Below are 57,671 nucleotides of genomic sequence, written 5' to 3' on the forward strand. Positions count from 1 at the left end.
TTCCGCATCCCACGGAAATAACCTGCTCGTAGTCAATTGCTTTCATCCCAATAAGTTTTTACATCACTTAAATTTAAGCAAAAAACTCATCGGTGTTTGCGTGGGCTAAATCATGGGTATTTCATAAGAATAAATTTTTGACTTTTTTACAAAAAAATGCAGCGTAGAAATGAATCCACGCTGCTTAAATTTAATCAAAAACCTTTCAGAAATTCTAAAGATTAACAGGATTTAAGAAGGCTCTTTATTCAGCATTTCCCATAATCTGTCTTTAAGTTCCGTTAAACCTTGTTGCGCTACCGAAGAAATAAACAGGTATGGCGCACCTAAATTTTTATCCAATTCTTGTTTCATTTCCAGTTTTAATTCGGCATCCAGCATATCGCTTTTTGAAATTGCGATAAGCCTATCCTTGTCAAGCATTTCAGGGTTGTACCTTCGTAATTCGTCCAATAGAATTTCGTATTGTTCAGAAATATTAGGAGCATCAGCAGGAACTAAAAACAATAAGGTTGAGTTTCGTTCTATATGTCTTAAAAAACGATGTCCGATTCCCCTACCTTCCGCAGCACCTTCAATTATACCCGGAATATCGGCAACCACAAAAGTTTTAAAGTCGCGATACTCGACTATTCCCAAATTGGGTTTTAAAGTCGTAAACTCATAATCGGCTATCTTAGGTTTCGCGGCAGTAATTACCGAAAGTAAGGTAGATTTCCCCGCATTAGGGAAGCCAACCAGGCCAACATCGGCTAGAATTTTTAACTCCAGAGTGATGTCCACCTCTGTACCGTCTATTCCCGGTTGGGAATATCTTGGGGTTTGATTGGTAGAACTTTTAAAATGCCAGTTTCCACGACCACCCATTCCACCTTCTGCAACGAGATATTCCTTGCCGTCTTCGGTAATTTCGTGGATAATTTCCTGGGTTTCGGTATCCCTGATTACCGTTCCTAAAGGCACTTCAATATATTCATCAGCACCTTCGGAACCTGTACTACGTTGCTTACTACCGTTACTACCGTGTTCAGCGCGAATATGCCTTTTAAATTTTAAGTGATATAATGTCCAAAGGTTTTTGTTCCCTTTTACAATTACATGACCACCACGACCACCATCACCACCATCGGGCCCGCCTTTTGCCACGTATTTTTCGCGGTGCAGGTGCGAAGATCCACTTCCTCCTTTTCCGGAAGCCACATGAATCTTTACATAATCAACAAAATTCCCTTCAGTCATATTTTAAAAATTTAATCAAAAACCTCTGGACAGGCCAGGAGGTATGAATCGCAAACTATTTTATAATTTTGAGCCAGGCCCCGGGATAATCAAACGCTCAATGAGGGATTAAGCCTGTAGCTTATCAATTACGGCACTAAGGCGCTGGGTAATTTCATCTATAGAACCAACCCCGTCTACACCGTAATATTTGTCTTGTTTTTTATAATACTCTTTCAGGATCGCGGTTTCATCATAATAAACCTTAATCCTGTTTCTAATCACCGATTCATCGGCATCATCTTTTCTTCCTGAAGTTTTTCCTCGCTCCAAAAGACGCTCTACTAAAACCTCATCATCAACTTCTAAAGCGATCATTGCCGTTACTTCAGTATTTTTTTCTTTTAACAATTCAGCTAAAGCATCTGCCTGGGCTTCGGTTCTTGGAAATCCATCAAAGATAAACCCATTAGCGCCTTCATTTTTCTCAACTTCAGCCTTCAGCATTTTAATCGTTATCTCATCGGGAACCAAATGCCCTTTATCTATAAATGACTTGGCGTTTAATCCCAATTCGGTTTCGTTCTTAATATTATACCTAAAAACATCTCCGGTAGAGATATGAATAAGCTTATACTTTTCCTTTAGAATGTCTGCCTGAGTTCCTTTGCCGGCGCCGGGAGGGCCAAACAAAACTAAATTTGTCATGTTGTTTTCTTTACGTTTATAGATTTGTGTAAGATTTCTGCCTAAACCATCATAATCCAGGCCATAACCTACAATAAATTTATTAGGGATCTCTAAGCCCCTATATTTAATATTAAAGTCTTTTTTGTAAGCTTCAGGTTTATAAAATAAAGTCACTACTTCGTAATTATCTACATCTTCCGTCTTCAAAATTTTATTAATTTCCTCTAAAGTATTACCGGTATCTACAATATCTTCCAGTAAAATTACTTTTCTACCCTTAAGCGACTGATTTAACCCTAAAAGTGTCTTTACATCTCCGGTAGTTGCGGTGCCCTGGTAAGAACCAAGTTTAACAAAACTCACCTCGCAATCTCCTTTAAACCTTTTAATCACCTCGCTGGCAAACATGAAAGAACCATTAAGCACTCCTAAAAACACCGGGTTTGAATCCCGGTAATCTTCATTAAGCCTATCGGCCACTTTATCGATGGCTAAGTGGATTTCTTCTTCTGAAATATAAGGCTCAAATTCTAAATCGTGTAGTTTTATCAAGTCTGAAAAATTTTAAAGGGCAAAGATAAGGATTCTTAACAACCCAAACTGCCAGATTTCCATAAGAATAATAGCACAGCTTGACCTAAAAAATTATTTTTGCTGAAACTTTAAGGTATGATCAATTATTTTTCTTCAGATTTTAAATTGGGAATTCTTGGCGGGGGCCAGTTGGGCAAAATGATACTTTACGAAACCCGCAAATACGATATTCAAACCAACGTCATAGATCCGAATCCTGAAGCTCCCTGCAAAATAGCTTGCGATTATTTTGAAACCGGCGACCTTATGGATTTTGATACCGTGATTAACTTCGGAAGAAAAGTGGACGTACTCACATTTGAAATTGAAGGCGTTAACGTTAAAGCTTTAAAGCAATTGCAAAAGGAAGGTGTAAAAACCTACCCTTCAGCTGAAACCTTAGAGAAAATTCAGAACAAAGGAGTTCAAAAAAAATTTTATAAAAAACATCAAATCCCTACCGCTGAATTTGAGATTTTTTCCACCAAAAAAGAATTGATTTCTGCTCTTAAAAATGACGAAATCAATCTACCTTTTGTTTGGAAAAGTACCACCGGTGGTTACGATGGCAAGGGAGTTTCGGTTATTAAAAGCAAAGAAACCCTAAACGATCTTCCCAATGTTGAATGCATTGCCGAAACGCTTGTTCCTTTTAAAAATGAATTAGCTGTGATCGTGGCAAGATCGGCTTCAGGTGAAGTAAAAACCTATCCTGTTGTAGAGATGGAATTTCATCCTACCGCAAACCAGGTGGAATATGTGATTTGCCCGGCCAGAATCGAAGATTCTGTAGCGCAAACCGCCAGGGAACTTGCGGTTAAGGTTTCCGAAGCATTTGAACATGTTGGATTACTAGCGGTAGAAATGTTTCAGACAGAAAACGACGAAATTTTGGTCAACGAAGTTGCGCCAAGACCACACAATAGCGGGCATTACAGTATTGAAGCAAGTTACACCAATCAGTTTGAACAACATATTCGCGCTATTTTAGATCTACCATTAGGAAACACCGATAGTAAAGTCGGCGGAATTATGGTAAATTTAGTGGGCGATGCAGATCACGAAGGAGAAGTGGTTTACGAGAATATTGAAAAGATTATGAAAATGCCAGGGGTAACGCCGCATATTTACGGTAAAAAAATTACCCGCCCATTTAGAAAAATGGGTCACGTAACCATTGCGAACAAAGATCTGGCTGAAGCAAGAAAAATTGCTGAAGAGGTTAAGAATTCAATTAAAGTTATTTCTAAATAATAAAACTTCAAGAAGTTTTTGAACATAAAATTATGAGCAAAGTAGCAGTAATAATGGGAAGTACTAGTGACTTACCGGTAATGCAGGATGCCATAGACATTCTGGAAGGTTTTGACCTGGAGGTAGAAGTAGATATCGTTTCTGCCCACCGCACGCCCGAAAAGTTATTTGAATACGGTAAAACCGCACATGAACGGGGAATAAAAGTGATTATCGCCGGTGCAGGTGGCGCCGCCCACTTACCCGGAATGATCGCCTCCCTCTCCCCGCTTCCGGTAATTGGCGTTCCGGTAAAATCCAGCAATTCTATAGACGGCTGGGATTCGGTACTGTCTATTTTACAAATGCCCGGTGGCGTTCCCGTAGCTACAGTAGCCCTTAACGGTGCTAAAAACGCAGGAATTCTTGCAGCTCAAATTATCGGTGCTTCCGATAAATGTACTTTAGATAAAATTTTGGTTTATAAAGAAGGACTAAAACAAAAAGTGATGGAAGGCGCTAAGAAAGTAAAGCGATAAAAAGCAAAAGCCACGTCTTGCGACGTGGCTTTCTATGTAGTAAACTTACCTAAATCTGTACAAATTATTTATTAACCATTCTAAATATTTAAACCAGAAAAACTTTACAAGCTACTACATTTTTTAAAACGTTCAATATTTCAAAGTTGAAATATACAGTTTTTTACAGAAAAGATAACATTTTGTGTTAAAAAATGTTATTAAAAACGTCAAATTCAGGTTAATTAGGCTATTGGCATGGCTAAAACAATGATTAATAGATAAATTAGATGTTAAAATTAAAAATGAAATAGAGATAATGACCACTCAAAATAATCCGCTTTTACAGGAATTTAATCACGCACCGTTTTCTAAAATTAAAAACGAGCATTTTAAACCCGCAATAATTAAAGCCATTGAAATGGCCCGCGAAGAAATCAACGCGATTTCAACAAATACCGAAGAACCCAGCTTCTATAATACCATTGAAACTTTAGAATTTTCAGGAGAAAAATTAGATAGAGTAACCAGTATTTTTTTTAACCTAAATTCAGCTGAAACCAATGAGGAAATTCAGCAAATCGCCCAGGAAGTTTCCCCACTTTTATCGGAATTCAGAAACGATATTATTCTTAACAAAGCACTTTTTGAAAGAGTTAAGTCGGTTTTCGATAAAAAAGAAGAACTTGACCTAAACACTGAGCAAAAGACACTTTTGGACCGAAAATACAAAGCCTTTTCTCGAAATGGTGCCAACCTGCCTATTGAAAAGCAGAACGAACTTAGAGATATTGACAAAAAACTCTCAAAACTGAGTCTGGATTTTGGTCAGAATGTACTTGCCGAAACCAATAAATTTGAGTTACATCTTACCGATGAAAACGATTTAAAAGGCCTCCCGGAGAGCTTTAAAGAAGGAGCCGCGCAGGTAGCAGCTTCAAAACAAAAAGAGGGGTGGATTTTCACGCTGGAATATCCCAGCTACCTTCCTTTTATGAAATATGCCGAAAACAGGGAGCTACGTAAAAAAATGGCACTTGCTTTTGGTTCTAAAGCATTCCATGGCGACGAGTTAGACAACCGGGAAAATGTATTGCAGATAGCTAAATTAAGGTATAAACGTGCACAATTATTGGGTTATAAAACCCACGCCCATTTTGTTTTGGAAGAACGTATGGCCGAAACTCCCGAAAAAGTAAACAGCTTTTTAGAGGAAATCCTCGAAAAAGCAAAGCCGGCTGCAGGAAAGGAATTTGCCGAGTTGGAAAACTTCGCCAAAGAGCTGGACGGGATAGACCAGCTTCAAAAATGGGATGCAGCTTTTTACAGCGAGAAACTGAAGCAAAAATTATTCAATCTCGATGATGAAAAACTGAAACCTTATTTTAAGCTAGAAAATGTAATAGATGGCGTTTTCACGGTAGCCAATAAACTTTACGATTTAAACTTTAAAGAAGTTTTTGACGTTGATAAATATCATGAAGACGTAAAAACCTACCAGGTTATTGATGAAAATAAAAAGAAAATCGCACTCTTTTATGCCGATTTTCATCCAAGACCGGGAAAACGTGATGGTGCCTGGATGACAGGGTATAAATCGCAATACAAAAAAGACGGACAGGAAGAACGCCCGCACATTTCTATTGTGTGTAATTTCACCAAGCCTTCTAAAAAACAACCTTCACTACTCACTTTTAACGAAGTTACCACCCTTTTCCACGAATTTGGTCACGCCTTGCATGGGATGTTAGGAGATACGCATTATCCAAGCCTTTCTGGTGCAAACGTGTATTGGGATTTTGTAGAACTTCCAAGTCAGTTGTTAGAAAATTGGTGTTATGAAAAAGAAGCGCTTCAGTTGTTCGCCAAGCACTATGAAACCGGCGAAGTTATTCCTATGGAATTGGTTCAGAAAATAAAAGAATCGGCCAATTTCCAGGAAGGAATGGCCACGGTAAGGCAGTTGAGTTTCGGAATGTTGGACCTTAGCTGGCACGGGGTAAATCCTTCAGCAATTACAGATGTTAAGGCAAACGAAGATAAAGCTTTTGAACGCACAAAATTATTCCCGAATGTTGCGGAAAACTGTATGAGTACAGCATTCTCTCATATTTTTCAGGGCGGATATTCTGCCGGGTACTATTCCTATAAATGGGCAGAAGTTTTAGATGCCGATACCTTTGAATATTTTCAGCAAAATGGAATCTTTAGCAGGGAAGTCGCAAATAAGTTTAAAACAAATATACTTTCACAAGGAGGCACCGATCACCCAATGACGCTTTATAAGAAATTCCGCGGAAAGGAACCAAAACCCGATGCTCTACTAAAACGAGCCGGATTGATTGAAAAGTGAGATTAGTAAGAAGGTTGTCTGACAGACCTTGGTGTTATCAAGCTGAACTTGTTTCAGCTTCTAACATGTTTTAATTAATAATATCTTAGATCCTGAAATAGATTCAGGATGACGATTATTTCAGACAACCTTTTCTTTTTAATCAATTTTCAGCCTTTAAAACCTTATAAGATCTATAACTTATATATTCAAATAGTTTCATTAATTTTGAGATGACCTTGACGCTAGCCTATGCCAATTCATAAACTCGATCCTACAAAATGGGTGGATAAATATTCAGATTATCTGTTTAACTACGCGATTGTTAGAGTAAACGATCGCGAGGTGGCTAACGATTTAATTTCTGAAACCTTTCTTGCTGGCCTCAATTCTAAAGATAATTTTGAAGGAAGGGCTACAGAGCGCACCTGGCTTATTTCTATTTTAAAGCGAAAAATTATAGATCATTACCGAAAGACCAATTCGCAAAAAGGCCAGGCAGAAGTTCGTATAAATTATTCAGATTCTGAAAATAATGGGGATTGGCTGGAAGAACAGGTCGCCGATACTTTTGATCGTACTGCCGAAGATGAGATGGAAAACACCGAGTTAGGGCTGGCGATTTTAGAATGCCTTGAGCAAATAAACGAAAAACACGCCGCGATATTTAAAATGAAAACCATTGATGGGGCTGATACTGAAGCGGTTTGTAAAGAATTTAATATTAGCCCGTCTAACCTTTGGGTAATCATTCACAGGGCACGCACCGCATTGGCAGAGTGTCTTGAAAAAAACTGGTTCTAAGTTATGCCGAAACGAAAATTTTTCATTTTTGACTGTTCAAAAGCTGAAAACTGCTGCGACAAAAGTCAGTATAATGAAGCGGGAACACGTGAAAAGATCTCCATGCTAATGCATTTGATCTTATGCAGACCCTGCCGTAAGTACACTTCAAAAAACACAAAGCTTACCAGCTTAATTAAAAAATCCAAACTTAAAACCTGCTCTGAAGAAGAGAAAAAGGCCTGGAAAAACCGCATTGAAAAAGAAATGACTAAGAAAAAGCATTAGCTACTACCAGGCACAACAACCAAAATACAGGAATTCCCTCTACCCAAAAAGCCGAATAATAGTCCCCCTGATCTACTTCGGCCGCTTTAATAAAATAGGCCGAAATCAATAAAGCAAAACCTAAAGCAATAAAGTTTGTTTCTGATGTAAAAGGTTTTAAAAATTCCAGCAAAAGCATAATTCCCAATAAAATATAACCGATTTTCTTAGTATTTGCTATTCCAATTTGCTGCGGAATGGTATTTAAATTTCCGGAATCATATTTAAGGTCCCTTATCTCAAAGGGAAGCGTTATGGCGATCACAAAGAAAAAACGCTGAAGGAAACTAAAGCTGATCTCTTTTAAAGAAATCTGATCTATCAACGGTAAAATCACCACTACTCCCGCCCAAACAACTGCGATAATAAAGATCTTTATGCCACCTATATTTCGCAGATTTTGCCTGTTTCTCCCTAATGGAATGGCATAAAGCAAAGTAAAAACACCTAAAATAGCGGAAACTAAAAGTATTTTAAATTCCTGCTTAAAGGCAAAATATAGTAAAGCCAGAAAGCACAAAAGTGAAAAAATTTGTATCAATTTTAGGTTTCGGGCAAGGCTGGCATGATGCAGTTTGGCAATGCCGGCGTACTTTACAAAATTATAGCCGCTAATACTTCCGAAGAAAATAAAGAAAAGCAGATTGTAATCAATTTCAATATTGAATTCCAGGAAACTTAATACGCCTAGCGAAACCACGGACAAAGCCACGTGCAGACTGCTATTTATATAAAAGTCCAGAATGTTTTTTAAACCCTGCATCCTGCTAAAATAATCATTCTTTCCGGGACCAAAATTAGCGCGTTAAATCTTAACAAGTGTATACACCTAAACACTAAAAATTTACGTTAAAAATATGTACTTTCGCAGCACAAAACCACAACTTTATTTTAATGAGAACAGATTCTTTTGCCCTACGCCATATTGGCCCGAGAGAAAGCAATCTACAGGCTATGTTGGACACCATTGGTGTAGATTCGTTAGAACAGTTAATATACGAAACCATCCCGGACGATATTCGTTTAAAATCGCCTTTAAATTTACCTTCTGCACTTAGCGAAAATCAATATGCCGAGCATATTGGCAAACTGGCTGCTAAAAACAAGGTTTTCAAGAGCTATATAGGCCTTGGTTACCACCAGGGAATTCTACCGGCGGTTATCCAAAGAAATATTTTGGAAAACCCGGGTTGGTATACGGCTTATACTCCGTACCAGGCAGAAATTGCACAGGGAAGACTGGAGGCTCTATTGAATTTCCAAACCATGGTAAGTGACCTTACCGGAATGGAGATAGCCAATGCTTCACTTTTAGATGAGTCTACCGCGGCGGCTGAAGCCATGGGACTTTTATTCGCGGTTCGCGATCGTAAGCAAAAGAAAAATGAAGTAAATAAATTCTTTGTTTCTGAACAGGCTTTACCTCAAACTATAGATCTTATTAAAACCCGTGCCGATTTTATGGGCATTGAGTTAGTGGTTGGAAATCACGAAGAATTCGATTTTAGCGATAAATTCTTTGGCGCTTTAGTGCAATATCCAGGGAAATTCGGCCAGGTTTTTAACTATGCCGATTTTGTTTCAAAATGTAAAGATGCTGAAATAAAAGTAGCTGTTGCTGCCGACATTTTAAGTTTAGTAAAATTACAGGCACCCGGAGAACTTGGTGTAGATGTGGTTGTTGGAACTACGCAACGTTTTGGAATCCCCTTAGGTTATGGCGGGCCTCACGCGGCATATTTTGCAACCAAAGAAGAATACAAAAGAAACCTTCCCGGAAGGATTATTGGCGTAACTAAAGATATTGATGGCAATCACGCTTTGAGAATGGCGCTTCAAACCAGGGAACAACATATTAAACGCGATAAAGCGACTTCAAATATTTGTACCGCACAGGTTTTACTTGCCGTAATGGCAGGAATGTATGCGGTTTACCACGGACCTGATGGTTTAAAATATATTGCTGACACCGTTCATTTTTCTACAGTGACTTTAGCTGAAGAACTTGAGAAGATGGGTTTTAAGCAGCTGAATTCCGCTTATTTCGATACGCTTCAGGTAAAAGCTAATGCGCAAAAAATTAAAGCCGAAGCTGAAAAGAACGAAATCAATTTCTATTATCCTGATGCCGAAACGGTTTGTATTTCTTTAAATGAAACCACAACCCAGGACGACATCAATAATATTCTAAAGGTTTTTGCCAGTGTTTCAGGCAAGAATGCAACTGAAATTGAAAGTCTAAAAGAGGAAGAAACAATTCCTTCAGCATTACAAAGAAAAACCGATTTCCTAACGCATAAAGTTTTCAACCTTTATCATTCGGAAACTGAATTGATGCGTTATATCAAAAAACTGGAACGAAAAGACCTTTCGCTTAACCAGTCTATGATCTCGCTTGGAAGTTGTACCATGAAGTTAAATGCAGCTTCAGAAATGCTTCCGCTTAGCAATCCGCAATGGGGAAATATTCACCCATTTGTGCCTGTTGAGCAAGCTGAAGGTTACCAGATCGTTTTAAAAAGACTGGAAGACCAATTAACTGAAATCACCGGATTTTCAGCAACCTCGCTTCAGCCAAATTCTGGTGCGCAGGGAGAATATGCCGGCTTGATGACGATAAGGGCTTTCCACGAATCTAAAGGCGAAGACCATAGAAATATATGTTTAATTCCGTCTTCAGCTCACGGTACCAATCCTGCTTCTGCAGTAATGGCCGGAATGAAAGTGGTAGTGACCAAAGCTTCAGAAAATGGAAATATAGATGTTGATGATCTTCGCGAAAAAGCGATAAAACATAAAGACAATCTCGCCGCTTTAATGGTTACCTACCCATCTACCCACGGGGTTTTTGAATCGGCTATTAAAGAAATTACGCAAATTATTCACGATAATGGCGGACAGGTATATATGGATGGCGCAAATATGAACGCCCAGGTTGGATTAACAAACCCTGGAGTTATTGGCGCCGATGTTTGTCACTTAAACCTGCATAAAACATTTGCAATTCCTCACGGTGGTGGTGGCCCCGGGGTAGGACCTATTTGTGTAGCAGAACAATTAAAGCCGTTTTTACCCGGAAACCCGGTGATTAAAACCGGTGGTGAAAAAGCTATTGGAGCAATTTCTTCAGCACCCTGGGGTTCTTCTTTAGTTTGCCTGATTTCTTATGGTTATATTACCATGTTAGGCAGTAAAGGGCTTCAGAAAGCTACTGAATATGCTATTCTAAACGCTAATTATGTAAAAGAGCGCTTAAACGAGCATTATAAAACATTATACTCGGGAGAACGCGGTCGTGCTGCTCACGAGATGATTTTGGATTGCCGTCCATTTAAAGAAAAAGGTATTGAAGTAGTGGATATCGCTAAACGATTGATAGATTACGGTTTCCACGCGCCAACTGTTTCCTTCCCTGTGGCAGGAACAATGATGATAGAACCTACCGAAAGTGAGAGCAAGGCTGAACTGGACAGATTCTGTGATGCGCTTATTTCTATTAGACAGGAAATTGAAGAACTGGATAGCGAAGAAGATAACGTACTTAAAAATGCGCCACATACTATTACGATGTTGACATCAGATGAGTGGAAATTTTCTTATACCAGGGAAAAAGCAGCTTACCCGTTAAACTATGTATCAGAAAATAAATTCTGGCCAAGTGTAAGACGTGTAGACGAAGCATTTGGAGACAGAAACCTAATGTGTACCTGCCCTCCTATAGAGGAATATATGGACGCTTAAGTTTAAAAAAATGCCTGAAAATTTTCTACAGAAGTCATTCTCGAAAATTATTTTCAGGCATTTTTTATAATGTGATTTTAATCACATTTCAGTTTATTTTTCAGTTTCGTTTAAAGCTCACTATATTTGTAATTAATACATTAGAGTTTAATCTTAATTAAAAGTCAGATGAATATTAAAATTACCGGCACAGGTAGTTATATCCCCAAAGTTATAACCGCAAATGCTGACTTTGACAATCATGAATTTTTCAATCTTGACGGAACAGGATTTCCGCAGGACAATAAAACAACCATTGCCAAATTTAAGGCCATAACGGGAATTGAAGAACGGCGTTACCTGGAGGAGAATTTAAATACTTCAGATATGGCAGTCATTGCCGCCCAGCAAGCTTTGGAAACTTCAGGAACAGATCCCGAAACTTTAGATTATATAATTGTAGCCCACAATTATGGCGATGTAAAGCATGAAAGCATACAGAGTGATACGGTGCCGAGTATGGCCACACGGGTGAAATACCATTTGCGTATTAAAAACCCAAAATGCGTTGGATATGACGTACTTTTCGGTTGCCCGGGCTGGATTGAAGGGATGATACAGGCACAGGCCTTTATAAAAGCCGGTATGGCAAAAAAATGCCTTGTAATTGGTGCAGAAGCTTTATCTCGAGTAGTAGATAAACATGACCGTGATTCTATGATTTTTTCTGATGGTGCCGGTGCAGTTGTAGTGGAAGAAACCGAAGAAGAAGGCGGTATTCTTGCCCACGAATCGGGAACTTATGCTTTTAACGAAGCTAATTATATTTACTTCGGAAAATCTAACCGAACTGAATCGCCAGAGGATTTGCGCTATATAAAAATGAACGGTCGTAAAATCTACGAATTTGCATTAATGCATGTTCCTGCGGCTATGAAAACCTGTTTGGAAAATAGTGGCAAAACTATAAAAGACCTTAAAAAAATCTTTATCCACCAGGCAAACGAGAAGATGGATGAAGCTATTATTAAGCGATTCTACAAACTTCATAACCAGGAAGTGCCAGACAAAGTTATGCCAATGACTATTCAGGAATTGGGTAATAGCAGTGTGGCTACGGTTCCTACGCTTTACGATCTTGTCGTGAAAAACAAAATAGCCGAGCAACATCTGGAAAAAGGAGATGTGGTGATGTTTGCCAGTGTTGGTGCGGGAATGAACGTAAACGCGATTGTTTATCAATATTAGATGTACGAAAATACTTTTCCAAACAAACGTTATAAAGAAACTTTAGATTTTTTAGAATCCAATGTACCGGCTCCTGCTAAAATTCTTGATTTAGGAGTAAAAAATCCTTTTTCAGAAATTATGGAGGAGCATAATTATGAGGTACAAAACACCAAAGGGGAAGACTTAGACCTGAATACCGAAGCTGTGGAAACTTCCGTCTATAATGTAGTTACAGCTTTCGAAATTTTTGAACATTTGGTCGCCCCCTACAATGTTTTAGCAAATATTAAGGCTAAAAAATTAGTGGCTACAGTTCCGCTTAAATTATGGTTTTCCAGCGCCTACCGTAGTAAAACCGATATGCGCGACCGGCATTACCACGAATTTGAAGACTGGCAATTCGACTGGCTTTTGGAGAAAGCTGGCTGGAAAATTATTAGCAGAAAAAAATGGACCAACCCGGTAAAGAAACTGGGAATCAGGCCTGTTTTAAGATATTTCACTCCAAGATATTATGCGGTTTATGCGGAAAGGATCTAAGCGGAATTACTTTTTTCTTAAATCATAGTAACTTCTAAATTTCGCCATTTGAAGATTTGCATCATCATTCCCGCCTATAACGAAGCTGAATTTATTGGCGAAACACTTCAATCTTTAATAAATCAAAGTTTTCCGGCTAATAAAATTGTGGTGGTAGATGATGGCTCTACCGATACCACTCCAGATATTGTATCTAATTTTTCTACAAAATATCCTGAAATTTCGCTGGTCAAAAATACTTCAGAAGGTGTTCATTTGCCCGGTAGTAAAGTGATCAATGCTTTTAATTCGGGTTTAGAAAACCTGGATAAGTCTTTCGATATCATTTGTAAATTTGATGCCGATTTAATTTTTCCGAAAGAATATTTAGAGAAAATCAAGCTTCATTTTGAGCAAAACCCAAAAGCAGGAATGGTTGGCGGATTTTGTGAAATTCAAAAGAATGAAGAATGGGTACTGGAAAACCTCACCGGGAAAGATCATATTCGCGGAGCTTTAAAAGCTTACCGAAAAGCCTGTTTTAAGGATATTGGAGGGCTTAAACTGGCAATGGGCTGGGATACGGTAGATGAGTTGCTTGCACAATACCACGGCTGGGAAATAAAAACCGATGAAAGCCTAAGGGTAAAGCATCTTAAACCCACCGGAAAGAATTACAGCAATACATCAAAATATAAGCAGGGCGCAGCTTTTTACAGATTAAGATACGGTTTTGTTATTTCTGTAATCGCTTCAGCTAAACTTGCCTTTAAAAAGAAAGATTTAGGCTTTTTCCGCGATTGCATAGTTGGCTTTCTGCAAGCTAAAAATGAAAAACGACCTTTTTTTGTAAATCAAGATGAAGGCCGTTTTATTAGAAATTTACGCTGGAAAAAAATGCAGAAAAAATTATTCTGAACTTTCACTTTCTCCTGTATCCAACATCATAAATAATGGTTTTCCTGTGGTTGCATTTGGAAAAGATATTCCCAAAATAGTTGAAACCGTTGGAGCTATATCTACTATCTCTGTTCTTTGTGTTGTGCTGCCTTTTTTCACTCCATTTCCGTAGAAAATTAATGGGGCGTGAGTATCATACATCAATCCGCTGCCGTGGGTTGAACCCGTTCTGGAATAAACAATGGTTGCGGGATCTAAAACATACACTATATCTCCACTCCTTTTTTGATTAAATCCATTTTGGATAGCAGCTCCCGCTCCTGTAACAAAACTTCCGCTGCTAAGCTGATCCCTGGTAAAAACTTTATCTATTTGATCCAGCTGAAGAATGTAATGCGCCAATTTAGATTGTAATTCTGAAAAACTGATTTCGGCTTCTTGCATTACTTCATAATTAAAAAATATCTGACTATTGTATACACTTTCTATAAGGTCCTCTTCATCAAATTCTTCTGCTGTAAATTCTTTAAGCTCTTCAGTAAATTCATCAGATTCAAAATACCCGGCTGGTATATTTACAGATTCCAGATAAGCCGGCACATCTACTCCACCGTGATCTGCAGTTAAGAAAATTGTATAATTACCTTCCCCTACCTTTTCATCTAGATGAGTTAATAAATCGGCAATATTTTGGTCTAATCTTAAATAAGTATCCTGAATTTCCTTAGAATTCACTCCGAAATTATGCCCAATATAATCTGTGCTGGAATAGCTTAAAGTAAGTACATCGGTATCGTCATCCATCCCTAATTCTTCTGCATCTATGGCCGCCAAAGCAAAATCTGTAGTTATATCGTTCCCGTAAGCAGTAGCTTTAAGAATTTCAAATTTACGATCGGTATCTCCCAGTTTGGTTAGATCATATGGGAAAGAAGCTGTTTCCTTTCCTTTAAATCCTCCTTCAAATTCATTTATATCACTTCCACTCTCTTTATAAGTTTCAATATCATATAAAGTGTTCCAGCTTTTCAAATAAGATTCTACGTTACCTGAAGCGTTAAAATCTTCAACCCACTGCGGTAATTCATTCATATAAAATGAACTGGTTATCCATTTTCCTTCATCGGCTCCGTGAAACCAGTAAGCTGCATTTGCGGTATGCCCGGCTGGAAGTATAGACCCACGGTCTTTTAAACCTACGCCAATAGTTTTTCCACGCATTTGCGTATGCAAGCGATTTTCATCAGCAAAACTTGTGGTTTTCATTCGGTGGGGAGACATTTTTCCCGCATCATCCTGAGTTCCCACTGGCGTTACAGAATTGTCTCCCGCACAGTAAACCGACTCGTGTGTAAATTTATCGTACCAGCCATTACCTATAATCCCGTGGTTCATTGGGCTGGTGCCGGTGAAAACCGAAGCATGCCCCGGCCCGGTATAGGTAGGCACATAATTAAAATGATTGTTCTTGAAATTGTAACCTTCATTTATCATCTTTTTAAATCCGTTTTCTCCAAACTTATCCCAGAACCGGGTAAGATAGTCGTAGCGCATCTGGTCTACAACAATCCCCACCACAAGTTTGGGTTTTTCCTGCATTTTCTCCTGAGAAAAAGTCTGAAAAGTCAATAAACCGGCCAATAGTAAAAATGTAAATCGCCTCATTATATTTGTTTTATAGAAGTAGCTCAAAAATACTAAACTTATAAGGCTAAAGATTAATTCTACGTTAAATACTTTGGAGTAATTTTTTAGTATTTTAGCTTTACAAAAATTGCTTAATGAACTATTTACACTCCATTGGGGAATATTTTTTAATGCTAAAGGGTACTTTTCACCGAATGACAAAAGCATCGGTTTTGAAAGGTTTAATCATTAAAGAACTAGATGACCTGATAATTGGCTCCATGGGAATTGTAGCTTTTCTGTCATTTTTTATTGGAGCTGTGGTAGCTCTGCAAACAGCCCTAAATTTAAATAACCCGTTAATTCCCAAAACACTTATCGCCTACGCTGCCAGGCAATCTATAATCCTGGAATTCGCACCTACATTTATCTCGGTTATTATGGCGGGTAAGGTGGGTTCCTATATAACCTCCAGTATAGGTTCTATGAACGTAACCGAACAAATTGATGCCTTGGAAGTAATGGGTATAAACTCTTTGAACTACCTTATTTTCCCGAAGATTGTGGCAATGTTATTTTATCCTTTCGTAATTGCCATCTCTATGTTCCTTGGTGTTTTTGGAGCTTATGTTGCTGCAGTTCTGGGAGGTTTCGTACCCCCAGATCTTTTTATTCAGGGTCTTCAGGAAGATTTTATTCCTTTCCACCTTGTTTACGCTTTTATCAAAACATTTTTATTTGCATTCATATTGGCAACCGTTCCCGCTTATCACGGATATTATATGAAAGGCGGCGCTTTGGAAGTTGGCCAGGCCAGTACCACATCTTTTGTATGGACAAGTGTGGTTATTATTATCACAAATTACGCAGTAACCCAATTATTACTAAGTTAATGATAGAGATAGAGAATTTACATAAAGCATTTGATGGAGAGGAGATCTTAAAAGGTATTAATTATACGTTTGAAAAAAGTAAAACGAACCTTATTATTGGGGGGTCTGGTTCCGGTAAAAGTGTACTTCTAAAATGCATGCTTGGATTATTAACTCCGGAAAAAGGTACTATAAAATATGACGGCAAACCTTATTCTGAATTTACTGAAGATGAAAAAAAAGACCTAAGTAAGCAGATAGGAATGATTTTTCAAGGTGGCGCCCTTTTTGATTCTATGACTGTGGAAGAGAACGTTATGTTCCCTTTAAGAATGTTTACTCACAGAAAAAAGAAAAAGGAAAACCTGGAACGAGTAAAAGAAGTTTTAAAACGAGTAAACCTGGAAGGCTCTGAGAAAAAATTACCTTCAGAAATTAGTGGAGGGATGCAAAAAAGGGTTTCTATTGCCCGCGCTATTGTGAACCGACCTAAATATCTATTTTGTGATGAACCGAACTCTGGTCTGGATCCTAAAACTGCAACGGTAATAGATAAACTTATCCAGGAGATCACCCACGAGTACGATATTACTACGATAATTATTACCCATGACATGAACTCGGTTTTGGAAATTGGTGAAAAAATCGCTTTTTTAAAAGATGGGGTTTTAGCCTGGAAAGGCGATAAATCGCAGATCTTTCAAACCGATGACGAAACCGTAACCGACTTTGTTTATTCCTCCAACCTTTTCCAAAAGGTAAGGGAAGCACAACAAAAAGGGCTTTAATTAACCGATCTTACCTGCAGCGTATCCAATTTTAAACGAACCTTCAACCATTTTTCAAAACGCTGTTTTTGTTCAGCAATTTGACCTGCATTTAATTCTTTCTTCCAGCCAACTGTAAAGGTGGGAATCGTGTCGGTTTTTGTAAAATTGGTTTTGATTAGGTTAGAATAGCCTAATTCGCCAATACCTTCATAATTTATTTTCGCTTCCTGACTTAAATCGCTAAATGAAAAACCGTCACCCCGATATTTAGATATTTCATTTTCCAGAATCGCAATTTTTTCATCTTTATTCTCGATAAGCTCCTGATTCTTCATATAGAGATCTTCAAGAATACCACTTCTAACCTGAGTGGATAGCTGATCAAGGTCTCCAGTGGGATTTGCTCCCTGGTGAATTATCAACTCAGATTCCTTTAAAGCTTCAATATCTTCCAATTGCTTTTTCCAGGTAGAAATTGTTGCCTGGGGTACCCGATTCCCAATTAGATATACTTCAATACTTCTTTCATTATAATCGTAAGACGATTTTATAGCCTCAGTGCCTTCATATCGCATCACATTCGATACAAATTCTTTGGCCTTAGATTCAAATAATTGTTCCTGAAGTAAGAAAACAAACAAAATAACACTTGGAATCATCACAATTACAGCTATAGTCGAAGCTATTTGTGCGGTTCTTCTACGTTTTTTGCTATTTACATATTTCACCAATGGGAATCCAAGCACTTTGGTTACTACAAAAGTAGAAAGCGCAATAAATACCGCATTAATTGAAAAAAGATATAATGCACCACCTGCATAAGACCAGTTACCAATGGCCAGACCATAACCTACGGTACATAAAGGCGGCATAAGTGCTGTAGCAATCGCAACCCCAAGAATTACACTGGCAATGGTCCCCTTTTTGGTTTTGGCTACGATAAGCGCCAAACCACCAAAAATAGCCACTAATACATCTAAAATAGTAGGATAGGTTCTTGCAATAAGTTCCGGAGTTTCTTCTTTTACAGGAGAAATAAGAAAATAAATATAAGCGGTAAGTACACTTAAGCCTACCATTAAACCAAGATTGATAAAGGATTTTCTAAGGGTCAGCACATCGTTTATAGCTACCGACATTCCTACACCTACAATCGGACCCATTAAAGGAGAAATAAGCATCGCTCCAATAACAACCGCAGTACTACTTACATTAAGTCCTACAGAAGCCACAAATATGGAAAAAATAAGAATCCAGGCATTGTGTCCTTTAAAAGAAATATCTTTCTTTACCGCCTCTACTGTGGATTCCCTATCGGTATCATGCCGAATCTCTAAAAGCTCTTTTATAAGCGATTTTATATTTTTCCAAATCCCTTTTGCGTTTGCACCTAGATCTTCCGATTTCTTCTGCGAATCGAGGGATTGATTATTTTCAGGTTTCTGATTATTATCCATAAAATTTTAACCTAGTTCTTCACCAAAATTCTCAATTGCCTTTTCCCTAAGCGCCTTGATTTCCTGTATTTTTTCCTTCGGAGAAATTAACAACACATTATCATTTTCTACCACGATAAAATCCTTTAAGCCTTCTAAGACCACAACCTTGCTATTTTGAGTTTTAATAATATTTCCGGTAGAATTAATAGGCAGTAAACGCCCGTTTACCATTGTATTACCTCGATCGTCCTGCGGCAGTTCATCTTCCAGGGATTTCCAGGTTCCCAGATCGTTCCATTTAAATTTTGCTGGAATAACATATACCTTATCAGACTTTTCTATAATTGCGTAATCTATAGAAACATTCTGTGTTTTATGATAGTTTTCATTTAAAAATTCCTGCTCCCGATCAGTATTGTAATAATCATTTCCCGCTTCAAAAAGTCTGAAAGTTTCCGGTTGGTACTTTTTAAAACTTTCCAGAATAAAAGCGGCACTCCAGATAAAAATACCCGCATTCCAAAGATAATTCCCTTCCTCTAAAAAGGTTTCAGCCTTTTTAAATGAAGGTTTCTCAGTAAACTTTAAAACCCTTTTAGAACCTTCGGTTTCATCTTTTTTGTATTTAATATATCCATACCCGGTATTGGGAAAAGTAGGTTCAATACCCAGAGTAACGAGTTTATTTTCAGAGGAAACAATATTAAAAGCTTCTTCAATATTTTCTTGAAAATCGTTATCACCCTGAATCCAGTGATCACTAGGTGCTACAAGAATTAACGCGTCCTTGTTTTTCTTCTTGATCTTTAAAGCGCCTAATAAAATGCTAGGGGCTGTATTTCGCATTTCAGGTTCCAGTACAATCTGCTCATCTTCTACCTGCGGCAGCTGCTCTTTTACCGTTTCTCTATAATCTTTATGAGTAAGGATTATAATATTCTCTTTAGGCATCAGCTTGGCCAAACGATGAAAAGTAGTTTGGATAAGCGTTGATCCTGCCCCAAGAATATCTTGAAATTGCTTGGGAAATTGCGTGGTACTTATAGGCCAGAACCGGGAACCAATCCCGCCGGCCATTAAAATCGCGTAGTGATTTGTGTTTTTCATAGAAAAGAAATTAATTTTTGAGCAACTCAACTTCCGCATTGGGTTGAAACAAATAAACTTTGCCCGTATCTACTTCCAGACATTCGTAGCGTTTTATTCTTCTCTCCCCTTTTTTAAACGTTTTACCATTATAGATTCTGAAAATCCCTCCAAATGGAATTTCAAAAATATAGTTTTTATCATTCTCAGGATCAAAACTTTTAAGCGCTACCGATAATTTTGCATCAGTATCACTACTGGCTTTTGGATTTCTAAAATGCTGCGCAATTACCGGAAGCAATCCTGAAGGAAAAATTTCAGGTCTAATAAAAGGCAACATTAACTCCCTGAAGGTAAATTTCCATTCGTGACCATGGGGTTTTATTTTCCTCCCAAATCTTTCGAAAGCTAATAAATGCGCTATTTCATGTACCGAAGTGATTAAAAAACGGTATTTGTTCAGGTTTGCATTAACCGTAATTTGCTGAGCTCCGTTTGGCATTCTCCGGTAATCCCCATGCCTGGTTTTGCGCTCATTTACAATCTTTAAATGAACATTATTGGCCTTAATCATTTCAAATACCGGAGGAACAGCTCGTTCTGGAATATATCTTTCAAGGATTTCTCTCATCGGCTACGGTGTGCTACTGGATACCTGGAGCAATTTCCCATTATAAAATTTATGCCCGGTGAGACTAAAATTTGCGATATATTCAGCCATATCCTTCGCCGAAAGTGGAACTTCCAGACCGGGAAATGCTTCTTCCAGCATTTCGGTTTGTACCGCTCCTAAAGCTAATACATTAAATGAAGGTCCATTTTCTTTATATTCTTCAGCCAAAAGTTCGGTTAATGTAATAACGGCTGCCTTACTCGAACTATAAGCCGAAAGTCCCGGGAATTTCACACTGCCCTGCACCCCACCCATCGTACTAATGTTGACTACGTGTGCATTTTTATTCATAAAAGGTAGTAGTTTTTGAGTTAAACCAACTACTCCAAATACATTAGTGCTATATATTTTCTGAAATTCTTCTGCTGAAATTTCTTCAAAAGGCTTATTGATAAGTGCCCCGGCATTATTTAGCAAAACATCCACCTGTTCCCATTTCGCATCGATAAACGCTGAAACTTTTTTAAGATCTTCAGCCTTTGAAATATCGCAGGAAAAAGTTGTTACGCTGTCTAAATTAAGCTCAGAAACCGGTTTATCGTTTCGGGAAAGCGCCAGTACCTTATGCCCCTTTTCGGCAAAAAACTTTACCATTTCATAGCCAATTCCGCGGCTGGTTCCTGTTATGACAATATGTTTCATTTATTTAAAATTATTTCCGATGTTCACTTTTTTAGTGTCCAGCATCATGTTGGTTTAACTTTATTTCTTTTTCTGGCGTGTTGGCCATTTTTAATATTCCCGGGATCACGCTTTCAATCACTCTCGTCATATGAGATACATCAAGTTTTTCAGCTTCATCGGCCACGTGATGATAGTAATCATAATTAGTGAAATCGAAAGTTGAAATTGTTTGAGACGGGACATTAAATTCCTCGAAAAACGGATAATTATCGCTTCGTTTAAACAGGTTATATTCCTTGGCCTGTGGCAGAAAGCCAAGCACTTTTTCCCCTGAATATTCATTGAATTTTTCAGCAAAATTAGAATTTTCGTAACCGGTTAGATAGCCTATATAATCTTTTTCGTTCATAGGCACGCCAATCATTTCAAAATTGAATAAAGTGTAAAGATCCAGGTCGTCTTCCTTAAGTTTCTGTGCTATTTTCTTTGCACCTTGAAGCCCCATTTCTTCAGCCGAAAATAATACGAACATGATACTGCGTTTATTATCGTCTATTTCAGCAAATTTCTTGGCCAGTTCTACAACAGCCACAGTCCCGGCAGCATTATCGTTCGCACCATTAGCGATTGAATCTCCTTCTATCGGCTCCTGAATTCCTATATGATCATAATGAGCTCCAAGAATAATGAATTCATCCTTTAGCTTAGAATCGTTTCCTTCCAGTACTCCAACTATATTAAATCCTTCCATACCCTGGATTTCAAAATTATGGCGGTAAGTGTCAAAATATTTTTGAAGACCGTTTTCTTCAAAAATGCTTTCAATTCTTTGCGCGGCCATTTCAATTCCTTCCGAACCTGTTTGTCTTCCTTTTAATTCGTCTGAAGACAAATAATTCAGTAATTCTTCAACTTCAGCTTGCTGAACATTGATATTTAAACCGGTTTTTACTTCTTCTGAAGTTTGGACCGCTTGTGAGTTTCCGCAGGAAGAAATTAGCAGAAGCGCGGCAAATAAAGCAAAACTTAGTGTGATTTTTCTCATACCGTTAAAGATAAAAAAATCCCGCAAGAGTGCGGGATTTTAATAATTAGTTATTTTAAAACCTGGTTTACGCTAGCATAGTCACCGGGTTTTCCATGTAAGTTTTAAGCGTTTTTAAGAAAGCAGCACCGGTTGCTCCATCTACTGTTCTGTGATCGCAGGCAAGGGTTAACTTCATGGTATTTCCTACCACGATTTGTCCGTTTTTCACTACTGGTTTTTCAACAATAGTTCCTACAGAAAGGATTGCAGAGTTTGGCTGGTTAATGATACTGGTAAACTCAACAATACCAAACATACCCAGATTAGAAACAGTAAAGGTACTTCCTTCCATCTCATTTGGCTGCAATTTCTTGTTTCTTGCTTTACCGGCAACGTCTTTTACATTGTTCCCAATTTGGGTCATAGACATTTGATCGGCAAATTTTAAAACAGGAACTACAAGGCCTTCTTCTACCGCTACAGCAACACCCATATGAATGTGTTTAGCTATTTTCATAGATTCATTTGTCCACTGGCTGTTTACCTGTGGGTGTTTGCGAAGCGCCATGGCACTGGCCTTAATTACCATATCGTTAAAGGAAACCTTCACATCTGGCATTTCGTTAATTTGCTTACGTGAAGCCATTGCATTTGCCATATCTACCTCTATAGTAAGATAGTAATGCGGCGCATTAAACTTAGATTCCCCAAGTCTTTTTGCGATGGTTTTACGCATTTGAGAGTTTTTAATCTCCTCAAAGCTTTCTTCTCCTGCAGGCACATAAGGTTGTGGCGCAGCAGCAGCAGCATCTTCTTTGCCGGCTTTTGCTTCAGCAGGTTTTTCTGAAGGTTTATAATCTTCGATATCCTTTTTCACGATACGGCCATTGCCGCCGGTACCTTCCACATCTGAAAGATCTATACCTTTATCTTCTGCCATTTTCTTGGCAAGCGGAGAAGCAAAAATTCTTCCACCGTCTTTAGATGAACCTGAAGATTTCTTATCTGAAGATTTGCTTTCTTCTTTTTCTTCAGATTTATCTGATTTTTTATCGTCTTTCTTATCTGATTTTCCTGAAGATTTTTTAGACTTTCCGTCTACTGAAACGTTAGAAACATCTGTTCCTTCCGGTCCAATAATAGCAAGAAGACTATCAACCTTTGCGGTTTCGCCTTCTTCAAGACCAATTTTAAGCAAAGTCCCTTCATAGAAAGATTCGAATTCCATCGTAGCCTTATCGGTTTCGATCTCAGCCAGAATATCTCCTTCTTCAACTTTGTCGCCTTCCTTTTTCAACCAGGATGCAACGGTACCTTCTTCCATGGTATCACTAAGGCGGGGCATAGTAATAATCTCTACGCCTTCCGGAATTCCCCCATCGTCGCTATCGCCATCACTTTCAGCTTCATCTTCTGCCTCGTCTTCATCAGCACCTGACTTATCTTCTTTCTTATCTTTCTTTTCGTCTTTACCAGAATCTCCGCCACCTTTCAGCAATTCAGAAATATCTTCTCCTTCCTCACCTATAATAGCAAGTAAAGTATCTACAGGGGCGGTTTCGCCTTCTTCGATACCAATATGAAGTAAAGTCCCTTCGTGAAAAGACTCAAATTCCATCGTAGCTTTATCGGTTTCTATTTCAGCAAGGATATCTCCTTCTTCAACTTTATCACCTTTTTGCTTTAACCACTTCGCAACAACACCTTCTTCCATGGTGTCGCTCAAACGCGGCATATTGATTACTTCTGCCATAATTTACTGAGGTTTATGTGCTAAAAACGGATAATCTTCCTGTTCGTAAACAACATCATACATCACGTTCTTTTCCGGGAAACCTGACTCTTCAGCAAATTTCTCACATTCGGATACCTTATCCTTAACGCGTTTGTTGATCTCTTTTATTTCATCTTCTGAAGCATACTTTTTATCCTTAATTATCTTCAACACCTTGGTGATTGGATCTAATTCCTGATATTCTGCAACTTCTTCTTTTGTTCTATATTGCTGGGCATCACTCATAGAGTGACCACGATAACGGTAAGTTTTCATTTCTAAAAATGTAGGCCCGTCACCTTTTCTTGCTCTTTTAATCGCTTCATCTAAAGCTTCTGCTACTTTAATAGGATCCATAGCATCTACAGGACCGCAAGGCATTTCGTAACCATTACCAAGCTTCCAGATATCGGTACCTTTAGCAGTTCTTGCTACAGAAGTTCCCATAGCATAACCGTTATTTTCTACACAAAACACCACCGGTAAATTCCATTTCACGGCCATATTTAATGTTTCGTGAAGAGAACCCTGTCTTGCAGCACCATCACCTAAGAAAGTAAGTGTAACCGCTTCTCGCTTAAAGTATTTATCTGCAAATGCAAGCCCCGCACCAAGTGGGATTTGCCCTCCTACAATACCATGACCTCCATAAAAGTTATGTTCTTTAGAGAAAATATGCATAGAACCACCAAGACCTTGAGATGTCCCTGTACCTTTACCGTAAAGCTCTGCCATCACTCTTTTAGGATCTACCCCTAAACCAATTGGCTGCACGTGGTTACGATAAGCAGTAATCATTTTATCCTTTTCCAGGTCCATCACATGAAGGGCTCCTGCCAGGATAGCTTCCTGCCCATTATACAAATGCAAAAAACCTCTTACTTTCTGCTGAATGTAAACTTGTGCAAGTTTATCTTCAAATTTACGCCAAAACAGCATATCCTCGTACCACTTTAAATAGGTGGCTTTTGTTACTTTCTTCATTTAACTTATTAATTTTAAGGCCAGACAGATGGGTTTGCCAAGCGGAAAACAAAAATACTATTTTCAATAAGAATGGAAAACAGTTTTCAAGCAAAAATAACGAAAACGTTATAATACTGAATTTTCAAAAATTAAAGGTAGTAAATCTTTTATAGAGTTTGCCTTCATCACCTTACCACTCTCGCCCATAAAATAAACTGCGATTTCAGCTTTCTGCTTTAATTCATACTCCACCAACGCCTGCCTGCAAGCACCACACGGTGGCACTGGGGCTTCAACTTTATGCTTCATAGATTTAGCTGAAATGGCAATATTTTGAATTTGAGCTTCCGGATAGGCAGCCCCGGCGTAATAAATCGCGGTACGTTCTGCGCATAAACCCGAAGGATAAGAAGCATTTTCCTGATTGCTTCCGGCAACTATCTCATTATTATTTAAAGCTAAAGCAGCTCCAACCTTAAATTGAGAATAGGGTGCATAAGCTTTATCCCGGGCCAAGATCGCTTTATTCATTAAATTCTGAATAGCCTGTGGAAGTTCTTCTACAGATTCATAAACCTCAAAATTAGAGGTGATTTTTAATGGTTTCATATAAAAATAATTGGACAGGAAAGATAACAGAAAGCTTTCAGGTAGCAAATATTAAATTAATCAGTTCTTTTTCTGAAAAAGTTAATAGGTAGCGAATTGATCTCCAAAGTTAAAGGTTAATCCAAAACGCAGGGTCCCTTCTAAAGGACTTGGTACCGGTGAGGTAGAAAATAAATAGGAAATATCTATGTTAACCTGCTCATATTTAAAACCTGCCCCGAAAGAAGCAAACCTCCTGGATCCTTTGGTAAGACTTTCACTAAAATAGCCGGCACGAAATGCAAATGCTTCCCGATACATATATTCAGCTCCCAACGCCCAGGTCACTTCCCTAAGCTCTTCTCCTAAACCACCCGGTGCATCGCCCCAGGAAGTAAAGATACCTTCTATAGCACCTATATCATTATACCGCGCATCATCTTCGGCATCAATTTCTCCATCCCCATTAAAATCCCTCGGTGTAGGCACCAAAAGTTTATTGAACTCGACGTAAGCGCCCAGACGGTTCTCAATATCAAATATAAAATCGAAACCTGTTCCTACTTTAAAATTAGTTGGGATAAAATTTTCCTGCCCTGCATCGTCATATTTCATTTTAGGACCAATATTGGAAATATTAGCACCTGCTTTCCACACTCCGTCAAAACCTGAAAAAATCATTTGATCACTCTGATAATAGGCTGCCACATCTACCCCAAAACTATTAGCTGCACCTAAGTCTTCTTCGTCTTGCAGACCAAGATCTGAACGCAAATAGCGCCCGGCAACAGCCATAGAAAGGTTTTCACTTAGACGTAATGAATATGAAAGATCGAAAGTAAGTTCGTTAGGATTAACTAATAAAGGAGCCTGTTCAAAACTGGATCGCTGTTCTATACTTCCCAGGCTAAAGTAACGCAAACTGGAAGCAAAAGCACTTCTTTCATTGATTCTATAGAAATAACTAATATTTCCCAGAAAAATATCGTTAACAATATCACTTAAATAAGGAGTATAAGAAACCCCTATCCCATGTTCACTGGTAGCAAAAGCATATTTAGCAGGATTCCATTGCTGGGAAAAAGCATCTGGAGAAGTGGCCACACCCTGATCACCCATTCCGGCTGCTCTGGCATCGGCAGCTACAAGTAAAAAAGGGACTGCAGTAGTAATCACCCTATCCCTTTCTTCCTGGGCATTCATTTTAAACTGTGAGCTTAAAACTAAGCCGAGCAATAATATTGTAATTTTTTTCATCATATTAATTAATGATTAACAAATATATACTAATAATCTTGTTAAGAAAAGACCTTAAGTTTAAAATAATATTATAAAATAATACGTAAATAATTTAACATCTATAAAGCAATTAAAAAAAGTAGGGATAGACTCTTAACAACTGCAAAAAAGCTAAAATATTGTATGTTTAGTAATTTAGCCACTTTTTTAGGTGCTGCAAGCTTAAGTTTAATAAAATTCGTTTAATTTTGCTGCTTTCCTGCCTAACCTTATGATGAATAAATAGGGACGCGGGAGTTTTCAAAGAGCTTCATATCTCCCTAAGCCCTAAGGTCATCAGGGTTTTAAATAAATTTGAAGCCTGGGAGACATCATAAAATAAACTTGTACTTTTAGCGTTAATTACTATATTGCAAAGCCTAATATTTCTACCAAAAGAGATGATGAATATGAGAATCAATATTGCTTTTAGAGCCTTTTTAACCCTCGTTCTTGGCGTGGGTTTACTAAGCTGTAATAATTCCCGGGACTATGATAATAACTCCAGGGCAACCGGATGGGACATTAATTCAGATGAAGGTGGATTCCAGTATAACACAGATTACAAGGAACAGGAAGCCGGCCCGGGGCTGGTTTTCGTGGAAGGCGGAACCTTTACTATGGGACAGGTGCAGGACGATGTTATGCACGATTGGAACAACACTCCTACCCAACAACACGTTCAGTCTTTTTACATGGACGAAACTGAGGTAACCAATATGATGTATATGGAATACCTTGATTGGTTAAAAAAGGTTTTTCCTCCAACACAGGAGAACTTCCGTAATATTTATAACGGTGCAGTTCCAGACACCCTTGTTTGGAGAAATAGATTAGGCTTTAACGAAACAATGGTTAATAACTATTTACGCCATCCTGCTTATGGCAACTATCCCGTAGTTGGTGTTAGCTGGATACAGGCGGTAGAGTTTAGCAAATGGAGAACCGACAGGGTAAACGAACTTCTTTTAGAAGAAGGCGGTTACACTAAAGAAGGTGCCCGCTATACCGATGTTGAGGCAGGTACCACTTTTAATACCGAAACTTACTTAAATGCCCCCAGCCAGGCATACGGTGGAAATACTGAAATTAGCCAGGGAGGAGATGAATCTCAAAATATGATTGATAATCAAAATACCGATGCAGAAGGGAATGCCCTTGGTGGGCAAACATATGTTCAGCGTAAAGATGGAATTCTACTACCTGAATATCGTTTACCAACTGAAGTTGAATGGGAATATGCCGCATCTGCTTTGGTAGGAATTAGAGAGTACAATGTTTACAGAGGTAGAAAAAAATACCCATGGGATGGCCAATATACGCGTTCTGGCGATGTAAAAAGACAGGGAGACCAGCTAGCTAACTTTAAGCAAGGTGCCGGAGATTATGGCGGAATTGCAGGTTGGAGCGATGATGGTGCCGATATTACTGCTGAAGTAAAATCTTATGCACCCAACGATTTCGGACTTTATGATATGGCCGGAAACGTAGCTGAATGGGTAGCCGATGTATACCGACCAATAGTTGATGATGAATTTAATGACTTCAACTATTACCGGGGGAATGTTTATACCAAAAATGCTATTAACGAAGACGGATCAGTAAAAATAGTGGGGCTCGATGAAATTGAATTCGACACTTTAGCTACCGGAAGACTGGTTGCCAGAGCATATCCTGGAGATATTGCACAAATACCGGTTACCGAGGATGATACTTATATGCGTACAAACTATACCGATAGTGACCAACGTAATTATAGGGATGGTGATAAGAGCTCAAGCCGTTATTACCAATCATTTCAGGAGGCAGATGATGATTCTCAACGTATGTACAACTCCCCTACCTACAATGTTGCAGGCACTCCAGATAGTACAGGAGTAGCAAAACGCGGATATGACACTGCAGACAGGAGCACCCTTATAAGTGACGAGGTTAGAGTATACAAAGGTGGTTCCTGGAGAGATCGCGCTTATTGGTTAGACCCGGCACAACGTAGATATTTTCCACAGGATATGGCAACAGATTACATTGGATTTAGAAATGCCATGTCTAGAGTTGGTTCAAAATCTTTAGATAAAAATAAGAAGGCAAGAAATTAGATATCTTAATCTTCTAAAAATTATGATAAAAGCCCTATTTGTTTAGGGCTTTTTTTATAGTTTTATTTTTGAAGCTCTCGAATAATTTAAATTAAAGCTTAGAAATAGCCTTATATGAAAACAGCATTAATCCATCAGAGATTCCTGGTAAGCACTGGAATTTCTACCGACACCCGAAACATTGAACCCGGAAGCATTTTCTTCGCTTTAAAAGGCACAAATTTTAATGGTAACGAATTTGCCACACAAGCCATTGCAAAAGGAGCAATTTGCGCTATTGTAGACGACAAAGAAGCTGCTCTAAATGATAAGGAATATATTGTTGTAAATAATACCCTCGAGGCGCTTCAAAACCTGGCTAAGTTCCATAGAAAATACCTCGCAATTCCAATAATCGCTATTACCGGTAGCAACGGCAAAACCACTACCAAAGAGCTTATTTATAACGTACTTTCTAAAAAATATACAGTCACTGCCACCCAGGGCAATCTCAATAACCATATTGGTGTTCCGCTTAGTTTACTGGCTATGGATGAGGAAACCGAATTAGGCCTAATTGAAATGGGTGCAAACCACCCCGGAGAAATCGAATTCCTGTCTAATATAGCTATGCCAGATTATGGTTTTATAACTAACTTCGGAAAAGCTCACCTGGAAGGATTCGGAAGTTTAGATGGGGTGATACAGGCAAAAACCGAATTATACCGGCATTTAAAAGACCATAAAAAATTAATATTCCTGAATCTGGACGATGAAGTACAAAGACTGGAAATTAACTATAAACACATTTTTAGTTTTGGTAGCAATAGAAAGTCGCTGGTAAAAATCACTTATCCAGATACTACCGATTCTGCCGAATTGGTATTTAACGACACTAGCTTTAAAAGTCAATTAAGTGGTGCTTACAACTCCAAAAATATGGCTGCTGCGCTTTGTATAGGTTTGTATTTTAAAGTTCCTTTTGAAGAAATCAAAGAGGCTATAGAAAGTTATAAACCTTCTAACAATCGATCGGAGGTTATAGAGCGTAATTCAAATAAAATTTACCTTGATGCTTATAATGCCAATCCTACGAGTATGATGGCGGCATTGCAGCACTTTAAAAATTTAAAGACCAGCACTTCCAAGATTGTAATTCTAGGTGATATGGGCGAATTGGGTGCAGCTTCAGAAACAGAACATCAGGTAATCGTAAATTTCCTGGAAAATACTGATATTTCAGAAATTTACCTGGTTGGAGAACAGTTTAAAAAAACCACTACCAGCAAACCTAACATCATAAAGTTTAATAATACAGAAAATATCAAAAAGCATTTACAATTAGCCGAACTAAAAAATTGTAGTATCCTTATTAAAGGATCCAGAACAATGGCTTTGGAGCAGATCTTAGAAGTATTTGAGCCTAAAGCTTGATCTCCTTAACATCTATAAAACCATAGGCACTAATTTCCAAAAGAATTAACAACAATGAATCTCCAGGGATAATTTCAGCCACCTTTAATGTGTTTACATTTCCCGAAAGAAAAACTCCGGGAGCGGCTTCCATTTCATTTACAAGCTTATCATTGACCTTATTTAGCTGTTCATTAATATGAGGCTGGAGATCTAATTTCATCTTATTTTTAATCTTTTTATAGATTAAGCTATTAGCAAGGGTCTCTAAAGAATTATCCATAAACCAACTTTTGCTCTGGCCTTCCAGTTCATACTCCGTCACCTCTATCACCTGCTCCACCTCATCAAAACCCAAAGCGATATGTACCAGTAAGTTCACCTCTTTATTTTTAAAAAGCGTAGTAAGGGTTTTCAATTTTAAATCAAGGGTGAGATCAAAGTTTGACTCTTTACTTTTACCGAGATTAGCACCAAGCACTTCAACATAATTTTTCACGGTGCCTTTAGAGTCTTCCATTCCTATTTGTTCTCCCACTAATTTTTCCTGAAGCAGGTTTTCTAAAACCCGGTAGCTTATTTTAACCGGTAAATTGAGTTTTATATTGTCTTCGTCTAAAAGCTTATTCATATGTATAATTTCAGTTTGGTTAGTTTATGGTTTACCACATATACAACTTAAGTTTTTTCTACTGAAATATTCTGAAAACGCAGTTAAATAAATTTAAACTTCAGGAATTAGTCCAAATCAAGAACCTCGGGGCAAGCCCACGAGGTATGAATTGGAAAACTATTTTATAATTTCGAGGCAAGCCTCGGGGAATTAAACCCTCAATGAGGGATTCAAAAAATCATAACAAAAAAAGCTGCTTTAAAGAATCGTGTTGAACTTCTTGAGATACCCCGAAACCATTTACACAACTTTTTTCAACAGTAATTTAATTTAATCCAGTTCAGAAGCTACCCTAAAATTAAAGTTACCGTTACTGATTAATTTCATAGAATTATCTACTGGATTATGAGCTTCAAATTCAAAATTTCCTTTAATATAATTACCATCATCTTCAATGATCTCCAAATATGGAAAGGTAGCTTGAACCTGTTTATTTTCAGCAACAGTAATCCAGTCTCCTAATGGATTGACAATGCCGTATCTCATCCAACTTTTATTAAATATATTATTGCTAAACATATAATTTCTTGCGCCCATATAATCGGCAATATAAAACTCCATAATTTCTCCACTGGTGGTTTCTACATTTACCTGAAGATCTATTCCTCCATAATCGTTCAAATATTTTTGGCAGGAAATTAATCCCACCGAACGATCTACCATAAAATCTGTCCCATCAATCTGGGCGCTTAAAAATTCTTCTTCCTGCAACTGATCTACGGGATCATCATCCCTACATCCTACTAAAAGGCAAATTATAAATACACAGGGGGCTACGATCGGATTATAAAAACTTTTCATAACAAAGAACATTTAATGGTTTAAAATTCATTACTTAAAAATAGAAAATCATTGCTTTACCTGTCAGGGTGTTTTCACCCTAATTTCCTGATATACAAAATATTAACTTTTTAAAATAGGAGATTGCTTTCAGGAATTTAATACGCCAATAAATAATTCTACCACTTCCAGTAGTTTCAGCATATTTAATATCTAATGCAGTGCAGTAAAATCGGCATTCATGGCTATTTCTATTACTTCAGAAAGTGTGAATGCAATTTGAAAAATGAATTCTATAAAACTTTTTAAGTTCTTTCGAAAGAATATTTAAAAAAATAGCACTATAAATATTTGAATATCAGCTGAATGAGATTACCCTTACGGAAACCCGTAAAATAGAAAGTAACAAAAGCGCTAAGTTTGATACAAATAAGTGCAAATAGATCTGTATTTGTACTTATTTAATTTGGCAATTAAAACAATGCCGGTTGCAGAAGACTAAACTGAGTAGGGTCTGTTTTTGTCTTTACGTGGCCGGCATTTTTATTCGAGTTCTTTACGCTCTTCTTTTCGGAAATAATGTTTTAAAATCCACCCGCCCTTTTAGCATTTTTGTGACAAGATTTGATGCGGTGCCTGCAGGACAGGCAGCGAGCAATATGATTCCAATTTTATATACAATACAGGATCTATTGACCAGAAAAAGATCTACAGGAAAGAAATAACTGAAACACCAGGCCAGTAAATATCCCCCAAGACAAAAACTCTTATAAAATTTTTTAAATTTAGATCCAGCCCTATTCCAAACATAATTAGGGCGCTAGACAGGGGTATAAAAATATCGGCAAATTGCTGCATGTTCTTTCAAAAAGAAATTCAGGATAATATTTTTTTGAAAGCCAGAAAGCTTTAAGAGTTCGAAACTAATTTGTGAGCGACACCTTTAATTGATAAAATACAGCTATTACCATGGAAACATAAATTTTTGAATTTTGTCTTTTGAAATTTCAGGATTCGCGCCTTCTTCCCCGGCTACCAAAGCTCCCACGGCACAGGCAAAATCCAGTGTACTTTGTGGATCTTCTTCTTTTAACAAGCCGGCGATTAAACTGGCAAGAAATGAATCTCCCGCACCTACCGTATCTTTAACTTTAACTTTGAAACCACTGTTGTAGTAACGCGCTCCATCTTTTAGTAAAACCGCGCCATGACGCCCCTTGGTTACACAAATGGTTTGCGTATTTGTTCTTTCTGAAAGATATTGGAGGTTTTGTTCTATAGAATTATAAGGCGATCCAATCATTTCAGCAATTTCAAATAATTCGTCATCATTGAATTTTATAAAATCTGCCTGCTCCATCAGTTTTACTAAAACCTCTTTTTCATAATAAGGCGGCCGAAGATTAATATCGAAAATGCGGTATTTTGCTTCCGGTAAAAGTTCAAAAAGCGTTTGTTGACTTACCTTATCGCGGCAAATTAAACTTCCGAAGATAAAAGCATCAGCATTTTGTACCGAGTTTTTAATCCCTTCTGAAATTTCAATTTTATCCCAGGCCGCAGGATGCGCAATCTCATAAGTAGCAGAGCCACTTGCAGACAAAGTTACATTAACTACTCCTGTAACATGTTCTGCATCTTTGGCAATATTTTCGGTTTTAATATTTTTAGATTCCAGATGAGAAATTAGTTTTTCACCTTTTTCATCATCTCCTACTGTACTAATCATTTCGGTTTCAATTCCCAATCCCGATAATCTAGACGCAACATTAAGCGGTGCTCCACCAATTTTCTCCCGGTCTGGAAAAACATCATATAATATTTCGCCGAAGCATACGGCTGTTGGTTGTTTCATCTTAACTTTTAATTACTTGAATTCTTAAATCATTTATCTGAAATTTTTCTCCTTCCGCAGAAAAATTCTTTAATCTCTGCTCTGGAAAGAAAATTTCAGTCATTACGGTTTCTCCATTATCAAAGAAAAGTTCGATAGACATATTATCTATAACTGCCTTCACTTTTAGATTCGAAGCTTTTGAAAGTCGGGGTGCTGTTGAGATTTTATTGCCAAAATTCTCGTTAAAATCGGTTAGCCCAGATTGGCTTTGGTCTATATAAAATTCTTCTGTATTATGATCGTACCCAAATTTTAAAATATCATCTCCTTCGCTGGTTAGACTGAAATGATACTCCTGATCTTTTAAATTTTCTATTTCAAATGAAATTACAGACTTAGATATGTCTATTTCTTCGGAAGTTGCTATTTGCGTTTCGCCTTCAACTGAAATATTGTCTTTAGTAAATTCTTCCACTGTATATTCTTGTAGTTCAGCTACCGGGGTTGAAATCATTTGGTAGGTTTCCCCGGTTTTGGTCAGTTTTAATTCGCGAGCTATCGTCATTGCGCTTCTCCAGGTTTCCGTGGGAACTTCATTTGCATATTGCCAGTTAGACATCCAGCCCATAAATAAATGCCTGCCATCTTCCTGCGGAATATTAGCCCAGGTTACCCCGGCATAATTATCCTTTCCAAAGTCCAACCAGTAATGATGATCTTCACCCAAATCACTCATAGACTCGTCTAAAGTGAAGGTTTTGCCATCAAAATCACCTACAAAATATTGAGTCCCTGAACCACCATTGAATCCGCCGGGATTTAAGCTTTGAATCAACACCCATTTTTTCTCCTCAGTTCCTTCAACCTTCATCTGTATAAAGTCTGGACATTCCCAAACCCCGCCGTGGGCGCCTATCCTACGGCCAAATTCAGAGGCTAACTCCCAGTCTTTTAAATTTTGAGAAGTGTAAAACATTGTTTGATCATCGGCAGAAAGTACCATAACCCATTGATTGTGTACCTCATCACGGGTTATTTTTGGATCCCGAAAATCACGAATCCCAGGATTTTCAATAACAGGATTTCCTTTATATTTAGTAAAGGTTTTTCCTTCATCAAGACTATAAGCAATGGCCTGGGTTTGAAAATCGTCCTGGCCTTCTTCCTCTCCTTTTGGATCATGATAGGTAAACATCGCAATTACCGGCGCAGTTTCCCCATTTCCAAAACCCGAAGTGTTTTCAGTATCTACTACAGCACTTCCTGAGAAAATATAACCCTGCTCATCGGGCTCCAGAGCTATGGGCTGTTCTTCCCAGCTAATCATATCTTTACTGGTAGCGTGCCCCCAGTGCATAGGGCCCCAGGTATTTCCTTCGGGGTAATGTTGGAAAAATAAATGGTAGGTTCCGTTTAGGAAGAACATCCCGTTAGGATCGTTCATCCAGTTTTCTTCAGGAGTAAAATGAAAAGCAGGCCTAAAATCGGTATCGCTCTGGGCGGTAATTTCAGGAGTTTTCCCATTAGACTGCTTATTGTTATCCTTACAGGAAAACAGCAGCATCACGCTAAGAAAACAGGAAAAAAGAAATATAAATTTATTTTTCATTATAAAATATTTTATTGCTAAAATGCTTCTTTGTGTTTACCAGGGGATAATTCTTCGCCCAGTTCTTCCAGTGTTTTTCCTTTGGTTTCGGGCATCATAAAAATCACAAAAAGCAGTTGAAGCACCATCATAAATGCGAAAAATGCGAATACATAACCAGGGCCGATTGTAGCAAAAAGAACCGGTACCAGAGAAGGTACAATAGCTGCTAATACCCAATGCGTAGAAGAGCCAAATGCCTGCCCGTAGGCTCTTAGATGATTTGGGAATATTTCAGAAATGAACACCCAAATTACCGCCCCCTGGCCTACGGCGTGCGCGGCGATAAACAGGAATAGGAAAATAGGTACCCAAAGTCCGCCCCAGTTCAGGAAGAATGCTGCAGCTACCAGGGATAGAGAAATGATATAACCTATAGACCCCACAAACATCAGTTTTTTCCTTCCTACTCTATCAATTAGAAAAACTCCAAGAAGTGTAAAAAGTAAATTTACCACGCCAATACCAATACTACTTAATAAGGCGGTATTGGCCTCTAAACCGGCCGATTCAAAAATCCTGGGCGCGTAATAGAGAAAAGCATTTATGCCGGAAAGCTGATTAAAAAATGCAATTAAAAAAGCCAAAATTAATGGAAAGCGATACTTTTTCATAAAGATGTTCTCTCCCGTGATCTGGTTTTCAGATTGTTTTTTAATCTCCAGCATTCGTTCTTTCAAATTAGCTTCAGGATTAATTTTCTCGAGTATTTTAGCCGCTTCTTCGTTTCTGGATTTAGAGATAAGCCAACGTGGACTTTTAGGAATAAATACAACAAATATAACATAGATAAACGCCGGGATAGCTTCTACCCCGAGCATCCACCGCCAGGGTTGCGTCCCGGTATCGCGAAGTAAATAATTTGAAAGATAAGCGATTAAAATCCCTAAAACGATATTGAACTGATAAAGGGATACCAACCTACCCCTGTCTTTAGGCGGTGCAATTTCTGAAACATAGGTGGGAGCTGCAATGGTCGAAGCTCCAACTCCCAATCCTCCTAAAAACCGAAAAACGGCAAAAGTAATAGGATCATTTGCGAAAGCTGAACCAAGCGCCGAAAGAAGATAAAGAACACCTATTACCAATAGCGTATTTTTTCTTCCGAATTTATTAGTGGGAATTCCTCCAAAAATAGCACCTACTACAGTTCCCCATAAGGCCATTGCCATAACCACGGAGCCGTGAAACGCATCAGAGGTGCCCCATAAATCTTGCAATTGTTTATCGGCTCCCGAAATAACAACAGTATCAAACCCAAAAAGAAAACCTGCCAAAGCAGCGCTAATAGACCAGACGAAAATTTTATTCATAAAAATAAAGCTGAGTGAAAATCTAATCTAAGAATAATTTTTAAGTCTTCACTCCCTAAGTGATAATTATAAAAATTGCTGTTTTAAGTAAAAGATTCTCTATAAATCAAATGAACGTAAGTTTTACATTTATTATATTTGAAAATCTTTAAAAGAAATTTCATTTGAAACCAGCAGAAAATAATAGCAGTATACCTGAGAATTTTAAAAATTTTAAGGCTGAAGTTAAGGTTGCTTCCCCCGGGAGGATTAATCTCATTGGCGAGCATACCGATTATAACCAGGGTTTTGTAATGCCCTCGGCCATAGACAAGAAAATCCATTTTAAATTCAGGAAAAACGATAGTGATAATTTAGTCCGAATTTATAGCGAAACCTTTGAAACTTATGTGGAATTTGACCTAAACCAGATTTCGAAAAGAAAAAAATCCTGGGAGAATTATTTGCTGGGCGTTATTGATGAAATTAAGAAAGTTGGCAAAAAATTTAAGGGTTTTGACTGTATTATAAAAAGTGAACTGCCTATTGGAGCAGGGATTAGTTCTTCGGCAGCCCTGGAATGTGGTTTTGCAGGTGGTTTAAATTCGTTATTTGATTTAAACCTGTCGCAAATGGAGATCGTAAAACTTTCGCAGCGGGCAGAGAATAATTTTGTGGGCAATAACTGCGGAATTATGGACCAGTTTGCTTCCGTAATGAGCAAAAAAGATCATTTTATAAAGCTGGATTGCCAATCGCTGGAAGCAGAATTTATTCCGGCTGAAATTCAGAATTGTAAATTATTACTTTTAAACACTAATGTTTCTCATAACCTGGCCGATAGCGAATACAATACCCGAAGACAGGAATGCGAAAATGCGGTAGCCATTATTCAGAAAAAATATACAGAAGTGAACTCGCTAAGACAGGTATCTTTTGAGATGCTGGAAGAATTCAAAGAAAAAATTGGCCCAATAAGCTTGAAACGCTGCCGGTATGTACTGGAAGAAAATAAACGCGTACAGGATACCGAAAAAGCTTTACGAAGCGGTGATCTAAAAGCACTGGGGAAATTAATGTATGCATCCCACAGAGGCCTGCAGCATCAATATGAGGTAAGTTGCCCTGAACTGGATTTCCTGGTAGATTTTTCTGAAGACAAAAGCTTTATTTACGGCTCCCGTATGATGGGTGGTGGTTTTGGCGGTTGCACGATTAATTTAATTGAAACCGACAAAATCGAGCATTATGTTGAGGAAGTAGAAAAAGCTTATCAGGAAAAATTTAATATTACCCCCACGCCCATAACAGTAGTTCCCGACGCAGGAACTCAAATTACTAAAGTTTAAAAGAGGAAAATATGAACACGGAATTGAACAAGCATCCACATAGAAGATATAATATTTTAACCGGAGAATGGATTTTGGTTTCGCCACACAGAACCAAAAGACCATGGCAGGGGAAAACCGAAAAAAACAGCCAGGAAAAACGGGAAACCTACGATCCTTCCTGCTATTTATGTCCCGGAAATTCAAGAATGGGTGGAGAAACAAATCCCGATTACAAAGGTGTTCATTCTTTCGAAAACGACTTTCCTTCCCTCCTGCCCGATGGACCTACTGAAGATTTTAAAAACGGACTTCTAAAAGCCGAAAGTGAAACGGGAATTTGCAAAGTAGTGTGTTTTTCACCAGATCATTCCCTTACCCTCCCATTAATGGAGGTGGAAGATATCACTAAAGTTGTGGGACTTTGGAAAAAAGAATATGAGGAACTGGGCAGTAAAGAAAATATAAATTACGTTCAAATCTTTGAAAACAAAGGTGCGATGATGGGCTGCAGCAATCCGCATCCACACGGGCAAATATGGTCTCAAAAATCCATTCCTACAGAAGTTTTAAAGAAATCCAGGCATTTTAAAGCTCACTGGGAGAAAAATAAGAGCAGTTTGTTAAGCGATTATTTAAAACAGGAACTGAAACTTAATGAGCGTATTTTAGCAAAAAACGAACATTTTGTAGCCCTGATTCCTTACTGGGCGGTTTGGCCTTACGAAGCGATGATTATTCCTGTAAAACATTATCAGCATATTGGGCAGTTAAATGCTGAAGAGGAAAAAGCCTTTGCTGAAATTATTAAAAAGCTTACCATAAAATATGATAACCTTTTTGAAACCTCTTTCCCGTATTCTTCCGGAATTCACCAGGCTCCCACCAATGGCAAGGAATACCCGGAATGGCATTTTCATATGAGTTTTTATCCGCCGCTTTTAAGATCGGCCACGGTAAAGAAATTTATGGTAGGTTACGAAATGTTTGCCGGCCCGCAAAGGGATATTACCGCAGAACAGGCAGCCGGTAATTTAAAAGAACTTTCTGAAGTTCATTATTTGAAGCAATAGAAAATAAAAATCAGATTTAATTCCCGGTGTGTTCAACATTAAGGGGGGAAAATGCTCATGAATGATTTTCAATCCTTTCCATAGTATAACATTATCTATGGGCTTAAAATTTGCGTAAAAATTAACCAAACCTACCTCTCCGAATTCATTTATGAGTAAATCTTCGAGTTCGTATTCAGAACTAAAAATCGTCCCTTCATATAGCTAATATCCAACAATCAGGTTCTTCCTTTTCGATTAATTCAAACAAGATTATAAGCATATAAATTCGATAAAATGCATTGATGGTTCAAATTTTTTAATTGACACGTTCTTTTTTCTTACAAATTACATTTTAATATAGTATGTTTGGGTAAAATCAAGAACCTCGGGGAATTAAACCCTCAATGAGGGATTAAAATATATATTTATATCGTTTTTATTTAAGTAAACTATTATGATTTGCCGTTTATAAACAACCCGGAAATGAATTATTCAGGTAAATAAAGCCAATACATCTGTAAATGATTTTTAATCTCCTATTCCTTGATTTCTTTGAAATTTCAAAATGAAAACAGGGTGGTTTTAATTACCCAGATTACCATTCTCTTCACTCCGTTTAACCTAAAAAAATTATGCCCTACCATCCCCAATTTAAACCTATTTTTCAACTTATACCTGCTCCCAGTATGGTATTGCTTCCTGATGCTCCAAAATTTACAATTGTGGCGGTTAATAATGCCTATTTGGAAGCGTCAAATTCAACGGAAAAGGATTTAATAGGAAAAGGGATCTTTGAAGCCTTTCCTGAAAACCCGGAAAACAAAGTGTCAAAAAGTGTTGAAAACTTAAGAAACTCCCTGGAATTTGTTATTGACTTTAAGGAGAAGCATAAAATGGCACCTCAACAATATGATATTTCTATTCGAGGTACTTCAGGATTTAAAGTCAAGTATTTCAATCCTCAAAATATTCCATTATTGGATGATGATGGGAACATAACCCATATTTTACATTCAGTGGAAGACGTAACAGATAAAAAAAATCTGGAATTATCGCTTGAAATTGAAAGACAGCGTTTTAATGACCTATACTTTCAGGCACCTTCCTGTATGGGAATATTAAAGGGACCGGATCATGTTTACGAATTAGCCAATCCGCTTTATTTAGAATTAATAGGCGCAAAAGATATTATAGGGAAGACAGTGAAAGAAGTACTGCCGGAACTTGAAACACAGGGTATTTTAAAACTCTTGGACACTGTTTATGAAACCGGAGAAACTTTTTCAGCTAATGAGATGCTTCTCAAGTTTGATCATCACGGAAACGGTGAACTCGTAGACAGATACCTGAACTTTATTTATCAGGCTAACAGAAATAATGAGGGCATTATAAATGGGATCCTTGTTTTTGCTACAGATGTAACTGAACTGGTACTGGCGCGTAAAAAAACTGAGGAAAGCGAAAAACGCTATAAGGAATTAATTCAAAATTTACCAATTGCTACCGTTTCCAGTGATTTTGAAGGACGCATATTATTATACAACAAAGCGGCAGTAGCCCTATGGGGAAGAGAACCGGATATAGAAAATGATAAGTGGTGTGGAGCCTGGAAACTTTATTGCAAGAATGGGAATCCTCTTCCTGACGAATTGTCCCCAATGGCTATTGCCATAAAAGAAGGACGCAAAACTTCTGCCGAGGAAATAATTGTAGAGCGTCCCAATGGGGATAAAGTAAATGTGTTGATTAATCCGGTTCCTTATAAAGATTCTTCAGGTAAAGTAATTGGGATTGTTAATATGGGCATTGACATTACCGAAAGCAAAAAAACTGAAAAATATCTCAGGGAAAGTGAAAAAAAATACCGGCAGATCGTGGAGACAGCACAGGAGGGTATCTGGCTTGTAGATGAAAATGACAGGACCACCTTTGTCAATGATAAACTTTGTGAAATCCTGGAATACAACCGGGATGAGATGATAGGAAAAGAAATCTATCTCTTTATGGATGAAGATGCCAGGAACAAGGCACTTCATGTAATGCAAAGGAAAAAAGAGGGATATTCGGGTCAATTTCAATTTAAATATCTCTCAAAATCAGGTAAAGAAGTGTGGACCTATATTTCTGTAAATCCACTTTTTGATGAAACAGGATGCTATAAAGGGGGCCTGGCAATGGTTACCGATATTACCGAAAGAAGAAAGGCCGATGAAGAACTAAGGGTATTAAACAAAGAACTCGCTGATCAAATTGAAAAAAAAGAAAGATGGGCTTCAGAATTAAGCTTTTCAAATAAGGAATTAGTTAAAACAAACAAGGAACTGGACCGTTTTGTCTATAGCGTTTCTCACGATTTACGTTCCCCGTTAACCTCTATTCTCGGCCTTATTTCTTTTATTGAAGAGGATAGTAAAGAACCTGACACCCTGGAACATGTGAAAATGATACGAACCAGTGTTAACAGACTTGACGGATTCATTAAAAATATCCTTAGTTACTCGCAAAATAACCGCACCGATCTGGAGGTTCAAAAAATACCCATTAAGAAAACCATTTATGAAATTGTAGACTCGGTACGCAACATAAAAGAGGCCAATGGAATTTCTTTTAAGGTTGATATTGACGAGCAATACCCCTTTTATTCAAATTGGCATCGCTTTAGTACAGTTCTTGAAAACCTCGTTTCCAATTCCATTAAATATCATACAAATGAGGTTTCCGGAAGGTATTTAAAACTTACCGGGACATTAGACCCGGAAGAATTAAAGCTAAGCATCTCCGACAATGGAATTGGAATAGACCCTGAATTTCATGATAAAATATTTGAAATGTTCTATCGCCTGCCCGGTAATACCGAGGGTACAGGTTTAGGGCTGTATATTGTAAAGGAAACAGTTGAAAAAATGCAGGGAAACATTGAAATCCAGTCTGAAAAAGGAATAGGAACTACCTTTAACATTAGACTCAAAAATTTAAAAGTATGAGTAACGAACTTCCCATAAGTTTTAAAAGTTTCATGATTATTGACGATAACCTTATAGATCTTTATATAGCATCGCGAATGATCACTAAAAATAATTTTGGAAAAAAAGTTTTGCAGTATTCCTCGGCTATTGAGGCCTTAAAATATTTACAGGGAAATCAGGAAAACATTCCCTTGTTGCCAGAGGTGATTTTTGTGGATATATATATGCCAGGCATGTCTGGATTTGAATTTATGGCCGAATACGATAATTTACCGGCCAATCTAAAAAATCATTGCAGGGTATTCATTATTTCTTCATCGGTTGACGAAGAAGACGTGGCTAAAGCTAACAGCGATACAAACGTAGTGGCCATGAAGGAAAAACCAATTACCAAAGAATTTTTAAACGAATTAAAGATTAGTTATAGCATTTCATAATTCAACTAAATTCCGTTTTGATCCAGAACAAGATTACGATTTTTGAACAGTGTGCTATTTCAAAAATTTTGTACGCTATAAAACCATAGAATATTGTACCTCACATAAAAAGACCTCACATTCCCGTGAAACCAATTTCTTCTAGTAGCGGTAAAAATCGAAATATTCATAAGGATTTGGCCTTGTCTCCTGCAAAATGAATATTATACTTAGAAGCCTTAATAGTGATAAGGGTTCCGAAGAGAAGGACCTAACATCGTCGTAATTAATAGTTTTAGACTTCAATAATCCTGTAAATCACATAAATATCGTTTTTACTTAATCTTTACAAGGTGTGCATCAACAATGTTTATTACATTTGAAAACTAAAATTTAACTTCAGTTGTTCCAAAGCAATTTTCTATGTCTAAACAAATAAAAGAGGATATTAGTTCATTACGTAAATTAGATTTTGATCTGGCAAATTATTTCTCAAATACTATTATTCCCCAATTATTCGTAGATGCCGACATGATTCTGAGAATTTTCACCCCCCCGGCAATGGAACAGTTTTCATTATCCTATGACGATATAGGTAAAAATATTAAGCATGTTGAAGATAATATTCGCTATCCTACTTTCCTGAACAATATTCAGGAGGTAATGACCACGAGCGAAATTTTTGAAAAAGAAATACAGACAACAGATGGCAACTGGTTTCAGATGAACATTCTTCCATACGTGGACCATGACCGGAACGAGATCAATGGCGTGATTATAACTTTTGTGAATATTACCATACGCATGAAGGCGATTAAGGAGCTGGAGAAAATCAATGCAAAACATAATGTGTTGATGTTTGCACTATCCCACGATATGAAGCAGCCAATTTCTACCATAAAGCTAATTTCTACCGGACTTTTGGAAACATACAAAAGACAAGATTCAGAAAAGTTCCACGCTATGATTAAAAGGTTGCAAACCATGTCTGATGGAATCAATACAATGCTAGATGAATTTACTGAAGACGGCGAGGCAAATCTTCAGAAGAAAGTTGAGCTGAAACAACAGAATATTATAAGATTATGTGGTAATATTTTGAATGCGCTTCGGGAGGAAATTGTAAAGGGAAACATTAAGGTTTTAAAAGATTTTAAAACGCAAAAAGTAATATTTCCAAAAAATACTTTAAGAAGCGTAATTTACAACCTTATACATAATGCCATTAAATATCAGGATCCAGATCGGAACCTGGTTATCAAGTTAAAAACCTATAAAATCAGGGATTTTGTAATATTCAGCGTAGAGGACAACGGTTTGGGGGTTGCGGAAGAACATCAAGAGATGGTCTTTGAAAAAAAGACAAGGATTAATCGTGAAATAGAGGGAACAGGAATGGGATTATATGTCGTCAAGAAAATGATTGAAGCCCATGGTGGTAAGATTGAATTGAAAAGTACTTTAGGAGAAGGCTCCGAATTCAAAGTCTTCTTTAAGAATGAAACTGAGGAAAAAGAACTAACAAGCGCTGGGGAAACCTTAACGGATTGATCCAATTAATTTAGCATCGGATGGTCTGCAATGTTTTGCCAGCCACCTTTTTATTTTTTAGTTCTTTTCCAGTACAGTTATCTTTTTAAGAATTGTAGAAAGCACAAGACTAAATAAAACGAAGCCAATAAAAATAATAAACCCCGGCTGCAAGGATGTTTTATTGGTTGAAATACTCACGAGCGATTCGGTTTCAATATTCGCGTTTGAAAGCTGGTGATCCAGTATCCCCTGGAAACCTATATATGCCATAAATATGGCGATCACATACACATCTGCCATGCTCCACTTCCCGGATTTAAATGCGAAGAATTTCAGGATTTTGCTTCTCCTTATTTTTTCATTTCCTGCGAGGTAGATCTGGGTGGATATAAGTTTGGCAATAGGAAAAACAATACTAAAGGCAAGAATAAGGATCCCTACAAAAAATGAATCTACCTTTCCTGTCTCGAATAATATATCGATCACCTGCAGAATACTTTTGCTTTGAAAGAAAATTACCTGATCATTAAAAGTTATCTGTTCCCCGATCAATAGAAAATTCACCTGCTGAAAACGCGCATCTATTTCTATCATAGGAGCAGTAAGCCCTGCAAAAAGAACCACTAATGATAGTAGTACAGATATGATAAACATAGGCGTATGCAGGTATAATTTATTTCTTAGCAACCACCAAATAAAGAGAAAGACCACAATAATTCCCAGCAAAATATAGGTATGATTATAGGTTTGATCCTCCAGTGCCCGCAAATCCCCCGAGGTTTTACGGTTGAAGGCTTGCAGATCTGCTACCTCATACTTTTCAAAAATTGTATTTATCTCTAAAACTGCAGTTTCAGAATCTGCGTGGGTCATATCACTGTATTCCTGAAGCTTACTTTTAATGACATATTTCAGTGCTTCTTTATTCTCCGGTTGCTGTATTTCATCTACAATAGTCTGAGCAAACATAGGAACCAGGGCTCTGATCTTCTCCTCAGGAACCAGTGTCCTAACCGCAAATTTCCTTAGTTTCCCTTTTAAACTTTTTTGTTTAAGATTCATCAAACTATCGCCCTTATCAATCCCGGCCATAAGAATGTTCTCTACCTGAAGCACAAGGGTATCTTCCTGTTCAGGCGTGAATTCAAAATCATCAATACGGTTTAGGACCATATTTGTTAAATGATCTCTCCAGACATTCACTGAGAGGATGCCATGGGTCATGCTATTAAGCTCGCTGTAGTCTTTCTTGATTTCGGCAGCTTCCGAAGAATATTTATAAACCAGATAGCTGCTCCATCCGGCTATGGCAAGCAAACAACCTGTAAATAAAATCAGGAGAACGCGTTTAAAATTTATAGACATGTAATTTTGGAGTATTCATTAAAGATACTCCTTTAGTTCGGAAAATCTCTTAATCATATTTTATGATAATCAAAGTTTTAAATTTTTGATGTTTTTTAAGAGTTTAAATTAATCCATCACAATTAATATACAAATTAGCACTTAGCGGCTTTTCTTTGGCTTATATTAAAATAGTTCTATAAAGAATTCACAAATGAGACATGCTATATGTTACGTGAGTAACAAAAAGAAAGAAATTAGTGACACACAGATTGAGGAGCTATTAGAAGAATGTTCTACTAAGAATAGTTTATCCGGAATTAAAGGGCTCTTATTATACTCTGAGGGGAACTTTTTTCAAATTATAGAAGGAGAAAAAGTCTTTATTTTAAATCTTTTCGAAATAATAAAAAAGGACCCTCGTCATTACGGAGTTATACAGATCATAGGACGTGACATAGAGCAGGATGCATTTGATGGCTACAAAACTGATATTTTAACTGATAAAATAAGGTGTCAATCAAAACTCCCTAAGGAATACACCGATACCCTGGAAGGTTTACCTTTTGAACTTAAAAGAATCATGGAGCGAATGATGGAGACATTTATAGACACCCATTAGCATTGAGTAGAGTAGATATCTATTCACAACAATTTTTAATATGGCTCGTTATAGACAATATAAATTACGAATTCCTGATTCCCTCCTTCACAGGAGGAGTTATGGCAGGATAGTTGAATAACCCTTAATCTAAAACTTATAAAAATGAAAAATTTATTTTCAAAATTACTTGTATTTACAATTGTGGCTGGTATTTCTGCCTGTAGTTCGGATGATTCTGCCGAACAACCCGCACAGGAACAAGCAACACTATCTGTAAATTTTAATACCGTTACATCTCCATTTGATATTCAGGCTCAGGCCTCCTCAATTAATAAACAGGCTTCTGGAGGTAACTTTGTTTTTGACGATGGATTTATCACCCTGTCGTCTATGGAATACGAGGCTGAATCAGAGAATGATCTGGAATCGGTGGAATTTGAACTTGAGCAAGTGGTAGTGATAGATTTTGCTACAGGAATTCCTACCCCAGATATTATGGCAATAGCGATTCCAGCAGGAACTTACGAAGAAGTGGAAATAGAAGTTGAGCTATTTGATGAAACAGAAGAGCCTTCAATTGTTTTAAATGGTACTTATACATCCCCAAATGGAACCGCTCATCCTGTGCGTTTTGAATTCAATTCAGGTGAAGAGTTTGAAGTAGAAAGAGAAGGAACAATAGTCTTTACTGAAGATCAGCCGGCCATTGCTGAAATCACTTTTGACCCATCTGTTTGGTTTGCTCTGGTTACTGATGAGGACATGGAAAGTGCCAATAAAAATATGGATGGTATAATTGTGATAAGTGAAGACCACAATACCGATATTTTTGAAACAGTTGAAGACGGTTTAGATTTAGTAACTGACCTGGAATTTACTAACTAGAGTCCTATATAAAATAACTATTGCAATAAAATTTAAGTAAGATTAAGAGACTGTCGAAAAAGGCAGTCTCTTTTTTTTTGCAGTAACGGAATCGAGCATATTAAGGTTCATTCTCAGAAAACATTCCACTGCGTTCCCCTAACCTACCAAGGTTTCACATTCAAAAATATTAAAGCATTTCTTTATGCCATTAAAAGGGTCGTGAAAGATCCTCCCCGTCTAATATTTCAAATTTTTCATTGTTAATGTTGCCATTAGGAATGAGAGACCAATGGAGAAAGGATCAACATAATCAGCACGAGTAACTACAAGCAATAAAATTTAGTCTTAAATTTAACTTCCGTATCTATAATGTTTTTCACAAACATTTGTTATAAAGCTCTTAAAGTTTTGAAAACCTTATAATTAACGGTATTTTTTCTTTTCCCAGAGGATATTATATGAAAGAACAAGAACATAAACCAAATAAAGCACTCACCAAATCTAAAAATAATTTTCCCGTAGTAGGCGTTGGTGCTTCTGCGGGGGGGTTGGCGGCATTTAAACAACTTATAAAATCCATTCCCGAAGATTCCGGAATGGCCTATGTGCTGGTGCAGCATCTGGACCCAGACCACGACAGTCTGTTGCCGGAACTACTGCAAAAAGTCACCAAAATCCCGGTTTTGGAAATTTCAGATGAGATTAAGGTGGCGCCTAATAACATTTACATTATCCCCAGTAATAAAATGCTACTTGCTAATGATGGTAAGCTGGAACTAAGCCCCAGACCAGAAAAGAGCGAAAAATTACAAAACCTTCCTATAGACCTGTTTTTCACCTCCCTTGCCTGGGTACACCAGTCGTATTCAATTGGAGTAGTATTGACAGGGACAGGTTCCGATGGCACCGAAGGATTAAAAGCCATTAAAGAACATGGAGGCATCACGTTTGTACACGACCTGGAGTCGGCAGAATATGATGGAATGCCCAGAAGTGCGACAAATGCGGGGGTGGTGGATTTTTCCCTTCCGCCGGATAAAATCCCGGCAAAAATTCTGGAGACAATAAAAAAAATCAACGCCAAGGAAGCTAATGACGATGATCCAGAATACGAAGGACAGGATGAGAAGATTTTTAAACAAATACTTTCATTGTTGCGCACGCGTAGAGGAACCGATTTCACTTATTACAAGCAACCCACTATCCGTAGAAGAATACTCCGCAGGATGGCTCTAGGCAACAAGGAAGAGCTTTCAGAATATCTTGACCAGTTAAAATCTAATACCTCAGAACAAGATGTGTTGTATCAGGATTTATTGATCCCCGTAACCACTTTTTTTCGGGACACTGAGGTTTTTGAAAATTTATGCAACACTACCCTTCCAAATATTATTAAGAATAAAAAAGAAGGAGTTCCCATTCGTGTTTGGGTATCGGCATGTAGCACAGGCCAGGAAGCTTACAGCATTGCTATCTGTCTTTTGGAGTTTTTTGAGAATAAGCCTTCCTCTGGACCCAGGGAAAAAATACAAATATTCGGTACAGATATTAGCCAACCTGCCATTGAAAAAGCACGAACCGGAATTTATAAAAAAAATGAATTACAGGACTTATCTCCCGAACGTTTGAAAAAATACTTCACTAAAAGAGATGGGCATTATCAAATAAACAAGAAGGTACGCGAAATATGTGTTTTTGCCCTTCATAATTTTCTTATGGATCCACCATTTGGTAAAATGGATCTTATAAGTTGCCGCAACGTTCTTATTTATATGGAGCCTTACCTTCAGAAAAAAGCACTCACCACCTTTCACTATGCCCTAAACCAGAATGGATATTTATTGCTGGGAAAATCGGAAACTGTAAGTAATGTGCCAGATCTCTTTGGTCCTTCAGAAAAAAAACACAAAATATACTCACGCAAAGATAAACCCGGCAGGTTTATGCTCGTGACCAGCCAGCGAAGCGAGCAAAATATCGAGGACATCAACTCCAATTCCAGGGAAGAAAATACACGCACCGATTTCCAGAAGATCGCAGATGATGTTATCCTAAGTAATTATACCCCCGCCGGGGTGGTAGTGAATGAGACCAAAGATATTGTCCATTTTCGGGGAAACACCAGCAAATTCCTGCAACAGTCCCCCGGGAAACCTACCCATAATTTGTTGAAAATGGCAAAATTGGGATTGTCATTTGAACTTCGAAATATTTTGCACCAGGCAAAAACAAACCTGCAAGACAATCCCGAAAGAAAAACTACTGTAGAAAAAAAGGACATACTAATAGAGATAGATGGAAAAACACATAACATCTCTATTGAAGCTGTTCCTTTGCCTAAACTTGTGGAACCGCATTATTTAATCCTTTTTCACGACCATGGCCTTGCAGTATCTGCTGAGGAAACTTCTACAGCACCAAAAGATAAAGAAAAAGACAAGCGTATAAGACAACTGGAACAGGAACTTTCCCAAACCCGGGAAAATATGCGCAGTATTACCGCGGACCAGGAGGCGGTGAATGAAGAGCTGCAAAGTGGTAATGAGGAACTAGAAAGTAGCAGTGAAGAACTGCAGAGCCTGAACGAGGAATTGGAAAGCAGCAAAGAAGAATTGCAGAGCACCAATGAAGAACTTACCAGCTTAAACCAGGAATTGCAGAGTTTGAATGCCCAACTTGTGAGTTCCCGGGATTATGCCGAGATCGTTGTTGATACTATTTGGGAACCCCTTTTAATTTTGGATAAAAACCTGCACGTAAAATCTGCCAATAAAGCTTTCTACAACACATTTAAAGTCCAGGAAGAGCAAACAGAGGGAAAATTGGTTTATGATATAGGAAATAAACAATGGGACATCCCCCAATTGAGAACACTATTGGGGAACATACTGCCGGAAAAAGAAGGTTTCACCAATTTTGAAATGACCCATGATTTTCCAGAAATCGGAACCAAAACCATGCTGCTGAACGCCCGGCAGATCTTTAGTCCCGATAATGAGGACAATAGAATTTTACTGGCGATTGAGGATATTACGGAAGTAAAAAAAGCGGGTGCCAAAAATGCGAGATTGTCGGCGATTGTGGAGTCTTCAGAGGATGCTATTATCAGCAAAACCCTGGATGGGAACATTACCAGTTGGAACAAAGGTGCAGAAAAGATATTTGGATATAACCACAAAGAAACTATAGGAAAACATATATCTATCATTATTCCCCAAGAGCACCAGGAAGAGGAAAAAAAGATCTTCGATAGAATTAAAAAAGGAGGAAAAGTAAACGAATTTGAATCGGTAAGGATTACCAAAAAAGGAAAAAAGGTTCCTATCTCCCTTACAGGTTCCCTGGTAAAAGATGCCGGGGAAAAAATTATCGGGGTCTCTGAAATAAGCAGGGATATATCTGACCGAAAAGAAGCGGCGGAAAAAATTAAAGAAAGTGAACGACTGTACCATGAGTTGATCTATTCTTCCCCCTCATTGATCGCTACTTTTACAGGAGAAGACCATAAAATTGGTATAGCCAATAATGCTATTTTAGAAGCATGGGGAAAAGGTAAGGAAGTTATTGGCAAACCAATTTTGGAAGCAATACCGGAATTAAAGGAACAGGGTTTCAAAGAAATAATGGATAAGGTATATGAAACCGGGGAAGCTCAAAAGTTTTTCGAAATGCCTGTAGATATATTTCGAAACGGAAAAATGGAACGTTCTTATTATAATTTTACGTACTACCCGCAAAGGGATATAAACAACAACATTACCGGAATAGTGGATATTGCCACTGAGGTTACCCCACAAGCCGAATTCAATCTTAAACTAAAGGAAAGTGAATCTCATTTTAGAAAAATGGCCGATTTAATGCCGGGAAAAATTTTAAATACAGATGAAGAAGGATACGCTTATTATTTTAACCGACATTGGGTTAGCGATACCGGCCATAGCCAGGAAGAACTTGAAGGCCGCGGCTGGCAAAATTGTATTCATCCCGATGATTTTGAAACTTTTATAAGCCACTGGAAGGAATCCTTAAATACCGGAAAAGAATTTGAAATGGAATTTCGCTGTGCAAACAAGAACGATGGATATAAATGGCACTTGGGCAGGGCCGTACCGCTTAAAAACAATGCCGGAAAAATTAAATTTTGGATCAATTCGGCAATAGAAATTCAAAAACTTAAAGATGAGGAAAAACGCAAAGAGGATTTCCTTAAGATGGTGAGCCATGAGCTTAAAACCCCTGTTACTTCTATAAAAGGATATGTGCAATTATTGTTGAGCATCCTTAAAAATGACAAGGATATAGGTTTGGATTCTTTGCCCCTAAAACCTTCTTTGGAACGCATAGATACCCAAATAGGACGTTTATCGAGACTTATTTCTGAAATGCTGGATCTCTCACGCCTGGAGGACAATAAACTGGTATTTAAAAACAAAGTCTTTAGCATAAATGAACTGGTAGATGAAACCATACAGGATATCAACCATTCCAGAACCGGGCAAAAGATTAAAATCGAGCACCAGTTTAAGTGTAACGTCAATGCCGATAAAGACAGAATTGGTCAGGTATTGATAAACCTAATCACGAATTCCATAAAATATTCTTCTAACAGTCAACCAGTGGAAGTGGAAATTAAAAAAGGAGAAAACAATTACGTTAAAATAAGCGTGAAAGATCATGGGATAGGCATAGCTGAAAATGATTTGAAAAAGATATTTGACCGTTTTTACCGGGTTACTGGTACAAATGAAGATACGTATGCCGGTTTTGGAATAGGCCTATTCCTTTCCAATGAGATTGTAAAAAGGCATAAGGGGAAAATTTCGGTAAAAAGTAAAGTAGGAGAAGGTTCCGTTTTTTCTTTTTCGTTGCCTTATGAAGTTTAAATGCTTAGCTGCGCTAAAATCTAATTACATGGTATAAACAGGAAAAAAATGAAAAAAAGCAATACAAAAATTTTAGTTGTAGATGATGATACCGCGATTGGCGATATGCTTAAAATGCTGCTGGAAATGAATGGTTATGAAGTAATTGTTTCTGAAAAGCCCGAAGAGACAGAAGAAAATATTATTACTCATGGTATTGATTTGGTACTTTTAGACATGCTCATTTCAGGGGTTAATGGCACCGATGTTTGTGAAAGGATAAGAAGAGAGGAAACCACCAAACACGTAACTATATTGATGATGTCTGCCCTTCACGATGCCGGGAAAAAATGCAAGGCTGCAGGTGCCAACGATTTTATTGCCAAACCCTTCGATATGGATGAGCTACTGGAGAAAATAAAGATCCTGGTGCAATAGATAGCTATCAAAGTATTACTAGCGGGAAAGCAATAGTTGAAATTGAGCTTATGAATTCTATAAAAAGCAAGAACCTGTCTGAAAAGTTTTTTAAATCGTCATTCTGAATTTATTTCAGAATCTAAGATGTTGATAATCTATGGCCAGCATCCCGATAGTGTCGTGATTTTCAATATTGATTATCGGCTTATAGTTTTTCTCTTCCAGGCATTTTTCCATTCTTTTTCCTAATTCAGTCAGAAGATTTTTTGGTTTAAATCCGTTTTGAATGGCAAAGTTACAGGCACCCTCTCCTATTAATATTACATGAGAGCTTTTTTCCATCACTTTTCGAGCGACTGCTACAGGATGCTCTATATTTTTAAGATAAGCCACACTTCTGCAATTTCCATCTGGAGCCATATTACACGCATCCCGCATTTAGAAAATCACTATAAACAATAGCCTTTCTACGGGCTTAATCACTCATTGAGGCTTAAGCCGCCGGAATGAAATTTATTTCGGGCAGGTTCCCCGAGGCCTGTCCGAATTATTCAGGCGGGCTTGCCCCGATATTAAGATATATTTTCCAATAATGTTTCTCGGGGTTTGCTCCGAGGTAGTTACTCGAAATGCAGGAGGAACTACTCACCAGGATAATTAATATGGGGATGACCGGAGAATATTCTGAAGTAAATATGGTATTAAAGCCCGGGGATACTTACAAATTCGATCTTGAGCAATTTCGCGAAACTAAAGATACTAACCTGAATAAGTTATTGACTTTCTTCGATGAGCTTGAACACCTTATGAACTCCCTGGCAAATATTAATGGGATTACTGAAGAGGAGCTTGAGGATGAGAATTTATAAACAAGGATCTAAGCATACACAGGGCAGGTTAAAAAGTACTAACTTTCCCTGAACAACTCCCTGAAGGTCTCCTCTATTTCACGAGCCTCTTCTGCTTTTAGGTTCACAAATTCCTTTTCGCGGGCTCTTTTAGACAATTTTCCCTCATTCTGTTCAAGGAATCTTACCAGGAGAGCTACCATTTTATCCGGCATTTCATATTCGTCATCCAACCATCTTTTAAAAGCATCATAAGCCGTGAGGTATTGAATTTCCTGAGGGATTATATTATCTATGGTGTCGTTTACGCAATCATATAAAAATTCCGTTTGCTTAGTAACGTCAAAAAATCGATAGTAATCCAGAGTATCGTTCATCACCTGGACATTGTTATCTGGTGTTTGTTCCCAATCAATATAATCCAAAAGAGGGTGTGAATAATCTTCCAGAACGTTTCTATAGTCAACAATATGATCAAGAATAGAAGCTGAGACAGGAAATATCACCCCTTGCTGAGAAAATTTTTTCTTTGCCAGGAGATGATGGATTATATATCTATGAATACGTCCGTTCCCGTCGACGAAGGGATGAATAAACACAAAACCAAAAGCAATTTTCGCGGCGGCCATGACTGCTGCAAAATCATTTTCAAGTAATAATTGATTTGTAGCAAGCAGACCTTTTATTAGCTTAGATAGATCTTCAGGTTTTGCGGAAATATGATCTGGTATTGGTGCCCCAGTTGTCCTTTCATGTTCTCCAACAAAGCCTCCCTTTTTCCTGAAGCCCATCTCTACGAATCGACTGTTTTCAATCACCACTTGCTGTAGTCTAACAAATTCTTCTTCTGAAAGATCTTTTGTTCCCGCCTGTCCAATCGCTTGCCCCCATCGTGCTGCACGTTTGCTTGGCGGGTTTTCTCCCTCTATTGTAAAAGAAGCTTTGGAATCTTTCAAAAGAAGAAATGCCGAAGCTCTTTGTATAATATCCTTACGTAAACCTTTTAAGTATTCACTTTTTTTCTCCTCTAAATCGGCCTGAGAGAATTCAAGTTTCGCAGTCCTACGAATTAATGGACAAAAATAAGGAGTGCCTGGGAGGTTATTAATCACCAAATGACGTTTTGATTTTGTCCCATTTATAGCAAACTGAAGATTACTATCTATAGCGGGAACGTAACTTTTTTTAGTGAGGGCCTTCTTTTGAGGAATCTCTTTTTCCATAATCCATTCCAACAAGAACCATATCCTCCGGCTATATTGTCCGGTAGGTTCAATATCTGTCAGCTCATATAGTTCTTCTTCAGAAAAGTACCTGGTTAGCGCACTAAACACTAATAAATTCACCCCTTCATATTTTAAACTGAATATCAGGTGCCTATAAAGGGCTTCGATTATGGAAAGTTTCTCATGATCTTCAGGCAAATAACTAGGTGGGAAGACCCGCCAATCCTCGGTTTCAAAAGATTTGTTTTGATCGCAGATCAAAGCCACGGGCTTTTGAATAGGAATATTAAGACCCAGCTTATCAATTATGGCGGAGTATCCTACGATGACACCTTTTTCTGGTCTTTCTAGTCCGTGAAAAACAGGCGCATCAGAATAAAAATGGGCGGGATCTAGCATGTAAAAATAAATTTGAGCGCAAGATAAATAAAAAATAGGCGCAGATAGTAAAAAATGAGCGCAAAGTTTTAATATTTATTAAAAATAGGCGCACTTAAAAAATCTTTGCCACCGGACCCTTGAAAAACTCCAAAATATACTTTCTCCGCGCTTTATAAATCCTAATGACTCTAAAACGCTAAGCTTCCCTTTAAACTACTGAAATTACAATTATCATAATAACGACACCTATTGTCGCCTTCCCGCCTTAATATTGTTGTACAAAACAAGGGCGATGAGAACATTAGAAATAACACTTTTAGAAGAAAAATACCAGCATATTCAGGAAGAAATCAAATATGGAGGCAGAACCATGCTTGAGGAAGAAACCCTCGGTGGTTATGACATTAGCCTTCACGTTGGAGTGCCTAACATCTATACTTATCTCGAGATGAATTATATTAATCAAGTTGATCTGGGAGAAGTGGAATGGAGCTTTAGTTCTTAATAATATGTTGACACCTTCGAGAAAAACTATAACAGCATAAATAATATTGAAAAATCTCCTTTTATCCACTTCTTGCACCTAAAAATGTAAGTATTACAGAAAACCGCTTTCAAAGCTTTAAGAAAATATTTAGATTTACCAAAGTGTTGCCCCACCTCCGCAAATCCCTACTCGCGGATATAATGCCTGCAAAAGAAATAATTCTATATGCAAGCTTCGGGCATTTATAAATCTTACACCGAACAAACATAAATGACTCAACAAACACACAATAAATTAGTTTCCTTTATCTGGTCTATTGCAGATGATTGCCTGCGTGACGTTTACGTGCGCGGGAAATACTGCGATGTAATTCTGCCAATGGTGGTTCTTCGCCGCCTGGATGCCTTACTGGAACCAACCAAAGATGCTGTGATGGAAGAGCTGGCTTTTCAGCGTGATGAAGCCGGGTTTACCGAATGGGACGAAAGCGGACTCCGCGAGGCTTCGGGATATGTTTTCTACAACACCAGCAAATGGACCCTGCAAAAACTGCACGATACCGCTACCAATTCCCAGCAGATCCTGCAGGCGAATTTTGAAGATTACCTGAATGGCTTCAGCCCCAACGTAAAGGAGATCATTGAAAAGTTTAAGCTTAAGAGCCAGGTACGGCATATGGCGAGCAAAGATGTGCTGCTGGACGTACTGGAAAAATTCACTTCTCCTTATATCAACCTTACCCCTTTCGAAAAAGAAGATCCCGAAGGCCGAAAGATGCCTGCGCTTTCCAACCTGGGAATGGGCTATGTTTTTGAGGAGCTCATCAGGAAATTTAACGAAGAGAACAACGAGGAAGCCGGGGAACATTTTACCCCGCGTGAGGTAATAGATTTAATGACGCACCTGGTTTTTGATCCCATAAAAGATAAAATGCCACCGGTAATGACCATCTACGATCCTGCCTGCGGGAGCGGTGGGATGCTTACCGAAGCTCAGAATTTTATCAAAGACGAGGAAGGCCTTATCAGAGCAACCGGCGATGTTTACCTTTACGGAAAAGAGATCAACGACGAAACTTACGCCATTTGTAAGAGTGATATGATGATCAAGGGCAACAACCCCGAGAACATCAGGGTGGGTTCTACTTTGTCTACAGATGAATTTGCAGGGACTACTTTTGACTTTATGCTCTCCAATCCGCCTTACGGGAAGTCCTGGAGCAGCGAACAAAAATATATCAAGGACGGAAAAGATGTGATCGATCCCCGGTTTAAGATCACGTTGAAGAATTACTGGGGCGTGGAGGAAGATGCCGATGCCATTCCGCGCTCTTCAGATGGGCAGCTGCTGTTCCTTATGGAGATGGTGAACAAGATGTAGCCCAAACACCAAAGCCCTTCCGGTTCCAGGATCGCTTCGGTGCACAACGGCTCCAGTTTGTTTACGGGCGATGCCGGCGGCGGCGAAAGCAACATCAGGCGCTACATCATTGAAAATGACCTTTTGGAGGCTATTATCCAGATGCCCAACAACCTGTTCTACAACACCGGCATCACCACCTATATCTGGCTGCTCAGCAATAATAAAGCTGAAAACCGTAAAGGAAAGGTGCAGCTTATCGATGGCGGACAATTATTCCGAAAGCTGCGAAAGAACCTCGGAAACAAGAACTGCGAATTCGCTCCCGAGTATATTGATGAGATCGTAAAGACTTATGCTGAAATGCAGGCGGTAAGCCGAAAGATTGATAATGAAACCAATGCCGAAGTTCCCGGAATAGCTGCACAGGTTTTTGATAATGAGGATTTCGGATACTACAAAGTAACCATAGAACGCCCGAAGCGGTTAAAAGCTCATTTCACTGCGGAAAGAATTATGGACTTACGTTATGACAAACAGCTGAAAGAGCCAATGCAATGGGTCTGGGAAACTTTTGGAGAGGAAGTATATACAAAGCTGAAGGATCACGAAAAGGAGATCCTTGCCTGGACGGAAGAAAACGACCTTAACCTGAGCAGCGCAAACCGAAAGAAACTGTTGAGCCCCAAAACCTGGAAAAAGCAAAAGGAAATTTTAGAGCTTGCTGAAAAACTGCACAAGAATATTGGCGAAAAAGAATACTTAAATTTTAATAATTTTAAAATAGAAGTTGAAGGAAAGCTGAAGGATTGGAAACTCAAACCCGGCGCATCCGAAAAGAATGCAATCTACAATGCGGTAAGCTGGTATGATGCCGAAGCTGAAAAGGTGATCAAAAAGAAAGAAAAATTAAGCGGCGAAAAATTAAGTAACCTCCTCGCCCACCTTAGTTGTACCGAAGAACAATTACCCGATTTTGGCTACTTCCCCACCGGGAAGGCCGGTGAATTTGTCATTTTTGAAACCGAAAGTAACCTGCGGGATTATGAGAACGTGCCTCTAAAAGAGCCAATATACAGCTACTTTTTAGAAGAAGTAAAACCACACGTTCCCGAAGCCTGGATCAACCTCGATGCAGTCAAAATTGGTTATGAGATAAGCTTCAACAAATATTTCTACCGCCACACCCCGTTGCGTTCTTTGGATATAGTAGCCAAAGAAATTTTGGAGTTGGAAGAAAAGAATGAAGGTTTAATTTTAGAAATATTGAATTTAAATGAAAAGTAAAATAGTATATCAGCTATTTTACTTTAACACGCTAAAGTAAAATAAAGTAAAAATTATTTACCTTTATTTGGAAAAAGTAATAATATGAAAGTACTTATTTTACTCTAAGAGCAACTATTAATGATTGATTTAAGCAAATATACATCAGGTAATTTTAGGGGTAGCGGACTAGGATATAAACAATTTCACCCCAATTTAATT

Annotated in this window: 47 protein-coding genes and 1 pseudogene (1 of these 48 running past the window's edge); 27 read left to right on the plus strand and 21 right to left on the minus strand. The window is 38.0% G+C overall.

Annotation, left to right across the window (positions count from 1 at the left end; genetic code table 11):
- Positions 1-231 precede the first annotated feature (231 nt).
- Together obgE and LB467_RS11650 are read right to left on the minus strand one after the other, a co-directional pair.
- Positions 232-1,239 (minus strand): GTPase ObgE, encoded by a 1,008-nt coding sequence (gene obgE / locus LB467_RS11645; RefSeq protein ID WP_224474213.1) that lies wholly within the window; start codon positions 1,237-1,239, stop codon positions 232-234.
- 108 nt (positions 1,240-1,347) lie between these two features.
- A complete protein-coding gene (locus LB467_RS11650; protein ID WP_224474214.1) occupies positions 1,348-2,460 on the minus strand; it encodes an adenylate kinase in 1,113 nt (370 codons plus the stop codon).
- A gap of 117 nt (positions 2,461-2,577) precedes the next feature.
- Between LB467_RS11650 and purK the strand changes: the two genes are divergently transcribed.
- The 5 genes from purK (at position 2,578) to LB467_RS11675 (ending at position 7,635) form a co-directional block, all read left to right on the plus strand.
- Positions 2,578-3,735 (plus strand): 5-(carboxyamino)imidazole ribonucleotide synthase, encoded by a 1,158-nt coding sequence (gene purK, locus LB467_RS11655; protein ID WP_224474215.1) that lies wholly within the window; start codon positions 2,578-2,580, stop codon positions 3,733-3,735.
- Between the two features lie 32 nt (positions 3,736-3,767).
- Positions 3,768-4,253 (plus strand): 5-(carboxyamino)imidazole ribonucleotide mutase, encoded by a 486-nt coding sequence (gene purE / locus LB467_RS11660; RefSeq protein ID WP_224474216.1) that lies wholly within the window; start codon positions 3,768-3,770, stop codon positions 4,251-4,253.
- A 298-nt stretch (positions 4,254-4,551) separates the two neighbouring features.
- Positions 4,552-6,585, plus strand: a complete 2,034-nt coding sequence (locus LB467_RS11665; protein ID WP_224474217.1) for a M3 family metallopeptidase — start codon at positions 4,552-4,554, stop codon at positions 6,583-6,585.
- A 231-nt stretch (positions 6,586-6,816) separates the two neighbouring features.
- Positions 6,817-7,368 carry a sigma-70 family RNA polymerase sigma factor gene (locus LB467_RS11670; RefSeq protein ID WP_224474218.1) on the plus strand — a complete coding sequence of 184 codons (552 nt, stop codon included), beginning with the start codon at positions 6,817-6,819 and terminating at the stop codon, positions 7,366-7,368.
- Between the two features lie 3 nt (positions 7,369-7,371).
- Complete coding sequence (locus LB467_RS11675; protein ID WP_224474219.1) at positions 7,372-7,635, plus strand: hypothetical protein; 264 nt, start codon at positions 7,372-7,374, stop codon at positions 7,633-7,635.
- Here the strand turns inward: LB467_RS11675 and LB467_RS11680 are convergent.
- Positions 7,619-8,437, minus strand: a complete 819-nt coding sequence (locus LB467_RS11680) for a UbiA prenyltransferase family protein (protein WP_224474220.1) — start codon at positions 8,435-8,437, stop codon at positions 7,619-7,621. The two genes, LB467_RS11675 and LB467_RS11680, sit on opposite strands and share 17 nt — an antisense overlap.
- 131 nt (positions 8,438-8,568) lie before the next feature.
- Between LB467_RS11680 and gcvP the strand changes: the two genes are divergently transcribed.
- From gcvP to LB467_RS11700, 4 genes are all read left to right on the plus strand, one after another.
- Positions 8,569-11,415 (plus strand): aminomethyl-transferring glycine dehydrogenase, encoded by a 2,847-nt coding sequence (gcvP, locus tag LB467_RS11685; RefSeq protein ID WP_224474221.1) that lies wholly within the window; start codon positions 8,569-8,571, stop codon positions 11,413-11,415.
- Between the two features lie 168 nt (positions 11,416-11,583).
- Positions 11,584-12,642 carry a 3-oxoacyl-ACP synthase III family protein gene (locus LB467_RS11690; protein WP_224474222.1) on the plus strand — a complete coding sequence of 353 codons (1,059 nt, stop codon included), beginning with the start codon at positions 11,584-11,586 and terminating at the stop codon, positions 12,640-12,642.
- The gene (locus LB467_RS11695; protein ID WP_224474223.1) at positions 12,643-13,164 is read left to right on the plus strand and encodes a class I SAM-dependent methyltransferase; all 522 of its coding nucleotides are present in this window, start codon (positions 12,643-12,645) and stop codon (positions 13,162-13,164) included. It begins immediately after the preceding gene.
- 48 nt (positions 13,165-13,212) lie between these two features.
- Positions 13,213-14,061: a glycosyltransferase family 2 protein gene (locus LB467_RS11700; protein WP_224474224.1), complete on the plus strand. Its 849-nt coding sequence runs from the start codon at positions 13,213-13,215 to the stop codon at positions 14,059-14,061.
- Here the strand turns inward: LB467_RS11700 and pafA are convergent.
- On the minus strand, positions 14,053-15,708 hold the full coding sequence (gene pafA, locus LB467_RS11705; RefSeq protein ID WP_224474225.1) for an alkaline phosphatase PafA: 1,656 nt from the start codon (positions 15,706-15,708) through the stop codon (positions 14,053-14,055). The two genes, LB467_RS11700 and pafA, sit on opposite strands and share 9 nt — an antisense overlap.
- Positions 15,709-15,824: 116 nt before the next feature.
- Between pafA and LB467_RS11710 the strand changes: the two genes are divergently transcribed.
- Together LB467_RS11710 and LB467_RS11715 are read left to right on the plus strand one after the other, a co-directional pair.
- Positions 15,825-16,562, plus strand: a complete 738-nt coding sequence (locus tag LB467_RS11710) for an MlaE family ABC transporter permease (protein ID WP_224474226.1) — start codon at positions 15,825-15,827, stop codon at positions 16,560-16,562.
- Complete coding sequence (locus LB467_RS11715; RefSeq protein ID WP_224474227.1) at positions 16,562-17,329, plus strand: ABC transporter ATP-binding protein; 768 nt, start codon at positions 16,562-16,564, stop codon at positions 17,327-17,329. Before LB467_RS11710 ends, LB467_RS11715 begins: the two co-directional genes overlap by 1 nt.
- Here LB467_RS11715 and LB467_RS11720 read toward each other — a convergent pair.
- The 9 genes from LB467_RS11720 to porV form a co-directional block, all read right to left on the minus strand.
- Positions 17,326-18,768 carry a DUF389 domain-containing protein gene (locus LB467_RS11720; protein ID WP_224474228.1) on the minus strand — a complete coding sequence of 481 codons (1,443 nt, stop codon included), beginning with the start codon at positions 18,766-18,768 and terminating at the stop codon, positions 17,326-17,328. The two genes, LB467_RS11715 and LB467_RS11720, sit on opposite strands and share 4 nt — an antisense overlap.
- Before the next feature lie 6 nt (positions 18,769-18,774).
- On the minus strand, positions 18,775-19,857 hold the full coding sequence (locus LB467_RS11725; RefSeq protein WP_224474229.1) for a mannose-1-phosphate guanylyltransferase: 1,083 nt from the start codon (positions 19,855-19,857) through the stop codon (positions 18,775-18,777).
- Between the two features lie 10 nt (positions 19,858-19,867).
- Complete coding sequence (locus LB467_RS11730; RefSeq protein ID WP_224474230.1) at positions 19,868-20,467, minus strand: SprT-like domain-containing protein; 600 nt, start codon at positions 20,465-20,467, stop codon at positions 19,868-19,870.
- A gap of 3 nt (positions 20,468-20,470) precedes the next feature.
- Positions 20,471-21,151 (minus strand): SDR family NAD(P)-dependent oxidoreductase, encoded by a 681-nt coding sequence (locus LB467_RS11735; RefSeq protein WP_224474231.1) that lies wholly within the window; start codon positions 21,149-21,151, stop codon positions 20,471-20,473.
- Positions 21,152-21,182: 31 nt separating this feature from the next.
- Positions 21,183-22,178, minus strand: a complete 996-nt coding sequence (locus LB467_RS11740) for a M20/M25/M40 family metallo-hydrolase (protein WP_224474232.1) — start codon at positions 22,176-22,178, stop codon at positions 21,183-21,185.
- 67 nt (positions 22,179-22,245) lie between these two features.
- A complete protein-coding gene (locus tag LB467_RS11745; RefSeq protein ID WP_224474233.1) occupies positions 22,246-23,913 on the minus strand; it encodes a pyruvate dehydrogenase complex dihydrolipoamide acetyltransferase in 1,668 nt (555 codons plus the stop codon).
- Positions 23,914-23,916: 3 nt separating this feature from the next.
- A complete protein-coding gene (pdhA, locus tag LB467_RS11750) occupies positions 23,917-24,918 on the minus strand; it encodes a pyruvate dehydrogenase (acetyl-transferring) E1 component subunit alpha (protein ID WP_224474234.1) in 1,002 nt (333 codons plus the stop codon).
- Between the two features lie 108 nt (positions 24,919-25,026).
- Positions 25,027-25,557, minus strand: a complete 531-nt coding sequence (gene cdd, locus LB467_RS11755; protein ID WP_317196366.1) for a cytidine deaminase — start codon at positions 25,555-25,557, stop codon at positions 25,027-25,029.
- Between the two features lie 33 nt (positions 25,558-25,590).
- Positions 25,591-26,745 (minus strand): type IX secretion system outer membrane channel protein PorV, encoded by a 1,155-nt coding sequence (porV, locus tag LB467_RS11760; RefSeq protein WP_224474273.1) that lies wholly within the window; start codon positions 26,743-26,745, stop codon positions 25,591-25,593.
- A gap of 425 nt (positions 26,746-27,170) precedes the next feature.
- On the opposite strand from porV, the gene gldJ reads away from it, so the two are divergent.
- On the plus strand, positions 27,171-28,865 hold the full coding sequence (gldJ, locus tag LB467_RS11765) for a gliding motility lipoprotein GldJ (RefSeq protein WP_449619102.1): 1,695 nt from the start codon (positions 27,171-27,173) through the stop codon (positions 28,863-28,865).
- Between the two features lie 114 nt (positions 28,866-28,979).
- On the plus strand, positions 28,980-30,278 hold the full coding sequence (locus LB467_RS11770) for a UDP-N-acetylmuramoyl-tripeptide--D-alanyl-D-alanine ligase (protein ID WP_224474237.1): 1,299 nt from the start codon (positions 28,980-28,982) through the stop codon (positions 30,276-30,278).
- Here the strand turns inward: LB467_RS11770 and LB467_RS11775 are convergent.
- From LB467_RS11775 to LB467_RS11795, 5 genes are all read right to left on the minus strand, one after another.
- Positions 30,268-30,888: a DUF4403 family protein gene (locus LB467_RS11775; protein ID WP_224474238.1), complete on the minus strand. Its 621-nt coding sequence runs from the start codon at positions 30,886-30,888 to the stop codon at positions 30,268-30,270. The genes LB467_RS11770 and LB467_RS11775 overlap by 11 nt on opposite strands.
- A gap of 312 nt (positions 30,889-31,200) precedes the next feature.
- Positions 31,201-31,731 carry a hypothetical protein gene (locus LB467_RS11780; RefSeq protein ID WP_224474239.1) on the minus strand — a complete coding sequence of 177 codons (531 nt, stop codon included), beginning with the start codon at positions 31,729-31,731 and terminating at the stop codon, positions 31,201-31,203.
- 943 nt (positions 31,732-32,674) lie between these two features.
- The gene (locus tag LB467_RS11785; protein ID WP_224474240.1) at positions 32,675-33,565 is read right to left on the minus strand and encodes a carbohydrate kinase family protein; all 891 of its coding nucleotides are present in this window, start codon (positions 33,563-33,565) and stop codon (positions 32,675-32,677) included.
- A gap of 1 nt (position 33,566) precedes the next feature.
- Positions 33,567-35,156, minus strand: a complete 1,590-nt coding sequence (locus tag LB467_RS11790) for a glycoside hydrolase family 32 protein (protein WP_224474241.1) — start codon at positions 35,154-35,156, stop codon at positions 33,567-33,569.
- 17 nt (positions 35,157-35,173) lie between these two features.
- Complete coding sequence (locus LB467_RS11795; RefSeq protein ID WP_224474242.1) at positions 35,174-36,508, minus strand: sugar porter family MFS transporter; 1,335 nt, start codon at positions 36,506-36,508, stop codon at positions 35,174-35,176.
- 164 nt (positions 36,509-36,672) lie between these two features.
- Between LB467_RS11795 and LB467_RS11800 the strand changes: the two genes are divergently transcribed.
- From LB467_RS11800 to LB467_RS11820, 5 genes are all read left to right on the plus strand, one after another.
- Positions 36,673-37,836, plus strand: coding sequence for a galactokinase (locus LB467_RS11800; RefSeq protein WP_224474243.1), 1,164 nt, complete (start codon positions 36,673-36,675; stop codon positions 37,834-37,836).
- A gap of 11 nt (positions 37,837-37,847) precedes the next feature.
- A complete protein-coding gene (locus tag LB467_RS11805; protein ID WP_224474244.1) occupies positions 37,848-38,888 on the plus strand; it encodes a UDP-glucose--hexose-1-phosphate uridylyltransferase in 1,041 nt (346 codons plus the stop codon).
- Between the two features lie 614 nt (positions 38,889-39,502).
- Positions 39,503-41,854 carry a PAS domain S-box protein gene (locus LB467_RS11810; protein WP_224474245.1) on the plus strand — a complete coding sequence of 784 codons (2,352 nt, stop codon included), beginning with the start codon at positions 39,503-39,505 and terminating at the stop codon, positions 41,852-41,854.
- Positions 41,851-42,273: a response regulator gene (locus LB467_RS11815; RefSeq protein ID WP_224474246.1), complete on the plus strand. Its 423-nt coding sequence runs from the start codon at positions 41,851-41,853 to the stop codon at positions 42,271-42,273. The genes LB467_RS11810 and LB467_RS11815 overlap by 4 nt, the downstream gene beginning before the upstream one ends.
- A gap of 402 nt (positions 42,274-42,675) precedes the next feature.
- Complete coding sequence (locus LB467_RS11820) at positions 42,676-43,803, plus strand: sensor histidine kinase (RefSeq protein WP_224474247.1); 1,128 nt, start codon at positions 42,676-42,678, stop codon at positions 43,801-43,803.
- Positions 43,804-43,860: 57 nt separating this feature from the next.
- On the opposite strand, the gene LB467_RS11825 is transcribed toward LB467_RS11820, so the two are convergent.
- Positions 43,861-45,150 carry a paraquat-inducible protein A gene (locus LB467_RS11825; protein WP_224474248.1) on the minus strand — a complete coding sequence of 430 codons (1,290 nt, stop codon included), beginning with the start codon at positions 45,148-45,150 and terminating at the stop codon, positions 43,861-43,863.
- A 193-nt stretch (positions 45,151-45,343) separates the two neighbouring features.
- Here LB467_RS11825 and LB467_RS11830 point away from each other — a divergent pair, with 193 nt between their 5' ends.
- From LB467_RS11830 to LB467_RS11845, 4 genes are all read left to right on the plus strand, one after another.
- Complete coding sequence (locus LB467_RS11830) at positions 45,344-45,751, plus strand: BLUF domain-containing protein (RefSeq protein ID WP_224474249.1); 408 nt, start codon at positions 45,344-45,346, stop codon at positions 45,749-45,751.
- 144 nt (positions 45,752-45,895) lie between these two features.
- A complete protein-coding gene (locus tag LB467_RS11835) occupies positions 45,896-46,618 on the plus strand; it encodes a hypothetical protein (RefSeq protein ID WP_224474250.1) in 723 nt (240 codons plus the stop codon).
- A 440-nt stretch (positions 46,619-47,058) separates the two neighbouring features.
- Positions 47,059-51,483: a CheR family methyltransferase gene (locus LB467_RS11840; protein ID WP_224474251.1), complete on the plus strand. Its 4,425-nt coding sequence runs from the start codon at positions 47,059-47,061 to the stop codon at positions 51,481-51,483.
- 48 nt (positions 51,484-51,531) lie between these two features.
- Positions 51,532-51,900 (plus strand): response regulator, encoded by a 369-nt coding sequence (locus tag LB467_RS11845; RefSeq protein ID WP_224474252.1) that lies wholly within the window; start codon positions 51,532-51,534, stop codon positions 51,898-51,900.
- Positions 51,901-52,035: 135 nt separating this feature from the next.
- On the opposite strand, the pseudogene LB467_RS11850 reads toward LB467_RS11845, so the two are convergent.
- Positions 52,036-52,314 (minus strand): annotated as a pseudogene (locus LB467_RS11850) (isoaspartyl peptidase/L-asparaginase); the annotation flags it as partial.
- Between the two features lie 197 nt (positions 52,315-52,511).
- Here LB467_RS11850 and LB467_RS11855 point away from each other — a divergent pair.
- Positions 52,512-52,751 (plus strand): hypothetical protein, encoded by a 240-nt coding sequence (locus LB467_RS11855; protein WP_224474253.1) that lies wholly within the window; start codon positions 52,512-52,514, stop codon positions 52,749-52,751.
- A gap of 38 nt (positions 52,752-52,789) precedes the next feature.
- Here the strand turns inward: LB467_RS11855 and LB467_RS11860 are convergent, their stop codons facing one another.
- Positions 52,790-54,355 (minus strand): Fic family protein, encoded by a 1,566-nt coding sequence (locus LB467_RS11860; protein ID WP_224474254.1) that lies wholly within the window; start codon positions 54,353-54,355, stop codon positions 52,790-52,792.
- 274 nt (positions 54,356-54,629) lie between these two features.
- On the opposite strand from LB467_RS11860, the gene LB467_RS11865 reads away from it, so the two are divergent.
- The 4 genes from LB467_RS11865 to LB467_RS11880 all read left to right on the plus strand — a co-directional run.
- Positions 54,630-54,842, plus strand: coding sequence for a hypothetical protein (locus LB467_RS11865; protein WP_224474255.1), 213 nt, complete (start codon positions 54,630-54,632; stop codon positions 54,840-54,842).
- A gap of 252 nt (positions 54,843-55,094) precedes the next feature.
- Positions 55,095-56,204, plus strand: a complete 1,110-nt coding sequence (locus LB467_RS19590; protein WP_224474256.1) for an HsdM family class I SAM-dependent methyltransferase — start codon at positions 55,095-55,097, stop codon at positions 56,202-56,204.
- Positions 56,205-56,261: 57 nt separating this feature from the next.
- Positions 56,262-57,470 carry an N-6 DNA methylase gene (locus LB467_RS19595; protein ID WP_237690440.1) on the plus strand — a complete coding sequence of 403 codons (1,209 nt, stop codon included), beginning with the start codon at positions 56,262-56,264 and terminating at the stop codon, positions 57,468-57,470.
- Between the two features lie 120 nt (positions 57,471-57,590).
- Positions 57,591-57,671: the 5' end (the start) of a Fic family protein gene (locus tag LB467_RS11880; protein ID WP_224474257.1), read on the plus strand. The gene runs 1,065 nt beyond the window's last position; 81 of the gene's 1,146 nt are visible here — the first part of the coding sequence; it begins with the start codon at positions 57,591-57,593; the stop codon falls past the right edge of the window.

Source organism: Salegentibacter tibetensis (assembly GCF_020164485.1).
Lineage (GTDB): Bacteria > Bacteroidota > Bacteroidia > Flavobacteriales > Flavobacteriaceae > Salegentibacter > Salegentibacter tibetensis.

Coding starts and splice junctions, on each gene's coding strand:
- LB467_RS11795 (WP_224474242.1), bottom strand. CDS start 36,508: ATGAATAAAATTTTCGTCTGGTCTATTAGCGCTGCTTTGGCAGGTTTT.
- LB467_RS11820 (WP_224474247.1), top strand. CDS start 42,676: ATGTCTAAACAAATAAAAGAGGATATTAGTTCATTACGTAAATTAGAT.
- LB467_RS11715 (WP_224474227.1), top strand. CDS start 16,562: ATGATAGAGATAGAGAATTTACATAAAGCATTTGATGGAGAGGAGATC.
- LB467_RS11675 (WP_224474219.1), top strand. CDS start 7,372: ATGCCGAAACGAAAATTTTTCATTTTTGACTGTTCAAAAGCTGAAAAC.
- LB467_RS11815 (WP_224474246.1), top strand. CDS start 41,851: ATGAGTAACGAACTTCCCATAAGTTTTAAAAGTTTCATGATTATTGAC.
- LB467_RS11710 (WP_224474226.1), top strand. CDS start 15,825: ATGAACTATTTACACTCCATTGGGGAATATTTTTTAATGCTAAAGGGT.
- LB467_RS11745 (WP_224474233.1), bottom strand. CDS start 23,913: ATGGCAGAAGTAATCAATATGCCGCGTTTGAGCGACACCATGGAAGAA.
- LB467_RS11845 (WP_224474252.1), top strand. CDS start 51,532: ATGAAAAAAAGCAATACAAAAATTTTAGTTGTAGATGATGATACCGCG.
- LB467_RS11865 (WP_224474255.1), top strand. CDS start 54,630: ATGAGAACATTAGAAATAACACTTTTAGAAGAAAAATACCAGCATATT.
- LB467_RS11790 (WP_224474241.1), bottom strand. CDS start 35,156: ATGAAAAATAAATTTATATTTCTTTTTTCCTGTTTTCTTAGCGTGATG.
- LB467_RS11665 (WP_224474217.1), top strand. CDS start 4,552: ATGACCACTCAAAATAATCCGCTTTTACAGGAATTTAATCACGCACCG.
- LB467_RS11805 (WP_224474244.1), top strand. CDS start 37,848: ATGAACACGGAATTGAACAAGCATCCACATAGAAGATATAATATTTTA.
- porV (WP_224474273.1), bottom strand. CDS start 26,745: ATGAAAAAAATTACAATATTATTGCTCGGCTTAGTTTTAAGCTCACAG.
- LB467_RS19590 (WP_224474256.1), top strand. CDS start 55,095: ATGACTCAACAAACACACAATAAATTAGTTTCCTTTATCTGGTCTATT.
- LB467_RS11670 (WP_224474218.1), top strand. CDS start 6,817: ATGCCAATTCATAAACTCGATCCTACAAAATGGGTGGATAAATATTCA.
- LB467_RS11770 (WP_224474237.1), top strand. CDS start 28,980: ATGAAAACAGCATTAATCCATCAGAGATTCCTGGTAAGCACTGGAATT.
- LB467_RS11835 (WP_224474250.1), top strand. CDS start 45,896: ATGAAAAATTTATTTTCAAAATTACTTGTATTTACAATTGTGGCTGGT.
- LB467_RS11735 (WP_224474231.1), bottom strand. CDS start 21,151: ATGAAACATATTGTCATAACAGGAACCAGCCGCGGAATTGGCTATGAA.
- LB467_RS11695 (WP_224474223.1), top strand. CDS start 12,643: ATGTACGAAAATACTTTTCCAAACAAACGTTATAAAGAAACTTTAGAT.
- pafA (WP_224474225.1), bottom strand. CDS start 15,708: ATGAGGCGATTTACATTTTTACTATTGGCCGGTTTATTGACTTTTCAG.
- LB467_RS11810 (WP_224474245.1), top strand. CDS start 39,503: ATGCCCTACCATCCCCAATTTAAACCTATTTTTCAACTTATACCTGCT.
- gcvP (WP_224474221.1), top strand. CDS start 8,569: ATGAGAACAGATTCTTTTGCCCTACGCCATATTGGCCCGAGAGAAAGC.
- LB467_RS11730 (WP_224474230.1), bottom strand. CDS start 20,467: ATGAGAGAAATCCTTGAAAGATATATTCCAGAACGAGCTGTTCCTCCG.
- LB467_RS11825 (WP_224474248.1), bottom strand. CDS start 45,150: ATGTCTATAAATTTTAAACGCGTTCTCCTGATTTTATTTACAGGTTGT.
- purE (WP_224474216.1), top strand. CDS start 3,768: ATGAGCAAAGTAGCAGTAATAATGGGAAGTACTAGTGACTTACCGGTA.
- LB467_RS11780 (WP_224474239.1), bottom strand. CDS start 31,731: ATGAAAAGTTTTTATAATCCGATCGTAGCCCCCTGTGTATTTATAATT.
- LB467_RS11740 (WP_224474232.1), bottom strand. CDS start 22,178: ATGAGAAAAATCACACTAAGTTTTGCTTTATTTGCCGCGCTTCTGCTA.
- obgE (WP_224474213.1), bottom strand. CDS start 1,239: ATGACTGAAGGGAATTTTGTTGATTATGTAAAGATTCATGTGGCTTCC.
- LB467_RS11720 (WP_224474228.1), bottom strand. CDS start 18,768: ATGGATAATAATCAGAAACCTGAAAATAATCAATCCCTCGATTCGCAG.
- LB467_RS11690 (WP_224474222.1), top strand. CDS start 11,584: ATGAATATTAAAATTACCGGCACAGGTAGTTATATCCCCAAAGTTATA.
- LB467_RS11830 (WP_224474249.1), top strand. CDS start 45,344: ATGAGACATGCTATATGTTACGTGAGTAACAAAAAGAAAGAAATTAGT.
- LB467_RS11855 (WP_224474253.1), top strand. CDS start 52,512: ATGCAGGAGGAACTACTCACCAGGATAATTAATATGGGGATGACCGGA.
- gldJ (WP_449619102.1), top strand. CDS start 27,171: ATGAATATGAGAATCAATATTGCTTTTAGAGCCTTTTTAACCCTCGTT.
- LB467_RS11840 (WP_224474251.1), top strand. CDS start 47,059: ATGAAAGAACAAGAACATAAACCAAATAAAGCACTCACCAAATCTAAA.
- LB467_RS11785 (WP_224474240.1), bottom strand. CDS start 33,565: ATGAAACAACCAACAGCCGTATGCTTCGGCGAAATATTATATGATGTT.
- pdhA (WP_224474234.1), bottom strand. CDS start 24,918: ATGAAGAAAGTAACAAAAGCCACCTATTTAAAGTGGTACGAGGATATG.
- LB467_RS11725 (WP_224474229.1), bottom strand. CDS start 19,857: ATGAAAAACACAAATCACTACGCGATTTTAATGGCCGGCGGGATTGGT.
- LB467_RS11680 (WP_224474220.1), bottom strand. CDS start 8,437: ATGCAGGGTTTAAAAAACATTCTGGACTTTTATATAAATAGCAGTCTG.
- LB467_RS11860 (WP_224474254.1), bottom strand. CDS start 54,355: ATGCTAGATCCCGCCCATTTTTATTCTGATGCGCCTGTTTTTCACGGA.
- purK (WP_224474215.1), top strand. CDS start 2,578: ATGATCAATTATTTTTCTTCAGATTTTAAATTGGGAATTCTTGGCGGG.
- LB467_RS11775 (WP_224474238.1), bottom strand. CDS start 30,888: ATGAATAAGCTTTTAGACGAAGACAATATAAAACTCAATTTACCGGTT.